This is a genomic window from Candidatus Bartonella washoeensis Sb944nv, assembly GCF_000278135.1.
Classification (GTDB): Bacteria; Pseudomonadota; Alphaproteobacteria; order Rhizobiales; family Rhizobiaceae; genus Bartonella; species Bartonella washoeensis.
The window spans coordinates 58,683-116,353 of record NZ_JH725026.1; the positions used below are offsets into that span (position 1 = coordinate 58,683).

A 57,671-nucleotide genomic window follows, 5' to 3' on the forward strand; every position below is an offset into this window, starting at 1 on the left:
TCAAAAATAAGAGCAAGAGCAAAAGTACCCTGCAATCTTTTCCAACTCGTGCGAGTTGCTTCATGCGGAGAAAGACCGCTTTTTAGTGCGTGCGTAATTAAATGAGCAACAACCTCCGTATCAGTCTCTGTTTCAAAAATATAACCGTCCTCAATGAGTTCTTTTCGTAATTCTAAAAAATTTTCGATAATACCATTATGAACAACGGCAATCCGCTCAGTTAAATGAGGATGAGCATTCCGCTCTATAGCAACTCCATGTGTAGCCCAGCGTGTATGGCCAATTCCCAGATTACCTTCCAAAGGTGTTATCTTTAACTTTTCTTCTAAATGAATGAGCTTACCTTCAGCTCGAATACGATGAAGTCGCCCCTTATACACCGTTGCTAAACCAGATGAATCATATCCTCTATATTCAAGGCGCTTCAAACCATCAACCAAATAGGATGCAACAGGTCTATTTCCAAGAATTCCGATAATTCCGCACATTAAAACGCTCCAATTCACATCCAAGATTTATAATGATCCGATAAAATAACCCAACTTCCCTTATTAAAAACTCTAAAAGATCATATACACCGAATATGGTAGGTAATATCTAAGAACAAGTCTCTGCCCAATTACCAACCCCTCCTATAACCAAGCAAAAGATTTAGCAAAATCATTTCTTTTGTTTATTTATCGACAAACGTGCGCGCAATTTTGCTGCACAATTCTCTTTTATCACCTGTCGTGCTCGCCCAAAAGCTATACTATTTATAGGCACATTTTCGGTGATAACACTTCCTGAAGCCACATAAGAACCTTTTCCAATAATCAATGGAGCAATAAGAGCTGAATTAGAACCAATAAAGGTGTGATCACCAATCACTGTTTTATATTTGTGAAATCCATCATAATTGCAAGTAATAGTACCAGCGCCGATATTGCTACGTGCACCAATTTCCGCATCGCCAATATAACTTAAATGATTAATTTTGGAGAATTCCGCTACTTTTGCTTGTTTAATTTCACAAAAGTTTCCAACCTTTACTGATCGCGCTAATTCTGTTCCAGGACGCAAGCGTGCATAAGGCCCAATTTGCGCATCCGTACCAACAATAGCTCCTTCCAAGTAACTAAATGCATGGATAACTGCACCAGATTGCACCTTTACCCCTAACCCAAAATAAACATTTGGCTCGATCACTACCCCTGATTCAATCTCTGTATCATAAGAAAAATAAACACTTTCTGGTTTAAGTATTGTAACACCAGATAACATGAAATCACGTGCTTTACGCTTTTGCCATAAAGAGTCAGCTTCAAAAAGCTCAAAGCAGTTATTAATTCCTACAATATTATCAAAAGGCACTTCAACGACTCGAACATCTAATCCTTCATGCGATGCAATAGAAACAATATCTGTGAGATAATACTCTTGTTTCGAATTGTTCTTATCAACTTTCTCTAAAAGAGAAAGCGCATGTTTTCCATTAAGAGCGAATATCCCACCATTACAAAAACAGATCTTTTTTTCTTCATCGCTAGCATCTTTTTCTTCTACAATCGCGATAATTTTACCATTTTTCTCAAGCAGACGTCCATAACCCGTTGGATCTGGAGCATGAAAACCAGCAACAACAACATCTGCCCCTTCAGCGAGCTGTGCACGAACACGCAACAATGAATCTTGCTCAATCAAAGGAGTGTCACCCAAAACAATAAGAACATCATCAAAGCCTTCTTGCAAAGCTAAGCGAGCAGACAAAACAGCATGCGCAGTCCCCAAACGCTCTTTTTGTTCAAAAATCATCACATTTTTTACAAATGATTCAACAACTTTAGCAACTTCTTTAGCACCAGATCCTACAACGACTGCTAATTGTGAAGAATCCAGCAATTTCATTTGTTTTACCACATGGCATATAATTGGTAACCCAGCTATTTTATGAAGTACCTTGGGAAGAGACGATTTCATACGCGTCCCTTCACCTGCAGCAAGAACAATAGAAAGACAATTTCTAACCATAAAAGCACACAAAATTAACGAGAAAAACCAAAGAAGTTTGTAACATCATGCCAACGAATAGCTTCAACATTACTCAATAAAGGAAAATTTTCTAAAAGCCAAAATGAAAGATCCTGCATAGAACCCGTCAAAAACAAAACACCTGTAATAATTAGAAAAATACCAATAATCCTTTCAATTTTTCCCAAATGAACACGAAAAATTCCTAAAAATCTCATAAAGCTGCTCGAAAATAGAGCTGCTAACACAAAAGGCACTCCGAGACCTAACGCATAAATTGCTAAAAGAAGTGCTCCTTCACCGACAGTTTCTTTTGTTCCAGCAAGTGTTATAATAGGTCCCAAAATTGGACCAATACACGGTGTCCAACCGAATGCAAAAGCTAAACCAATAATATAAGCCCCTAAAGGTCCAGCAGGGATTTTGCGCATCTGAAACCGCACTTCACGAAATAAAAAACCAATTTTAAAAATACCTAAAAAATTTAAACCAAAAATGATAATGATAATTCCAGCAGCAATCGCAAACCAATCACGATAAGAACCGATGAACTTGCCAAGTGTACTCGCACTAGCACCTAAAGCAACAAAAACAGTTGTAAAACCAAATACAAAAGAAATGACAGAAAATAAAAGTGCTAAGCGTACAAGCGCTTTTCCCTTCCATTTTTCTGAAAGAAAATCATCAATACCAACACCTGCCATATAGCATAAATAGGGAGGAACCAACGGCAAAACACACGGCGATAAAAAAGACAATGCACCAGCAAAAAACACACTAAATGCAGAAAACTCTAAAACCAAAATCTTATATCCACTTTTAATTACAGTTTATATTCATAAATAATCGTCAATCCATTGAATCATCAACTCTCTGTATATTTTTCATATCTGCTATCACACTCACATCTTCATCATGACCAGAAACGACGGAAAAAAACCTTTGGTAAATCTGATCTTTATTTTTAGCAATCGCAATATAATCACCCTCAACTAATACCAGTGAAACATAAGCACCAACAGTTTCATAAATGATATCACCAGAATCGTTGGTAATAGACCAACTTGTATCTGCTAATGCTTCGCCTCCTTCCTGACGTACCAACTTTAAGACGATTTGAGCTGCTTGATGTTCAAGACTTACTTCAGTAATTTTACCTGCATCCACCTGTATGTCTGAACGAACAATCGCATTAATGGAACCATATTGGGAAGCAACATGATAGTGACCCGCTTTCAAACGCACAATAGACCGTGGTTTAACATTTGACAAAATCACACCCGTATCATCATTTTCTTTTGCATCCTCATATATCGTAAAACGGAGTTCTTTTTCGTTGATTGTACCGTTAAGCAGTGTAGCATTTAAAATAACACCACCAGCATCAAGAGTAAAATTTTTGGTAAGACGCTGTCCATTTTCTAAATTTACACGTTGCACCACACTTGCATGACCAAATGAGACATGAACAAGATAGCTCCCCGGATCTAAATCAAAACGCGCACTTCCTCCCTCAAACGTGGCAATTAATGGTAATTTGTTATCAGCCCCCAGGATGGGTGCATAAATCCGCCATACAAGCCCTTTCATAATCTCTTCGCTGTTTTTTGTAAGTCGAGCATGCAGTATTAGCTCGGTCTGAGAAACGAAATTTTCTTTTTCAGGATTTTGAGATTTTAAAATAAAACTTGTTGGTTGTTTTTGTTTATGATTTCGCCCCTCCACCCCCTCAGAAAAAGCATAACCGCTCCAAATCAAAGAGATGAATGTCACGCATAACCATAAGGATCGATACAATATTTTTTTTAAAATGCCCATTTTTGCATTGTTGACTAAAGTAATAATCTTTTCAAGAAGCAATATTATAAAGTTACCATTTCTAAATTGAAAAACTCACACCGCACCCACACGATGAAACAGCATTTGGATTACGAATCTGGAAAGACTGCCCCATAAGATCGTCAATAAAATCAATTTCAGCCCCTTCCATAAAGGGGAGAGATACTGAATCAATCAATACAATTGCCCCATCTTTTTTGAGGATCAGATCATCCTCTCTACTTTCAGAAACCAAATCGTATTTATAAGAAAAACCAGAGCACCCACCGCCTTCAACGGAAATGCGTAAACCTATTTTATCGGGTTTATCCAAAAGTATCTGTGCAATTCGCTTTGCAGCAACATTTGAAATATTCACACTCATTTTTCATATATCCTTGCATTACATTGTCAAGAAAGAGTATCCCCAATAAATAGAGGTTTATGAACAATAAACCAATCTAAATTTACGATGAGAATAGACAGCTTACAAATGGATATAAGCAATATAAATTACAATTACCAATCTCGAGCAATATATAGCGCTAACCCACAAAAAAGCCGTGGCAGGCTTTTCCAAGAAACTGTGAGTACCACACGGTCACCTTTTCAACGAGATAGAGATCGTATTATTCATTCTAATGCATTTCGACGTCTTAAACATAAAACTCAAGTGTTTATTGCTGATGAAAGTGATCATTACCGTACACGACTGACACACTCGATAGAGGTTTCTCAAATTGCAAGGACATTAGCCCGCGCACTATGTCTTGATGAAGATCTTGCCGAAGCCATTGCCCTTGTTCACGACTTTGGGCATACGCCTTTTGGCCACGCAGGAGAAGATGCCCTCAACGAAGCAATGGCACATTATGGCGGCTTTGATCATAATGCACAAGCGTTACGCATTGTTACGAAACTGGAACAGCGCTATCCAAATTTTGATGGACTTAACCTTACTTGGGAAACACTCGAAGGACTTGTGAAGCATAACGGGCCCCTTTTAGGTCCTTATGCTAAGAGTAAAGATGTTCCTATCGATATTTTGCATTATAATGGAAAGCAAGATCTTGAGCTTGGATGCTTTCCTGGACTAGAAGCACAATGTGCCGCTATTTCTGATGATATTGCTTATAATGCTCATGATATTGATGATGGTTTACGTTCACACTTTTTAATGATTGATCAATTCGAAAACATTCCACTAACCGCATCATTATTAAAAGATATAAAACAAGACTATCCACAACTCGATAAAACTAGACGTGGCTACGAATTAGTGCGTAGACAAATAACAACCATGGTTGAAGATGTTATTAAACAATCACAAGAAAACTTGACACGCATTAAACCAACAAGCATAAATGATGTTCATCAAGCAGGACAAACCATTGTTACCTTTTCGCCAACAATGACCGTTCATGAAAAAGAATTGAAGGATTTTCTCTTTAAAAATCTTTATTATCATGATCAAGTTCTTAATCGCCGTAATAAAGCAAAATGCATTGTACAAAAATTATTCGACTATTATTATCAGAATCCTGATGTAATGCCTGAAAGTTGGCACAGCAAAACAGCACACTTAACAGATCAAGAGTTAGCACGTCTCATTGCTGACTTTCTATCAGGTATGACCGATCACTATGCTTTACGTGAATATCACCGTTTATTTGACCATACAGATAATTTCGTTTAACTGATTGCGAACACACTATGGAAGTTAAATATGAATGTCTTTAAAAACTTCGAGAAAAAAATTAAAAAATTAATTGAATTATCTGATATAAAAGGAAAAAATGGGGAAGATTTAGATTTATCAAAACTCACCGTTGATCCCCCGCGCGATTCTTCACATGGGCATTTATCAACCAATGCTGCTATGGTGCTTGCCAAATCTGTTGGGCTTAATCCACGTACACTTGCAGAAAAGATCATAGAACTTCTCAGAAATGATTCCTCTATCGACAGTATTAATGTTGCCGGCCCTGGATTTATTAACGTCAAGCTTACAAAATCATTTTGGCAAGATGCAATAAAAACGATGCTTGAAACAGGCATATCTTACGGCCGTATTCCAATGGGACAGAAAAAACGCATTAATGTTGAATATGTATCAGCAAATCCGACAGGTCCAATGCATGTAGGACACTGCCGTGGTGCTGTTGTTGGCGATGTTCTCTCCAATTTGCTACAATTTGTTGGCTACAGCATTACAAAAGAATATTACATCAATGATGCCGGGAAACAAATCGAAATACTTGCCCACTCCGTATTGTTGCGTTATCGTGAAGCTCTTGGACAAAAAATTAATGAAATTCCAGAAGGACTCTATCCTGGGGAATATTTGATACCATTGGGGCAAACGCTTGCTCAAGAATTTGGCGACCAATTACTCACTATGGATAAAGATGAAGCTTTATCTATCGTGAAAGATCGTGCAATTGATGCAATGATGTCAATGATCCGCGAAGATTTGGCTGCCCTTAATATTTATCATGATATCTTTTTTTCTGAGCGGATGCTTTATGCAGATAACGCGCGAGCCATACGCAGCACGATTAACGATCTCACTTTAAAGGGCTATATCTACAAAGGAAAACTTCCATCTCCAAAAGGACAAAATATAGAAGACTGGGAACCAAGCGAACAAACTTTATTCCGTTCAACTGATGTTGGAGATGATCAGGATCGTGTCTTAGTTAAATCTGATGGTTCTTATACTTATTTTGCTGCTGACGTTGCTTATTTTCGCGATAAATTCAATCGTCATTTTGATGAAATGATTTATATTCTAGGTGCAGATCACGCTGGTTATGTAAAACGGCTAGAAGCAATGGCGGAAGCGATTTCCGGTGATAAAGCCAAATTAAGCGTTTTCTTATGTCAATTGGTAAAACTCTTTCGCAACGGTCAACCTGTACGCATGTCAAAAAGAGCAGGATCATTTGTCACGCTGCGTGATGTTGTAGAAGAAGTTGGCCGTGATCCAGTGCGTTTTATGATGCTGTACCGTAAATGTGAAGCACCTCTTGATTTTGATTTTGCAAAAGTGACAGAACAATCAAAAGATAACCCCATCTTTTATGTACAATATGCAAGTGCACGTTGTCACTCAGTCTTTCGTCAAGCGCGAGAAATTCTTCATATTGAAAATATATCAAATGACAAATTGATTGCGCATCTTAACCGATTAACAAACGATAATGAAATATCCTTAATACGCAAACTTTCTGAATATCCACGTATTATTGAACAGTCCGTAATTCATAAAGAACCGCATCGATTGGCATTTTATCTCTACGACCTTGCTTCTAATTTTCACGCCCATTGGAATAAAGGAAGTGATAATCCTGGTTTACGCTTTATTCAGCCTGATGATAAGCAACTCTCTTTTGCTAGATTGGGATTGATACAAGCCATTATAAATATTTTATCATCAGGACTTGCAATTGTAGGAATCGAAGCAGCAACAGAAATGCGTTGAAAAAGTTCTCCAAATACATAAAATGAATGCTTTATTGATAAACTTTTTCGTGTATCCTTATCACAGAAGGGGGAAATTTATAATTTTAAAAATATAATAAATCATAATTAACCATTTATTGCACGCAAATGCAAATATTGCACGCAAATGCAGATCATCATGTGAGAAAAGCTATGAGCGATAAAGATCGCAAAAATCCGCACGAAATAAAAAAGGATCACGAACACCATGATCCTTTAGAGGCACTTACGCGAATTTTAAATCCAGACAAACAAAGCAACAATCAAATAGATCAGGCTTCCTTACAATCTGATCAATCAATATCTCAGCCCCCTAAAACTTCATTCCAAAATGATGATTTTGATTTATCTTTTCTAGAAGCGGAACTTGAAAATAATTTAACAAATAACTTGCCATTTGATGATCAAAAGAAGCAATGGAACTTACACGAAACGAACAATGAACAAACTTCAGCTTTTGCGCCAGCAGCTGCTTTTAACCGCTCAAAACAAAAGAATTTTTTATCTGAAGAGATACATTCTTCATCTATTAATAACGATGAAGAACAAATTTTAGATGCGCTTTCTCCATTACCTATTCAAAAGAATCAACCACCTCAAAATAAAATAGAATCAACCAGCGCTCATCCCTTTTTTGAAAAAGGTAATTTTAGTGCACAATCAGAAGATTTCTTTTTTGATGAATCTGATATAGACAATAATAATAGAGTTGCTACAGAACCTGCTCAACAAGTCAACTGTTTCTCACAAACAACCGCACCACAATCGAATAATACGCATATACAACAAAGTTATGATGACAATCAAAACATCAATGATACTGCCATAAACTATCCATATCAAGTTTCGACTGATCAAGAAAATTGGGTTGAAGAATATTATAGCAATGTTTCAAATCCTTCCATGGTTGCAAACACTAGATTTTCATCTAATGAATCAAAAAATGATTTCCCATCAGCTTTGCATTCAACACAAATCGAAAAACCGTCTGATTTAAAAGATTTCTCACAACAGGGACCTCTTACCAATCATCCTCAATTTTACGGAGAGAAATTCTTAGAAGAAGAAGTTTATGCTGCAAAAACCCCTAAATATGGTGATGCACAAACCCAATATATCGATAATGCTGAAAATATCTCTGATCAAAACAATCAAAAAGAGGTTCCGTATAATCAAAACAATTTAAATGATATGCACCCCTCATCAGAAATCCTTAGTACGACACAAAAGGGTAATTTCTTTGCTCATAACTATACGCACAGGGATACGCCTCCTCCAAATGTTGACACTTATCAATTTGCGGAGGAAATCGTAGAAAAAACTGGACCAATTATGGTTCCAAAAGTCCCGTATGAAACCCCAGAATATGACGTACCTACTGATGGTTTGAAAGAAGAATTCTCTGATGTACTCAATGTAGGAAATGTTCTAGCAGAAGATTTTTCGAGGCAAAAACAGCAAAATAATGAAGTCTTCAATGAAATTTTTCATCAAACCATGCAAGCTCCAACAGAAGATGTGTATATCAATTCCCAAGAGCAGAATGCCGATTATTCCTCCACCAGTGATATGGGTTATAATTACTCCTCTTTTACCGAGAATTCACCATACAGAGACAGAGATGAAATTACCAAGGATATATCAAGCACTCCACCCTTAAAAAGTTTTATTTTTGGTAAAAATTTTACCACAAGTATTATTCTTCTTGTCTTGATAGGAATTGGATTTTTCGGTTATTTTCTCTTTTTTATACCATCACAAAAAAATGAAAACACACTCATTATCCGCGCTGACGATGCGCCTTTCAAAGTCAAACAAGAATCAACTGAAACGAAAAATGATGCTGCACATAATTTAGATGTTTATAAACAAACAACTGGACAAGATGCAAAACAAGAAAATACGCAACAGTTTCTTATTGATAATTCTGAGCCTCCTGAGGATTTAGCAGCATTAAATAAGCAGGAATCTACAAATATTTCATCCTCTTCTCTTGATGAAACTGATGTTGAAGACGCAGTAACAGAAGCTATCAATCATACAATTCCAACACAAGAAGTACAAACTGTTATTGTAAAACAAGATGGCACAGTTGTACTAGCAGCACCGACACATCACATAGATAAAAAAAATGCTGATGAACATGAAGAAACAATTGATCAAGCTACTGTAGATCAACTTCAAGATACTCCCCCAGTTTCTTCGCAACTTTCCAATACAAACAATAAAGAAATAGAACATAATCTTACGAGTGATATTGATAAAATAATCACTGAAAACAGTTCTATTTCTAATATTGAGGAAAAAGTTAAAAAATTATCTATACCAATTCCTTCGTATGGAAAATTTAATTCAGAAGTACAAACACATGTTACTTCTCGATCAACCCCGCCCCACCGAACAGCCACACAAAATTCAGAAAATTATTACGTACAACTTGCATCCCAACCAACCTATGCGCTAGCTAAAGATTCTTTGAAAAACATGAAGTCTAAATTTGGCTTCCTTATCGGCGCTCGTCCTTTAAATATTCAATCTGCCCTTATACAAGGAAAAGGAACCTATTACCGTGTTCGCATTCAAACACAAAACCGTAATGAAGCGATAACTCTTTGTGAAGACATAAAAAGTTCTGGGGGAAGTTGCTTCATCACGCGCTAATCAAATAATGCAACAGTTTTCAAAACCATTGCATTATTTATTTCACTGTCAATTAATTAACTTTAGAAGTTTAATTTATTAGATTTTTCCTAGCTCATGCACTTGAAATCATTTCACTTCTTGACCTATGCTTGGCTGAATTCTTTCCTCTGAAGAATTTTGTTCATCAAATAAAGGTGAAGTTGTACCTTTATAGGGATAAGGCATTGGAGATACCGGATTTAAATCTTTTTTCGGACTTGTTACCGTTTCACTCGATTTTGTAGTATTATAGTGAGATACATGTTCGGGGGATTTTTCAAAAAGAGATCCTAAAAAACCGAAAATAAACCAAATAATAAAAAGCCCAAGAAGAATAGCAAAGATACCTTTACCAAACGAATTGTACTTTTCACGATCTGTTTTATCTACAACTTTATATTTCTCGTGTACTGGGTAATTTCTATCAATCATAGCGAATTCCTTTTCTTAATTCCTCTGCCTTTAGTTCTAGAGGATATATGCATCGAAATTATTCAAGTGCTTATTTTGAAAAACGATAAACATGTATAAAGGTTCCAGCTTACTTGATAAAATTTAAGGAAAAAGAGCATGAAAACAGAGTGAAAAAATATCTATCAATAGCCTTTGATTTGAATTCTGTAATAAAACATTGACACAAAGGAATTGCTAATCATAATAAAATTATAATAAAAATATCTCATTATTTTTCTAAGTAGAAAGCATATAGAATAAAGCACTCCCCAAAAGGTTTTAGTTATGAAATCCTCAACATCATCGCTTCCGTTTAAAATAGAAAAACACCCATCTCCTCTACCAGATGAGAACCGTGAAGAAATTCTAAAAAGTCCTGGTTTTGGTCATTTTTTTACAGATCATATGTGTACCATTCAATGGACTGAAAACAAAGGGTGGCATAATGCTCTTATTTCTGCCCACAAACCTTTAGAAATTAGCCCAGCAAGTACCGTTTTGCATTATGCGCAAGAAATTTTTGAGGGTTTAAAAGCCTATCGTGCGAAAGATGGACGTATTTTGCTATTCCGGCCAGATGCCAATGCACAACGTTTTATAGAATCAGCAAAACGATTAGCTATGCCAGAATTGCCAAAGGATATCTTTTTAGATGCAATCAATCAATTGGTAAAAATTGATCAGAAATGGGTTTCTGGTTTTCCAAATGCTAGCCTCTACATACGCCCATTCATGTTTGGCAATGAAAACTTTTTGGGAGTTCGCCCTTCTAAAGAATACATTTTCTGTATTATAGCATCTCCAGTTGAATCATATTTTAAAGGAGAAGAAAAATCTATTAGCGTATGGATCGAAACAGATTATAGCCGTGCCGGTCCAGGAGGCACAGGCGCTGCCAAATGTGGTGGAAACTATGCAGCAGGCTTACTTGCACAAAACAGTGCAACACAAAACAATTGTAGCCAAGTGCTCTTCCTCGATATGGTTGAAAATAAGTGGATTGAAGAACTTGGCGGCATGAATGTTTGCTTTATTATGGCAAATAATACACTTGTAACACCTGCACTTAATGGCACTATTCTTCCAGGAATAACCCGTGATTCAATCTTAAAGCTAACGCAAAAAATGGGATTAACGATAGAAGAACGTCCTTATTCTTTTGAATCATTCAAAGAAGATGCACGCAGTGGTTACCTTAAAGAAGCCTTTGCTTGTGGTACAGCCGCCGTTATCACGTCAATCGGCCGTTTCAAATACAAAAATGGTGAATTCATTATCGGAAATGAAATGATTGGTGAGGTTACAAAACAACTTCGTACACAGCTGGTTGACCTTCAAAAAGGCAATATAGAAGATAAAAATAGCTGGATACATTCTGTCCAGCTGTCATGACAATAAAATATTCCTAACCATATCGTCAATGCTTCCATGAAGGCATCTTTTAGAGCTTTTATGGAAGCGTATCTCTTCTAAAAACGATATTCTTTTACTTTTAATGAATTCAAAGGAAAAAGGCACTAACCAAATTTTGAATGGTCTCTATGCTGGGCTTTGATATTACGGATTGTACCGGTATGTGAACGCATTACAAGCGTTTCCGTTTGAATATAACGAGGGGTAAATTTAACACCAGAAAGCATATTACCATCCGTTACACCTGTCGCAGAAAACAATACATCCCCTTTTGCCATTTCTTCTATTGTATAAACTTTATTGGGGTTATCGATTCCCATTTTCGCTGCACGTGCGATTTTTTCTTCTGTATCAAGCTGCAAACGTCCTTGCATTTGCCCACCAATACAACGCAAAGCCGCAGCAGCTAACACGCCCTCTGGAGCCCCACCAATCCCCATATAAATATCAATACCCGTTTCATCTGGATCAGTTGTATCAATAACAGCAGCCACATCACCATCACCAATTAAACGAATTGATGCCCCTGTCGCTCGCACTTCCTCAATTAATTTCTCGTGACGAGGTCGTTCCATAATACAAACAGTAACCTGATTAACAGCCACTCCCTTAGCTTTTGCAAGGGCATGAATATTATCAGTAGGATGAGCATCTATATCAACAACCCCCTTTGGATAACCAGGACCAATAGCAATTTTTTTCATATAAACATCAGGAGCATAAAGTAAGTTACCCTTTTCAGCGATTGCAACCACAGCTAAAGAGTTCGCAAGATTTTTAGCACAAATTGTTGTTCCCTCCAGTGGGTCAAGTGCGATATCAATCGCCAGCCCATTTTGAAGACCTACTTTCTCTCCAATATAAAGCATAGGAGCTTCATCGCGCTCACCTTCTCCAATCACGACTGTACCATCAATAGGCAACCGATTAAGCTCCTGACGCATTGCATCTACAGCAGCTTGATCAGCAGCCTTTTCATCACCACGCCCGCGCCACCGTGCAGCTGCAACAGCAGCACGTTCAGTTACACGTACCAATTCAAGCGTTAAAATACGATCCAGTCCATTTAAAGCATTCCGAGTTGTGGGCATATGAAAAATCCTACTAAAAGAGCACTAGCCAGAGATACTAGCATTTATTACTAAATATTAAGAAGAAAGCTTTTGGCAAAGATGAGAACTTTCCACAAGAGAAAAGCATTCAAGCTTCCTTTGCTATTCTAAAACAAATTATTCATTTTATGCTATAGGTTCGATACGAATGAATTGAGATTTTGCAACAAGATGACCATCTTTTTCAATTGCTGCAAGCGCTTGTTGTACATTCACTTCCGTTGTTTCATGGGTTATTAAAATAATTGTTTTTACAATCTGACTTTCTACAAAAGGCCTTTGAACAATTGACTCTAATGAAATGTCATTATCAGCCATATGCCTTGCAACCGCTGCAAAAACACCAGCGCGATCATGAACATTCAAACGAATAAAATAACCACCCGCATGATGAGAAATACGCGCTTTTTTATGAGGAGTAAGCCCCAATGCCGGACTTCCTAAAACAGGTGCATACTGAAAACCAGGACGTGCTTTCGCTATATCAGCTAAATCACCAATAACCGCTGATGCTGTTGCGGCTCCTCCAGCACCAGGACCAGAAAACAATAATTCACCTAATAAGTCGCTTTGAATAGAAAGAGCATTAGTCACACCATGAATCTGCGCAATCATCGATGATGTTGGTACCATTGTTGGGTGAACACGTTGCTCGATTCCGGAATCGGTTTTCAATGCAACTCCTAAAAGCTTAATTCGATATCCTAATTCATCAGCTGCACGGATATCAATCTGTGAAATATTGCTAATCCCTTCAACGTAAACATCATCTAACGAAATCGTCGTTCCAAATGCCAAACTTGTTAACAAAGCTAATTTATGAGCGGTATCATTCCCCCCAATATCAAAAGTTGGATCAGCTTCAGCATACCCACGCCTCTGCGCATCTATCAAACAATCCTTAAATGAAAGACCTTCAGTTAACATGCGTGTTAATATATAATTGCAGGTTCCATTGAGAATGCCATAAATCCGAGATATATGATTACCGGAAAGCGATTCTCTCATTGCTTTGATCACAGGAATTCCACCTGCAACGGCAGCTTCAAAATTAAGAAACACGCCTTTCTTTTCTGCACTTATAGCAAATTCCACCCCATATCGAGCCAAAAGCGCTTTGTTGGCAGTAACAACATGATGGCCCACCTCGAGCGCCTTCTTAACAGCTGTATATACGATATCTAATTCACCACCAATTAACTCAACAAAAACATCAATCTCATCAGAAGCAGCCATCTCCACAGGTGAATCAAACCATTTGACATCACTCAAATCAATTCCACGATTACGATCTTTATCACGCGCACTCACAGCAACAATTTTTATGGGGCGTCCACAGTGGCAAGCTAAACTATTTGCCTTTTCACGTAAAATCCGAATAACTGAAGTACCAACCGTACCGAGACCTCCAATGCCAACTTTTAAAGCTTCTGCCATTGTTCTAACTGCCTATCTCTTATCTTCACTGAAAAAATATTTAAATTGCGCGCAACACGGCAAAAATGATACCTATTAACAATCAATACAGACGTACTTATCGCTTTTATGAGCTATAAAATAATCTCTAGCACAATGATATTCGCTCGTTCAATCAAAAGCTCTAAAGAATATAAATATCTGTATTTGAAAGACTAAGCACCGATATTTATATCGTTGTTTGAGAAATTATTCATTGAATACATCCCCCTAATCATTAAGGATTCTGTTGCTTTTTATACGTTTTTAAAATCGTTACAATATAAAAATTTTCACTATTTAAGCCCCCCTACTCCCTGAGTACACTCCATATCAAAGTAGTAATCATAAAATTTTTGTTTTATGTACAACGCAATCCTAGAATATTATAAATTAATATCAAAAATAACGTTGATACTTGCAAAACCCAAACAGTTAATATTAACTGATCATCAACACTTTAAAATATTGGCAAATTACGATTGCACGCACCTAAATCAACTATCCGCATAATAGCTGCCTTATGATATGTATTTCCCTTCATTAAACTAAATGAATCATAGCTTTACCATAGAGGTAGCTTTCACACGATCACATCATTTATTAGCAACCCAATAAGTATTATCAATTTCAATTAAAATATTGATTTATAAATATAAATAATATTTTGTAACTTGAATAAGACTCCCAAATATCGTATGATTCTCTCATTTCAAACCTGCCTATGATGAATCAATCAAAACCATTTCTTGCACGTCACAAGCAGAGCTGATATGTGAGCAAAAACACTTAAAGAAAGGCATAAATATATCTCTTATGAACCGTCTCATGCAAGAGAAGTTGCAACATAGGGAGCTGGCCAAGAGTATGATGATCCTAGCTTGCACCTTCATAAGCGTGAAGATGTTGGTAAACAACGAATTTAACATTATACCATTCGCAAGCACTATTATAAAATAGCTCGGGGTGTCCTGAGAGATGTTTCTTAAAAAAGTGCGTAAATGTGCAACACAATGATGTTCTCTTTGTGAGAGATAAAAGCGTACAGCAATGCATAGTATTGATTATTTAAAAGACATTGCTTTAGATTTTTTGAAAATCGTAAAACTGAATTAAAGGATGATGGTAAAAATGGAAGTTGGTTTTCACCTTTATAGCTTCATATTCTCCCCCAATTAGGCTGTCTAACCGTTTCAGAAATTACGCAAACAGATATACGCAATACTTTGTCGGTAAATTAATCTGAAGTGTTTTTTTGCTTTACCAAAAATCCTAAATAAGAAAAGCCACACTTTTCCACATATACATCGCATAATAATCAATAAAATATTACTCAAAAATTCAGCATATCAAAACTGCTGATTTTATCTCTTTCTTCTATTTATCAAATCAGAAAGATCAAAGATAGCATTCGATTACTGCAGTGTTAACATAAAATCTTTCTATCAATCGTGATAACTGTTCTCTATATTTTCTCACGCAAAAATTTAAGAAACAAAATAATCCAGATAAAAGTAACAGCAACATACTCAAAAATAATTTAATAAAATACGTTTTTTTAAAAAAAAATCACGCAGAGGGCTTGCGAAGTAAAAAGATCCTCTCTATAAGCCTGATCATTGGTTTGCGCCCATCGTCTAGCGGTTAGGACGCCGCCCTTTCACGGCGGAAACAGGGGTTCAATTCCCCTTGGGCGTACCATATCCTTTTTTATTATAGATAACTTATTAATTCTGCATATTTGAAGTGAGGGATTATAAATAAAAGTGAGGGAATAGGATTTTCAAATCATACCTCTGCAAAGGTGGTGTTTTCCTTTTGCTTCGTTAAGCACTTCTAATAATGCTTTAAAGGCTTTTAAATTTTCCTCTGAACAAGCAGAAAGAAGTTTAAAGAACACGTCAACAATTTCACAATTCAACGGATTTGAAGACTTTATTGTAAAACTTGTGCGAAAGGCGTGTGATTCTTTTCTGAAGAGAAAAGCGCTGTTTTGTCTAAAGCATGTTGCTCAATGAATATCACATTGGCAAATATATTCCTTCTCTTTAAGAAAAGAGTTCCTGAATAAAATTTTATAACTTATTATATATTCTAACAATATCATATTTGAGTACTCTCTCTATCACCCCTGTTTTTACTTTTCATTATAAGCTTGAAAGTGCTATAAAAAAATATCACTTAAATGAAAAAGGACTTCTAATGATAAAGATAAAAGTGGAAAACCCCGTTGTTGAAATCGATGGGGATGAAATGACCCGTATCATCTGGAAATATATCAAGGAAAAACTAATCCATCCCTATCTCGACATTGATCTGAAGTATTATGATCTTTCCGTTGAAAATCGAGATGCAACCAATGATCAAGTAACTATCGATTCTGCTAATGCTATCAGAAAATATGGGGTTGGCATAAAATGTGCAACCATCACACCTGATGAAGCACGTGTCAAAGAATTTAACCTAAAAAAAATGTGGAAATCACCCAATGGTACAATCCGCAATATTTTAGGGGGAGTTATTTTTCGCGAACCCATTATCTGCAAAAATGTCCCACGCCTTGTTCCTAACTGGACAAAACCAATTATTATCGGACGTCACGCTTTTGGTGATCAGTATAAGGCAACTGATTTCAAATTTCCTGGCAAGGGAAAGCTAACTATTAAATTTGTTGGTGATGACAATCAAGTTATCGAACATGACGTTTTTGACGCCCCAGGTGCAGGAGTTGCAATGGCGATGTATAACCTGGATGAATCAATTCGTGACTTTGCTCGCGCATCTTTTAATTATGGACTACAGCGGAATGTTCCAGTCTATCTTTCAACAAAAAATACCATATTGAAAACTTACGATGGCCGTTTTAAAGATATCTTTCAAGAAATATTCGACGCGGAATTTAAAGCTGAATTTGAAAATCGTAACTTATATTATGAACATCGCCTCATTGATGACATGGTTGCTTCTGCACTTAAATGGTCAGGTGGTTACGTGTGGGCATGTAAAAATTATGATGGTGATGTTCAATCAGATATCGTTGCTCAAGGCTTTGGCTCCCTTGGTCTCATGACTTCTGTTCTCATGACACCCGATGGTAAAATTGTTGAAGCAGAAGCAGCACATGGTACAGTAACACGTCATTACCGCCAGCATCAAAAAAATGAAGAAACATCAACAAATTCTATTGCTTCTATTTTTGCATGGACTCGTGGACTAGCGCACCGTGCTAAACTGGATAACAATGAAAAACTTAAAAACTTTGCCACAACATTGGAAAAAGTGTGCATCAAAACTGTTGAAGAGGGCTTTATGACCAAGGATCTTGCGCTTCTAATTGGTCCTAAACAAAAATGGCTTTCTACAACAGGATTTCTCGATAAAATTGATGAAAATCTCAAAAAAGCAATGGTCAATTAAGCTGTAATTTAATTTAAATTTCAAAGCTCTACAAAAAAAGAGCTTTGAATCTTCTCTTGGCAAATTCAGAGAACTGCCTTATAAATAAAAAAGTTATCCTTTACTAAATAGAAAAAAAAGTGCAAAAACAAAGCTGGTCTACGCTTTTATTGGGTAAAAATGGTATTTATTCTTTAACGTTTACAGGCGGTGTTGCGTTACATGCCATAAACGTTTACGTTGTTATAACTATTTTACCTTCCCTTATGAATGAAATTGGCAATGAACTGTATTATTCTTGGGTAGCTACTATTTTTATTATAGCTTCACTTATTGGTACTTCCCTTGCAACAAAGATATTAGGGAAAATGGGTCCCCGTAAATCTTACGTTTTTTCTGCACTCATTTTTACCGTTGGCACCTTTATATGCAGCATTGCTTCAACTATGCCGTTATTTTTAATAGGCCGCTTTATTCAAGGATTTGGAAGTGGTTGTTTGCTATGCCTATCTTATTCGATGATACGTATTGTTTTCAATTCATCGTTATGGTCGCATGCATTAAGTATTATTTCTCTCATGTGGGGAATATCAACCTTTTTGGGACCAGCTATTGGCGGCATCTCTATACATTATGGTGTGTGGAGAGCATCTTTTTGGATTGTCGGCTCATTAGCAATAATTTTCTCACTCATAGCCCTTAAAATTTTACCAAGAGAAAATGAAAATTATATCCCAAAATCTCAACTCCCCTTCTCTCAACTCCTTACACTTATCTTATTGATTTTCATAATTTCTGCTGCGGGAACGATGAATACTACAGTTGTGCAAATCTGCGGATTAGTTATCGGGTTTAGTCTTCTCTTTGTTCTAGCCAAGATCGAAACATCTACGCGTCATCCTATGTTGCCATGCAAAACCTTTTCGTTTTCTTCTGAATTTTTTCCTCTTTATTCACTGATACTCATCATAACAACAGTAGTGTATGGCACAGAACTTTATTTTCCACTATTTCTTCAAAAGCTTCATGGACACGATCCGCTTATTGCTGGCTATATGGCAGCATTAATGAGCATTGGTTGGACATGTGGCTCTGTATCCAGTGCCGGTGCATCTGCAAAAAAAATTCCTAGCCTTATTTTATATTCCCCCATATTCAGCCTTATAGGCATGAGCATTCTTTTATGGTTTATTCCAACAGAAACTCCTAAACTAGGATATACTTTTATCATTTGCTTAGCATTGTTTTCTATCGGGATTAGTTCCGGTATAGCGTGGCCACACCTGCTAACAAGAATACTACAATGCGCTAGCGATAAAGATGCTCTGCGTGCCAGTGAGTCTCTTACCTCTGTACAACTATTTTCAATAGCTTTTAGTGCAACATTAGCAGGAACAATTACTAATCTCGCCGGTCTTTCTAATCCTGGAGGAATAACAGGAATGATTTTCGCAGCAAAGGCTCTTCTTGCGACATTTATCAGTCTTTTATTCTGTCTTGGTATTCCATTTGCCTTGCGCGTTTCCTACAACATACTAAAAAAATCAACCGAGCAATCAAATGACTAAACAAGGGAAAAGATACTTTTTTTTCAAGAAACATTCGTAATTAAGAGAGATATTGATCACGTCTTTCCACGTACCATGAAAAACAAAAAATCATTAATCCACACAGAGTTAAAATACCTCCAAGAACAGCAGTATATTCATAGCTATAACCCAATCTCAAAATCCATGCTCCAGCTTCTGCCCCAAGAGCATTAGCAATATTAAAAGCAGATTGCATTAAAGCTCCTGCCAAAATCTGTCCATGGAGAGCAACGTCCATAATTTTTGTTTGTATAGAAGGCATAGCTGCAAAAGAAGTACCAACAAGAAAGCATCCTAATGCTGCCATTAATGGAGTATAGGATAAAAAGAAAAAAAGAAAAAAAACAAACGCGCTCCAAAGCATAGCAAAAAATATCAGCGGCGAAGTACCAACTTTAACTGCGAATTTAGGTCCTAAAAGATTACCTACTACCATTCCCAATCCAACTAACGGCATAATAAACGGTACCCAATCAAGCGAAACACCAGAAATATGCATTAATGTTGACTTAATATAAGTAAAAACAGAAAATAACCCCGATGAGCCAACTGAAACCATCATCAAAAGAAACCATACCTGCTTTTGTTTTAACGCACTTAGCTCGCGTAGAGGATTCGTTTTTAAATCATTGGGAGCAGAAGGTAAAAACGCCCAAATAAGCAAACAACATAATAAAGCAATAGCGCCTACAAGGATAAAAGCAATCTGCCAGCCAACAAGCTGGCCAATCCAAGTTGCACTCGGTGCTCCCAAAACAGTCGCAATTGTCAAACCCAGCATAACATACCCAACAGCTTTCGAACGTTCATTCATTTCTGCCATTGAAGACGCTACCATAGTTGCAAGCCCAAAATAGATGCCATGCGGAAGACCACTGATAAAACGCAACGCTACTAACATGCTAAAATTAGCAAAAAAAGCACTAGCAATATTTGCAAATGCATAAAAAGACATCAATCCTATTAAAACAGTCTTGCGTGATAACTGAGCTGTTGCAACAGCTAAAAGAGGTGCTCCAATCACAACACCCAATGCATAAGCAGAAACATATTGACCAGCTGTAGGAATATCAACAGATGAACTGCGTGCCATCTCCGGCTGTAAGCCCATAGCAACAAATTCCGCAGTACCAATAGCAAAACTTCCCACTGCAAGAGCTAAGATTGCCAAACGCCGTGTTCTCAAATCAATTCCTGAAGCAAGAATGCTTTCCTTATGAGAGTTCCTCATTTTCTTCATTTCTATAGTGTGATACTTTAATCATGAATATCTGTAATATGGCGTAAATGAACTCAGAATCTTCTTATATCTATGCATAAAAAATTCCAATAAAACACTAAAACATCTTCCACAAGGAAAACAAAAACGCTTTAATTTTCTTTCGTAGTGACATATTAAAATATCGTTATTAGAAAAATAGGCTTAGCCCTTTAAAGTATCAACCGTTTGCGTTTTCTAAACCTTCAATTCAGACAAAGTCACCTTCATATCTACTCCTAAATGAAATAGCCTTTATTATAACTTCACTGTTTAAAGATAAAAAATACAAATCACACTAAAAAATACAATTTTTATACTTCTTTAAGGGTTTGCTAACCCCTCATTAACATTGTTGATCTAAACAATTATCACAAACAGAAAAAACTGTTTTTCTCCGGATCAGGTAGTGCGTACCGGAGTAAGAAAGTTTCTTGCTAGTATTAAGGTGCAGAGAGAATATATAGCCACAAAACTGGAATCTATCTTTTTTGGCAATAAAGCTTTATGCTTTTGGAAAGCATTTTTAGCTTTATACTTTTAGCAATTTTCTTTGATGAAAAAATAAATGAAGCAACACAAAAAAGATAAACGCCATACATAGGGCCCATACCTTATCGCCCTTGCAGCCATAAAGCACGCGTTTCAGCACAAAAATCAGCATAACAGCCTTCTTTGATAGCATCGCGAATTCCTTGCATAAGATATTGGTAATAAAAAAGATTATTCCACGTCAACAACATCCCACCAAGAGATTCACCAGATTTAATCAAATGATGCAAATAAGCACAACTATAATCAGAAGCTGCAGGACAAAGCGACTGTGGATCCAGAGGATGTGGATCCTCTGCATAACGTGCATTGCGCAAATTAATTCGGCCAAAACGCGTAAAAGCTAAACCATGACGTCCAGCACGTGTCGGCATAACACAATCAAACATATCAATACCACGAGCAACACTTTTTAAAATATCATCAGGTGTTCCCACCCCCATGAGATAGCGTGGCTTATCTTCTGGCAAAATTGGACAAGTAGCATCCAATACAGCTGTCATAACACTCTGCGGTTCACCAACAGCAAGCCCTCCAATAGCGTAACCTTTCAAATCCATCTCTTTTAATACTTGGGCAGAACGTTCACGCAATTTCATATTATCACCGCCTTGAACAATACCAAACAGTGCTTTATCTGGCTGATCACCAAAAGCTGTTTTACAACGCTGTGCCCACCGCAATGAAAGCTCCATAGCAGCTTCCATTTCCTTTTCACTTGCAGGTAATGCAATACATTGATCCAGCTGCATTTGGATGTCTGCATTAAGAAGCCCTTGAATTTCGATAGAACGCTCTGGACTCATTTCATAGTACGCTCCATTAAGGTAAGAGCGAAAAATCACACCTTGTTCGGTAATTTTACGAATTCCCGCAAGCGACATAACCTGAAATCCACCGGAATCGGTTAAAATAGGTCCAGACCAGCGTGAAAATTCATGTAAGCCTCCTAAACGCGCAACACGCTCAGCCCCTGGACGCAACATTAAATGATAAGTATTGCCCAAAATGATATCTGCCCCAAGAGCACGTATCTGATCCATATACATAGCCTTAACAGTTCCTGCCGTCCCAACAGGCATAAATGCCGGTGTACGAACACACCCACGAACCGTTATAATTTCACCACAACGTGCACAACCATCTTGAGCAATTTTTCTATAATGAAACGTCTTTATCATTACTCTCGTCTTTTTTGATTCCATAAACGCATGTCGCCATAAAAAGAAAAGCTACATCTTTCTCTTAATAGCATCATCGTAAACTTTACGGATTGATTTTCGATTCGCTAAATACTGTAACCAGCATAAAAAATTAACGAAATAAATGAAGTTTTGTTATTAAGCAATCATAATAACAAAAGTGAAATCTAGTTTACCAAACTACAGAGAATGCCTGACAACATAATACTAGAAGATACATGCGCTTATCCACCACAGTCTTAAATAACTGCAGAGCTATTATTTCAAAGCCAATGATCATTATTTCCAAAAACACTAACTACTCATAATGCCTAGCAGACTTAGCATATAAAAAAACCCCTGAATACATTGTATCACCAGGTATACCTTTCACCTTCACAAATAAAAAATTTCCGCGTTTATATAGCAGGTGAATAATTTCTAAAGCTTTCTAGAAATTTCTTATTAAAATTCAAAATTTTAGCTCTGCTAGCCCCACTACTTTTTCATACGTAAAAAGAGTTTCATAATTTTTATGTTCAATATCTTAACTATACTTTGACACAATATAGCAATAAAAGGATATATGCTAGGATTGTGGATAACAGCAACATCAATGAAACACCTTATTACTCTACTCAAGTAATTTTCCATAGTGTTTAAATCCATGCTCTCCTTTCGAGAATCTTCAGTAAAAAAGAGAAACATGAAAAATTTTTACATCTGCTTTTAAAAAAGTAAAATAATTCTTTGATCTAAATAAGCAAACTTCAATACAAGCTAGCTGTTACGTTAAATAATTGAATCTCAAAAATTCTACTTGTATAAAAATAATGAATTCAGAGAAAATCTCATAAAATACCAAACAACTGTGAGAAACAATCAATCCTAGAACACTTAAAGATCGTTGATCTGACTAACCATATTCAATGCGAACAAACAGCACTGTAATTTAAGATTCCAAGTTTGTAGATAAGATCTTCTCTATTTGTAAGCAGCATTATAAAATAATCGCAAATACTGTGCCTACCAGTCAACTGCACCTAAAATCGATAAAGCTTTATATGGAGAGCAAGTGTATAGATGCCCCCTATGGAGATCAAAACCACAACAACTGACCTCCACTGTACTCAAGACAAAACTAGACAGAAATACCTTTATTTAACAATCTTACGGTTGAAATCGATACAGTTATATTATTTTGCATCCGCAGCGATTGTAGCTTTAATAATTGAATCCGGATCTAAAACAGGTTCACCACGCTTAATTTTATCGACATTTTCCATACCTTCAAGCACTTGCCCCCATATGGAATATTGACGATCAAGCCAAGGAGCATCTGCAAAGCAGATAAAAAACTGAGAATTAGCGGAATTTGGATTCTGACTGCGTGCCATAGAAACCGTGCCCCGCTTATGAGAAAGATTCGAAAACTCTGCTGTTAAATTGGGTTTCTCTGAACCACCCATCCCCGCACGAGACAAATTAAATTTTTCACCGTCCTTCTTTCCAAATTGCACATCACCGGTTTGAGCCATAAATTCATCAATAACACGATGAAAAACAACGTTATCATAAGCACCTTCACGCACAAGTTCTTTAACACGTGCAACGTGGCAGGGAGCTAAATCAGGAAAAAGCTCAATAATAACTTTGCCTTTCGTGGTTTCAAGAATTAAGGTATTCTCTAGATCTTTAACCTCAGTCATACAGCTAACTCCTTTGCCTCATTTATCTGCTTGTAAAGTGGCAGCATAAATAACATCAGGATCTGCTACAGACCCATTATTACTTGTGGTACCTTTTTTTATTTGATCAACAACATCCATTCCCTTTATGACCTCTCCAACAACAGTATACTGACCATTTAAAAAATCGGCATCACTAAAACAAATGAAGAATTGAGAATTGGCTGAATGAGGGTCTTGTGAACGTGCCATACCCACAGTGCCACGCTTAAATGGCTGCTTTGAAAACTCTGCTGGTATATTAGGATAATTTGAGCCACCGGTACCAACGCGTTTAAGATCAAAGTCTGCACTGCCCTTTTTTCCAAACTTTACATCACCAGTTTGTGCCATAAAACCTGGAATAACACGGTGAAAAACAACGTTATTGTAGGCACCTTCTTCTGTTAATCTCTTGATTTGTGCAACATGTTTTGGCGCTAAATCAGAACGAAGACGAATAACCACGTCACCCTTTTTGAGAGATAAAACAAGAACACTAGAATCGTCTGCTACAGCACTCAATGAAAAAAAGCAAAAAACAGATGTCAAAACAGCAAGAACTCTAAGAGACACAATCATTCTCCTCTGAAGATTGAAATTTTGAACGCAAAGCTTGTGCAACATTTGGAGGTACAAAGGAGGAAACATCACCTCCCATAGAGGCAATCTGGCGCACCAATGTTGAAGTTATCGCACGCCCAGAAACGCTCGCGGGTAAAAAAACAGTTTGCAATTCAGGAGCCATGATACCATTCATCCCTGCCATTTGCATTTCATAATCAAGATCAGTACCATCACGCAATCCACGAATAAGAAACGAAGCACCAATTTCACGAGCCTTATCAATCAAAAGCGTATCAAATGAAATAACTTGCAATTGATCAGGTCCTATATCTAATAAATCTTTTCCTACCTGTGTAATTAAACCAACACGCTCTTCAAAGTTAAAGAGTGTTTTTTTTCTAGCATGTATACCTATAGCCACCACCACCTTATCGGCCAAAACAAGACTACCTCGCAAAACATCAAGATGACCATTTGTAAGAGGATCAAAGGACCCCGCATAAAGAGCAATTTTCTTCATTTTACGCAGCTAACTTCAAAATTATTTCTCTTCGCTCTTCTCAACCGGATCAGAATGCTTTCCAGCTTCATCATCTAGTTGATTAGTATCATCTTCAGCTTCAGAAATACGCTCAACCGATACGACTTTTTCTCCCTCAGCTGTATTGAAAATTGTCACCCCCTTAGTTGAGCGACCAGCTATACGAATACCCTCAACAGGGACGCGAATAAGCTGTCCCCCGTCCGAAACTAACATAATTTGATCTTGCGCCTTCACCGGAAAAGCCGCCACTAATTTACCAATTTCAGACGTCTTAGACGGATCTGTTGCACGAATCCCTTTTCCACCACGTCCCGAAATTCGGAATTCATATGAGGAAGATCGTTTTCCATAACCAAATTCACTCACTGTTAAAAGCATTTGCTCACGGGCATTAAGTTCTGCATAGCGTTCATCTGTTAACTCTGTTTCTGTTCCCTCATCATCTTCATCAAGAGTTACAATATCTTCAGCATCTGCACCAGCGGCACGCCGTTCCTGAATCACACGTTTAATATAAGCAGAACGTTCAACAGACGTCGCCACAACATGCTCTAAAATGGTCATTGAAATAACTTTATCACCATTAGCTAAATTGATACCACGCACTCCCACCGAATTACGACCTGCAAATACACGAACCTCAACGACTGGAAAACGAATACATTGTCCATTAGCTGTTGTTAGAACAACATCATCATGTTCTGTACAAGTTTCTACAGAAAGAATTTCATCTTCTTCATCAAGCTTCATCGCAATTTTGCCATTGCGATTAACCTGAACGAAATCCGATAATTTATTACGACGCACAGTCCCACGTGTCGTAGCGAACATCACATCCAATGCACTCCAACTTGCTTCATCTTCCGGCAAGGGCATAATGGTTGTTATGCGCTCTCCTTGCTGCAAGGGAAGCATATTAATCAGAGCGCGCCCGCGCGATTGCGGGCTACCAAGTGGTAAACGCCAAACTTTTTCTTTATAAACGATGCCCCGTGATGAAAAGAAAAGTACCGGTGTATGCGTATTAACCACAAACAAACGCGTCACAAAATCCTCATCTTTCGTAGACATACCAGAACGCCCTTTACCACCGCGCCGCTGCGCACGGTACGTATTGAGAGGCACACGTTTAATGTAGCCACTATGACTAACCGTTACCACCATATCTTCTGGAGCAATCAGATCTTCACTATCCATCTCAGCGCTACCAAAACCAAATACGGTACGTCTAGGAGTCGCAAATTCCTCGCGAAGAGCATTTAGCTCATCCTTAATAATTCCCATAATGCGTGAACGCGATGCCAAAATGTGAAGATAATCAGCAATATCGACCCCAATTTTGTTCAATTCATCAGCAATTTCATCTCGCCCAAGCGCCGTCAGCCTTTGCAAACGCAATTCCAAAATAGCACGCGCTTGTTCTCCAGATAAATTATAAGTACTATCCTCATGGATAATATGACGCGGATCATCAATAAGTCTAATCAAAGGTGCCACATCAGCAGCAGGCCAGCGCCGCTCCATTAATTGTACCCGCGCTGTCTGTGGATCAGGCGCTTTACGAATGAGCGCTATAACCTCATCAATATTAGCAACAGCAAGTGCGAGACCAACCAGAACATGTGCACGCTCGCGTGCTTTACGCAAAAGATATTTTGTGCGCCGACTTACAACTTCTTCTCGGAAAGCAACAAATGCGCGAAGCATCTCAAGCAACGTCATCTGTTCAGGTTTTCCCCCGTTTAATGCCACCATATTACAACCAAAAGAGGTTTGTAACGGCGTATAACGATACAATTGATTTAAAACAACATCCGCAACAACATCTCTCTTAAGCTCAATAACGACGCGATATCCATCACGATCAGATTCATCACGCAAATCAGAGATTCCTTCAATGCGTTTATCACGCACCAACTCGGCCATTTTTTCAATCATTGTTGCTTTATTAACCTGATAAGGTATTTCGCTTACAATGATTGCCTGTCGACCATTGCGAATTTCTTCAATATCAACTTTAGCACGCATAATAATTGAACCACGTCCCGTTTCATAAGCCGAACGGATACCGGAATGACCAAGGATAATACCACCCGTAGGAAAATCAGGACCAGGAATAATTTCAATTATTTTATCGAGCGTTATATCGGGATTATCAATCAAAGCGATACAACCATCAACAACTTCACCAAGATTATGAGGCGGAATATTGGTTGCCATTCCCACAGCAATACCGCCCGATCCATTAATCAAAAGGTTAGGAAAGCGTGCTGGTAAAACCACAGGCTCACGCTCACGTCCATCATAATTATCCTGAAAATCAACAGTATCTTTATCAATATCAGCTAAAAGTTCCTCAGAAACTTTTTCTAAACGACATTCTGTATAACGCATTGCCGCAGGCGGATCCCCATCAACAGAACCAAAATTTCCTTGACCATCAATTAATGGATTTCGCAAAGAAAAATCCTGCGCCATACGTACCAATGCATCATATATTGAAGCATCGCCATGGGGATGGTATTTCCCCATAACTTCACCAACAACACCCGCAGACTTACGATAAGATTTATTAAAAGAAAGCCCCATCTCATTCATAGCATGCAGAATACGCCGATGAACAGGTTTAAGACCATCACGCACATCAGGAAGTGCACGGGAAACAATCACGCTCATCGCATAATCGAGATAGGAGCGTTGCATTTCATCAATAATACTGATTGGTTCAATACCGGTCAGCACATCACGTTCTGGGTGTGGAGTAAGATCGGTCACAGCTTCAAGACTTTCAAAAAAGAATCACTTTACTCTTTATATACCGAAAAATACGTAAAAACACCATCTTCACTGCTGTAACAGAGAAGAAATTTAACAATAATTTTCAACATGTTATTTATTTATGTTAAAAATCACGGGTAAATAAATAGGACATACTTTCCTGAACTTTTAAGATCTGCAATAAACAATCGAAAGATATAATAGAGAAATGACAATCGTATCTTAAAAATCATCAAAAAGGCACATCATCATCTAATTTATGCGAAAAACTTTCTCTTGATTGGTTATTGTTTTGACCAAACACATCTTTCTGATTTGCGCTACTAACCGCAAAATCACTACTGCCATAACCACCGCTCGACTGAGTTGCTCCTTGCATTTGTTCTCCACCACTCATGCTTCGCCCATCAAGCATCTGTAATTCACCACGATATTTTTGCAAAACAACCTCTGTTGTATACCGGTCATTACCATTTTGATCTTGCCATTTGCGCGTCTGCAACTGGCCTTCAATGTAAATTTTACTGCCTTTTTTTAAATATTGTTCGACAACTTTGATAAGATTTTCATTAAAAATAACGATACTATGCCACTCCGTGCGCTCTTTACGTTCATTTGTATTGCGATCGCGCCAACTTTCTGAAGTGGCAATACGCAAATTTGCCACTTGATCACCAGAATTCAAACGACGAATTTCAGGATCTGCACCGAGATTACCAATCAAAATAACTTTATTAAGGCTACCAGCCATCGCATAAACTCCAAAATCATAAACCAAGTAATTATAACAAAAGATGACAACAAGGTATAGTTTATTCCATCACTAAAAATAAAAAGCTGCTCTCTTTATCTCTCTTTCCACAAAACTTGCTGTCTCTTTCCATGTTAAAGCAATAAAACACATTGTAATTCCAAAGAAACAGTTTTATTTCACTTTGAAGTGTTCAATTTTTTACATATGCCAAGGATAGACATGACTCATCAGAAATACATCTCCATTCGCGGTGCACGTGAACACAACCTTAAAGATATTGATTTAGATCTCCCTCGTGACAAATTGATCATCATAACAGGACTTTCTGGATCAGGTAAATCATCCTTGGCTTTTGATACAATTTACGCTGAAGGTCAACGTCGCTATGTTGAAAGCCTTTCTGCTTACGCACGCCAATTTCTAGAAGTGATGCAAAAACCAGATGTCGACCGGATAGATGGCCTTTCTCCTGCTATCTCGATTGAACAAAAAACAACCAGCCGCAACCCTCGTTCAACGGTAGGCACCGTCACCGAAATCTACGACTATATGCGTCTTCTCTTTGCGCGTATTGGTATTCCTCATTCTCCAGCTACGGGGCTTCCTATTGAAAGCCAAACCGTAAGCCAAATGGTCGACCAAATTATGAACTTACCAGAAGGAACACGGATTTTTATTATGGCGCCTCTCGTCCGAGGGCGAAAAGGAGAATATAAAAAAGAGCTAACAGAGCTTTTAAAAAAAGGATTTCAGCGTGCTAAAGTTGATGGGAAATTCTATGAAATTCCTGATATTCCTCCTCTTGATAAAAAGTATAAACATGACATCGATGTAGTGGTAGACCGTATTGTTGTACACCACGACATCACTCTTCGCTTAGCTGACAGTATAGAAACCTGTTTACAGCTAGCAAATGGGCTTGCAGTTGCTGAAATGGCAGATGAACCTTTGGAAGCAAAAGAAACCATAAAGGAATCTACCAATAAATCAAAAAATGAAACACACAAACGGCTTATTTTCTCAGAGAAATTTTCTTGCCCCATCTCTGGATTTTCTATCCCTGAAATTGAACCACGGCTCTTTTCATTTAATAGCCCTTTTGGCGCTTGCCCTCTTTGTGATGGACTTGGTACAAAAAAGGCCATCAATCCTAAAAGCGTCGTGCCAAATGAAAACCTCACTTTAAAAGCAGGAGCCATTGCCCCTTGGGCTAAATCATCTTCACCCTTCTATAACAAAATCTTAGAAGCATTAGGCAAAGCTTATGGATTTAAACTGACAGATAAATGGTGCACACTCTCAAATGAAGCGCGATACGCTATTCTCTATGGTACAAAAAGAAAAGGAAGCACCTTTGTCTATAAAAATGATTTAAGCGCACATACACCATCCCAATATTTTGAAGGTGTTATCCCAAATATGGAACGACGATGGAAAGAAACCGATTCTGCTTTATCACGTGAAGAAATCGAGCATTATATGTCTTCTTCTCCTTGTCCAGCCTGTCATGGCTATCGTTTAAAACCAGAAGCACTCGCTGTCAAAATCCACGGAATGCATATTGGGCAAATATCAGAATTTTCCATCTCAAAAGCATATGATTGGTTTACTAATATTCATAAACATCTGACCGAAAAACAGCAAAATATAGCAGCACGTATTTTAAAAGAAATTCGTGAACGCCTAACTTTTTTAAACCATGTCGGACTTGAATATCTTAGCTTATCTCGAAGTTCCGGCACACTTTCAGGTGGAGAAAGTCAACGTATTCGATTAGCATCTCAGATTGGCTCTGGTCTTACAGGCGTGCTTTATATCTTAGATGAACCATCTATCGGCCTACACCAACGCGATAATGAACGTCTTTTGGAAATGCTGCGTCATCTGCGTGATCTTGGCAATACAGTTATCGTTGTTGAACATGATGAAGATGCTATTCTTAGTGCAGATTACGTGGTTGATATCGGTCCAGCTGCAGGTGTTCATGGTGGAAAAATCATAGCTCAAGGCACTCCACAGGAAATTATAAAAAATCCATCCTCCCTCACAGGTCAATATCTCTCAGGAAAAATGGCAGTAACCATTCCTCCTCAACGACGCAAAATATCAAAAGAAAAAACACTTAAGGTGATTGGTGCTCGAGGCAATAATCTTAAAAATATCAGTGCTAATATCCCCCTTGGAACCTTTACATGCATAACTGGCGTTTCAGGAGGAGGAAAATCAACGTTCCTCATTGAAACCATTTTCAAAGCTGCATCACGCCATATCATGGGAAGTCATCAAAATCCGGAAAGCTACGACAAAATTGAGGGATTAGAATTTCTCGATAAAGTTATCGATATCAACCAGTCACCCATTGGAAGAACTCCACGCTCGAATCCAGCAACTTATACGGGCGCCTTTACCCCAATTCGTGAGTGGTTTGCTGAGCTTCCAGAATCAAAGGCCCGTGGTTATCACGCTGGGCGTTTCTCATTTAATGTTAAGGGAGGTCGCTGCGAAGCGTGTCAGGGTGATGGAGTTATCAAAATTGAAATGCACTTTCTGCCTGATGTCTATGTTACGTGCGATGTATGCCAAGGAAAACGTTATAATCGAGAAACGCTAGAAGTAAAATTTAAAGACAAATCCATAGCCGATATCCTCGATATGACAATAGAAAAAGCAGAGGATTTTTTCAAAGCTGTTCCCGCTATTCACAACAAAATGAAGACTCTTATCAAAGTTGGTCTTGGTTATATCAAAGTAGGACAGCAAGCTACGACACTTTCTGGAGGTGAAGCTCAACGTATAAAACTTGCAAAAGAGCTTTCACGTAAAACAACAGGCCGAACACTTTATATTTTGGACGAACCAACAACGGGGCTTCATTTTCACGATATTTCTAAACTTCTTGAAGTGCTCCATGAACTGGTTGAACAAGGTAATACAGTCGCAGTCATTGAGCATAATCTTGAAGTCATAAAGACAGCAGACTGGATTATTGACTTAGGACCAGAAGGCGGCGATGGTGGTGGTGAAATCGTTGCAGTTGGCCGACCTGAAGATATTATCAATAATCCCACGTCCTACACCGGGAAATTTCTGAAAGAAATTTTGCTACGGCGACCTTTATATAATTCTGATTCTTAAAAAGTCCTTAAATTACAAAGTATAGTATGGCATAAAAAGCCAAAGATCTCTGTTTCCTATCATTTTTGATATTTTATAAGCCTTGCATCCTTTTCCCCATAAAATAATCCCACTCCCTATCTATACGACAAGAGAACTTTTTCAAAAAGAAAACATGCATTTCATGATTTTCGACTTTTCCGTGTAGAAAGTCTCTGTTGGCATATATCAGAGTTGCCAATATAATGCGAGACAGTCTAAAAAGATAAAATAACGTTGGAGATAATTTCAGTATGAAAAAAATTGAAGCCATTATAAAACCTTTCAAACTTGATGAAGTGAAAGAAGCGCTTCAAAAAATTGGATTACATGGTATTACCGTAACAGAAGCAAAGGGTTTTGGCCGCCAAAAAGGACACACAGAACTTTATCGCGGTGCTAAATATGTTGTTGATTTTCTACCAAAAGTAAAAATTGAAATTGTTGTCGCCGATGAAAAGTTAGAAGAAGCTGTTGATACGATATGTAAAGCAGCTCAAACAAAACATATGGGAGATGGAAAAATATTCATTTCCTCTATTGATAAGTTTATTTGTATCGGTACTGGCGAATCCGGCATCAATCCGCTTTAAACATCCACAATTTTTTTACCTTTTATCCACCTCAGTCCAATAAGGAAATTCAATATGACAACCGCATCAGATATTCTCAAACAGATTGCAGACAACGACATACGTTTTGTCGATTTACGCTTTACCGACCCACGAGGAAAATTGCATCACGTCACAATGGATGTTGCAGAAATCAATGAAGATACATTTAGTGATGGCATTATGTTTGATGGTTCTTCAATTTGCGGATGGAAAACGATTAATGAATCTGACATGGCATTGATGCCAGATCCAGAAACAGCCCATGTTGATCCTTTTTTTGCACAATCTACTTTGGTCATATTTTGTGACATACTTGATCCTGTTTCTGGAGAATTTTATCGTAGAGATCCTCGTTCTATCGCCAAAAGGGCTGAAGTTTATATGAAATCTTTAGGAATTGGAGATACCATCAATATAGGTCCAGAAGCAGAGTTTTTTATCTTTGATGATGTACGCTATAAGACTGATCCTTATAACACGGGATTTAAACTTGATTCCAGTGAACTTCCATCAAATGATGACACTGAATATGAGATGGGCAATTTTGGTCACCGACCACGAATGAAAGGCGGTTATTTCCCAGTTCCTCCGATCGATTCCTGTCAAGATATGCGCTCTGAAATGCTCACAGCACTAAAAGATATGGGCGTCCGCGTTGAAAAGCACCATCATGAAGTAGCAGCAGCGCAACATGAACTAGGCATTCGTTTTGATACCCTTGTTCGTGAAGCGGATAAGATGCAAATTTTTAAATATGTTGTGCATCAAACAGCAAATAGCTACGGAAAAACAGCAACTTTCATGCCAAAACCGGTTTTTGGTGATAACGGCTCAGGTATGCATGTACACATATCCATTTGGAAAGATGGCAAACCAATTTTTGCTGGGAATGAGTATGCTGGCTTATCAGAGTCTTGTCTCTTCTTTATTGGTGGTATTATTAAGCACGCAAAAGCAATCAATGCCTTTACCAATCCATCCACCAATTCCTATAAGCGTTTAGTTCCAGGTTATGAAGCTCCTGTCCTCCTTGCATATTCTGCACGCAATCGTTCTGCTTCTTGCCGTATTCCAATGAGTTCTTCACCAAATTCAAAACGCGTAGAAGTTCGTTTTCCAGATCCAACAGCAAATCCGTATTTGGCATTTTCGGCACTCTTAATGGCTGGTCTTGACGGCATCAAAAATAAAATTCACCCTGGACAGGCTATGGACAAAGATCTCTATGATTTACCCCCTAAAGAGCTCAAAGAAATCCCCACAGTCTCAGGAAGTCTACGCGAAGCTCTTGAAGCGCTTGATAAAGATCGTAACTTTCTAAAAGCTGGAGATGTTTTTGATGATGATCAAATTAATTCTTTCATTGAATTGAAAATGCAAGAAGTTTTACGCTATGAGACAACCCCACATCCCATTGAATTTGATATGTACTATTCCGTTTAAAAAATAAGCTACTCTTTTCAATTTCGAAATGTAGCATTTTTCTGCCTAGAAAGCACAATGAGCGTTTTTGCAAATGTGCTTTTTCTTTATAAGTTTAGTTGACTATATCTAAAACGACAAGGTTTCTAGAGCTACAAATTTATCTTCTCTTCCCCCTCTTTTTATGGCTTGCCTTTAATATCAACAGTCCACAATTTATACCCTTTGGAAAAGCGGCATCTGCTTACATTAAAGTGAAGAAGCCATTTTTAAAATGCTTATCCCTCCCTCACTTATCGCATCAATAGCCTAACTTCCCCCCCCCAAAAAACCTCATTAAATCAAAATTCCAACAAATCATGAAAAGCCAAATAAAACAATTGGCAGAAAATTATAAAATTGAAAATATCCAAATCGTCCAAGAACAAAAATGCACTGGCAAACCTGATAATGATACACCCCTCTTTTTATCTAAGGAGTTTGTAACCACTAGAAATTATGGGAAAAGAACTCTATTCAAACTGAAATTGTCACTCTTCTTCACAATCATCAATGATATTTTATTCACGGTAATATGAAGCAATCTTAAATACAATTAGTGAAGTATTTCTTAGAATTAAAAAAATAAGTGCGCATACGTGAAAAGAAGAAAATTTGGCTTTATAAAGTATGCTAATCGCAAAAAACTTGCCATAGATTTAATAAAAAACTACAAAAACGTTAGGAATAATGATCAAAAAACGTAAGTGAATCAATAATAAAAATACTCCTTACTCTTAAAGGACGTTATTGATTCAATTTTATTTATTCGGATAGAAAAGTCGCAATCATTACAGCTGCAGCATTAAATTCAGCTTTTTTATGAGCTCGGCGCGCCATTGCTTCTTCATCAGTCCCCCATTGTTCCATCATCCAATTTTCATCCAAATGTGCAATATTCCAAGCATGATCCGAATTTATTTTTCCCGCAGCAAAAGCGAGAGCAATAAGAGCTGACCCTGTTAAAGTTGTCATAGTATGAAGTGCGGCAAGTATATAAGGAGACTGTACTTTGCGTAAATAATTGCTCACAGCTTGAATAGCCTCCCGTGGTTGTTCAATATGCATAAGACCTTCTGCCAAATGAAACCGTGAACCAAGTTTTTCTTCTACCCAATCAAGTAACGGATCCCACTGTTCACATTGTCGTTGCACGAGCTCTTTCGGTGTTTGTGCACGATAAAAAATCATATCGCATGCAACAAAACGCAATAAATCCTCGAAAATAACTTGCATATCGTCAGCTATACCATCAATAACAGTGTTAACAAAACGTGTAATCGGCATTTTTATCGGATCAATAACTTGCTTTTGGCTCTCAAATTCCTGTGCTACTAGTGCAGCACATGCTTCTTTTGGCACTAGAAAAGGACGTCGTGCCGGCGTTTTAACTGGATATTTATCTAACAATATAGAAAAACCCCCTTCTTCACGCGTAATTTTTACTTCCTTATAAAATCGTTTGGGTAGTGACGAACATGAAAATTGTGGCATCTTTTGAACGAAAGAATTTTTATTCAATGGCATATCAAAATAATCCAAAATCTCACGCATATATCGTCCTACCTATACTATTTGCAATAAAACTAATGTTTTTTCTTGCGAACAATCTACACCAATTTTTAAATAGACACAGAGTAATAGTCCTAAAAAGCATTAATTGCATTCATCCGAATGAAACTCATCATCTGTATTAAAGTGAAATCCTCAATGACGCATATTCTCGTGCATAATCCAACAGCATAAGCTGCAAAACTTTGTTCATTATTCTGTTTCACCATCATTCTCATTAAAAGCCAAAAGATTAAAGCTTTGCACCATATGAGGAGGTAAAGGCGCAACAATATCCAATAATCCTCCTGAAGGATGAGGAATACGAATACGACGTGCATGAAGATGAAGTCTGTTTTGAATTCCTCCTGGTAATTCCCAATTACTATCAGCAAAAAAATATTTTGAATCACCGATGATAGGATGATCCATATGAGCGGCATGCACACGTAGTTGATGTGTTCTACCAGTATGAGGTTCCATTTCAAGCCACGAAAGAACTCGCCCCCTGGTATCTAAAACGCGATAGTAGGAAACTGCATGGTTAGAACCTGGCACTCCATGTTCACAAACACGCATTTTATCACCCTGTGCAGTTATTTCCTTCACCATCCATGTTGAAATTTTATCCTGTTTCTTTCTAGGTACTCCCCGAACCAATGCCCAATAAGTCTTTTTTGTTTCCCGCGCTCTAAAAGCAGCAGTTAAAGCCTGTGCAGCCCCCCTTGAACGAGCAACAAGAAGAACACCTGATGTCTCACGATCAAGACGATGAACCAAACGCGGCTTTTCACCTTTTTTATTGCGCCAAACCTCCAGCATACTATCCACATGACGTGTCAAACCAGAGCCACCTTGTACGGCTAAACCCGCAGGTTTATTAAAAACAAAGATTTTAGGATCTTCATAGAGCAGCATTTTTTTTAAAACAACTTCATCATTCTGTCCACGAAGTGTTTTATCCGTTACAGGAAAACACTCCTTTTCATCAACAGCTAAAGGCGGTACGCGAACAGACTGTCCCGTGAAAATACGTGTATCGGCTTTAACTCGTCCACCATCAACCCGTATCTGACCAGAACGCAATAATTTTTGTAAATATCCAAACCCAAGTCCAGAATAATGTACTTTAAACCAGCGATCTAAGCGCATTCCATTTTCGTCTGCCTCAACCTTTTTTATTTCTACGCCTACCATGACAGTTCCTTTGCCATATAATTTTACTTACCAGTTTTTATGCAATATCTTTAAAATACAAAAATCCATATCCTATAGAATTGACTTTATCACGCTACATTACAGCCAGTATCAAAAATTGCATTTTCTTACCGTTTAAATTTTATTAGCTCAAAAATGAGCCATTACAAGAATCAATAAGCTTTATACTTGCAATAGCTATTGGAGATAATTATCTGTGTCCTTATTTAAAACTTATGCTCGTGTTCTCACTTATCTAAACAAAGAAAAAAATGCATCTCTTTTAATCTGTGCTGCCAATATTATATTAGCTGTTATCACCATCGCAGAACCTATTTTATTCGGACGCGTTATTGACTCCATTGCAGAGAGATCAGATATTATTCTTACCCTTACGATCTGGATATGTTTTGGGCTTTCTAATATTATTGCTTACGTTCTTGTTGCGCGCAGTGCTGACCGCTTGACACATAGACGCCGTTTAACTGTTTTAACTGAATCCTTTGAGCGTATCATTTCTATGCCCTTAATTTGGCACCAACAGCGTGGAACTTCTAACGCTCTCCATATACTTTTGCGCGCAATAGACTCCATGTCCGCTATATGGCTTGATTTTATGCGCCAACATCTTTCAACTCTTGTTGCATTATTCGTTCTCATACCTATAGCTTTTAACATGAATTGGCGCCTTTCAATAGTCTTGATTGTTCTCGCTGTCATCTATGTATTGGTTGCACGATTAGTAATGCGAAAAACAAAAGACGGACAAGCTGCTGTAGAATGCTATCATCATAACCTTTTTGAACATGTCAGTGATTCAATCTCTAACGTTTCCATTGTACAAAGCTATAACCGAATAAGAGAAGAAACTTTAACGCTGCATCAGTATACAAATGACCTTCTTAAAGCACAAAACCCTGTCCTCAATTGGTGGGCTCTTGCGAGTGGCTTAAACCGAATGGCTTCAACCATTTCAATAGTTTGTGTTCTTCTTCTTGGGGCTTTTTTTGTAGCAAAAGGCCAATTACGAGTAGGTGAAGTTGTTGCTTTTGTTGGATTTGCACAATTAATGATTAATCGTCTTGATCAAATTAGTGGTTTCATTAATTTAACCGTATCCTCACAAGCAAAACTACAAGAATTTTTCGCAATGGAAGACTCAACCTTTCATATCAATGAACCTAAAAATCTTCCTTCTCTCCAAAATGTTAAAGGCACAATACAATTCCATCATGTTACCTATAAATTTCCAAATTCTTCTCAAGGTATTTTCGACATTTCATTTAAAGTGAAAACAGGACAAACTGTTGCGATTGTAGGACCAACAGGTGCTGGAAAAACAACATTAATCAATTTATTGCAACGTGTGTACGATCCTACATTTGGACATATCTCCATTGACGGGATAGATATACGCTCGATTAATCGTGAATCCTTACGCAAATCTCTAGCAACGGTGTTCCAAGACGCTGGTCTTTTCAACCGTAGTATTCACAAAAACATCTCGATAGGGAGAGAAAATGCAACAGATGAAGAACTTTATGAAGCGGCGAAAATAGCAGCTGCCCATGATTTTATTCTGAAAAAAAACAATCGTTACGAGACCATGGTTGGCGAGCGAGGTTCTCAATTATCAGGGGGAGAGAAACAGCGATTAGCAATTGCACGTGCTGTTTTAAAAAATGCACCCATCCTCATTCTAGATGAAGCAACCAGTGCTCTTGATATCGAAACGGAAGCGCGCGTTAAAGAAGCTCTTGATTGCATAAGTCAAAACCGCACCACTTTTATTATAGCACATCGGCTTTCAACAGTACGCAACGCTGATCTTGTGCTATTTATGGATCAGGGTTACTTAATTGAAAAAGGCAGCTTTCAAGAATTAATCGAGAGAGGCGGACGCTTCTACAAACTCTTAAAATCCGGCGGTTTTACAATTGATAAACCAACGATAAAAGAAGATGACGAAAACGTGATTCCACTGCATGAAGCCATAGCATCATAAAATAAACGTCTCACCTTTAAGAAAGAAGCATGTCTAAACGACCAAAATCCCTCTCTTAAAAAAGAGAGAATCTAAACAACTAAATAATAAATCAGAAATTATCCTTCAAGAAAAGCTTTTAATGCCGTAAGTGCATCATCAGCCTTATTCCCCTCAGGACCACCAGTCTGGGCCATATCAGGACGACCACCACCGCCTTGACCACCAAGAATACCTGAAACAATGCGCACCAAATCAACAGCATTCAACGTATCCGTTAAATCCTCTGTGACACCAACAACAGCACTTCCCTTTCCATCCTCTGAAAGACCAATGAAAGCAACAACTCCAGATCCAATCTGTTTTTTTCCAGAATCCACGAATGCTTTCAAATCCCGTGGTGAAATATTTCTCACAATACGCCCCATAAAAGAAACACCATTGATGACGGTAATATCTTCTTGACTACTCTTCATATCTTCACCATTCAGAGCAATTTTCTTGCGTGCATCACTCAGCTCTTTTTCAAGTTTACAACGATAATCAAGTAAAGTCCGAACACGCTCTTCCACATCCGCAGAAGAAGTTTTTAAAAGATCAGCAATTTCATGGATTCGCTCATCTTGGCGTGTAAGATAAAGGCGTGCTGCTGTCCCTGTTAAAGCTTCAATACGACGAACTCCAGCTGCTACAGAACTTTCAGAAACAATATGAATCAAACCGATATCGCCTGTTCGCTCTACATGCGTGCCCCCACAAAGCTCAATTGACCAATTCTTTTTTAATCCTCCCTGTTTAAATTTTTGCCCCATAGAAACAACACGGACTTCATCACCATATTTTTCACCAAATAACGCCATTGCCCCTTCTGAAACTGCATCATCTATCAGCATAAGACGCGTTGTTACTTCACTATTTTGCAAAACAATGTCATTTGCTAAATCTTCTATTTTTTTCAATTCTTCTGGTGAAACGGATTTTGGATGAGAAAAATCAAAACGCAACCGATCTGGCGATACAAAAGAGCCTCTTTGAGTAACATGAGAGCCCAATATTTGACGTAAAGCTTCGTGTAATAAATGGGTAGCAGAATGGTTTGCACGAATTTTCTTACGATGAACAGAATCAACTGTTAATTCTACACGATCAGATATCTTTACCCGACCAAATTTTACTTCTCCAATATGAACAAAAACACCATCACCCTTTCTTTGGGTATCATGCACCTCAAAAGTAAAATTTTCACCAGAAATGATACCGCTATCACCAATTTGCCCACCAGCTTCACCATAAAAAGGTGTCTGATTAACAACAAGCATAGCTTTCTGACCTAAAGAAATATGGTCAACGAGTTTACCATCACAAACAAGAGCTGTAACAATACCTTCAACTTTTTCTGTTTCATAACCCAAAAATTCTGTAGCCCCCACTTGATCACGAACAGAAAACCATATCTTTTCTGTTACAGCCTCCCCAGAACCCGCCCAGTGAGCACGTGCTTCTACTTTCTGACGTTCCATCGCTTTATCAAAAGCGTCAACATCAACAGATATTCCACGATTCCGAAGAGCATCTTGTGTTAAATCAAGTGGAAAACCATAGGTATCATAAAGCCTAAAGGCAACTTCACCATTAAAACAATCGCCTTCTTTAAGATTGGTACTCGCTTTATTCAATAAACCCAATCCCCGTTCAAGAGTTTTCCGAAATCGAATCTCTTCTAACTTCAAAATTTCTGAAATTAAAGATTCAGCACGTACTAATTCAGAATAGGCTTGTCCCATTTCACGGATTAAAGCAGGCAAAAGACGCCACATCAATGGCTCTTTCGCACCAAGAAGATGTGCATGACGCATAGCTCGACGCATAATACGACGTAAAACATATCCCCGACCTTCATTAGAAGGAAGAACACCATCAGCAATTAAAAACGCTGACGAACGAAGATGATCAGCTATCACACGATGGCTGGCAACAAAATCACCCGTTGCTTTAACCCCTGTTATCTCTTGTGATGCACCAATTAACGCACGAAAAAGATCAATATCATAATTATCATGAACGCCCTGTAAAACAGCTGCAATACGCTCTAATCCCATACCTGTATCAATAGAAGGATGAGGTAGTTCAACACGCTCTTCCTTAGTAATTTGCTCATATTGCATGAAGACCAGATTCCAAATCTCGATAAAGCGATCACCATCTTCATCCAAACTTCCAGGTGGTCCTCCCCAAATTTCCTCACCATGATCATAAAAAATCTCCGAACAAGGACCGCAAGGACCTGTATCCCCCATCGTCCAAAAATTATCAGCAGTCGCAATACGGACAATCTTTTCGTCTGGAAGACCTGAGATTTTCCGCCAAAGTTCAGCAGCAACATCATCACTATGATAAACTGTCACCAATAATTTATCTTTTGGAAGACAAAATTCCTTTGTTAAAAGCTCCCATGATAAAAAAATGGCTTCTTCTTTAAAATAATCACCAAAAGAAAAATTACCCAGCATTTCAAAAAATGTATGATGGCGTGCCGTATAGCCAACATTGTCAAGATCATTATGCTTTCCACCCGCACGAACACATTTTTGTGCAGTTGTTGCCTGCTTATAAGAACGCTGTTCCAGTCCAGTAAAAACATTTTTAAACTGTACCATTCCTGCATTTGTAAACATAAGTGTGGGATCATTACGCGGAACAAGTGGACTAGAAGAAAGAACTTCATGCCCATTACGATGAAAATAATCGAGGAAAGTTGACCGGATGTTCTTAACACTATTCATATTGACACCTGCAAAGTACAGTACAAAATCATAAAAGCAGTCCCTCTCATTAAACATCCTCTTTGCCACGGATAGAGTCAATTTAATCAGAAAACAGAATGTTTTTTCAAAAAAGTTGAGAAATAAGTAATCTTATACTTTAAAATTCTGACAAATAAAAACAGAAAAAATTTAAATGAAGGAGTTGTACTCAAACAAACATTTCATCAAATGACTTCGTCGCTTTCTGTATTTTCTGAGCCTGCATTTTCTAATAATTCAATCGCAATCAAACCAGCATTTTGACGCAAAGCTGTCTCGATTTCCGCAGCTATTTCCTCATGTTCACGTAAAAACTGCTTTGCATTTTCACGTCCCTGTCCTAATCGTTGAGAATTATAAGAGAACCATGCACCAGACTTTTCCACAATACCAACTTTAACACCTAAATCAATCAATTCACCGACTTTGGAAATGCCTTCACCATAAATAATATCAAACTCAACCTGTTTGAATGGAGGTGCCAATTTATTCTTCACGACTTTAACACGCGTCTGATTACCAACGATTGCATCCCGATCTTTAATGGATCCAATGCGACGAATATCTAAACGAACAGAAGCATAAAATTTTAAAGCGTTTCCGCCTGTTGTCGTTTCGGGAGAACCAAACATCACACCAATTTTCATGCGAATTTGATTAATAAAGACAACCATACAGTTAGAGCGAAAAATTGCTGATGTTAACTTTCGCAACGCTTTACTCATTAACCGTGCTTGTAATCCCGGCAAAGCGTCACCCATTTCACCATCAATTTCCGCACGCGGTGTCAAAGCTGCCACAGAATCAACAACGAGTACATCAACCGCACCAGAACGAACAAGTGTTTCGGTAATTTCCAACGCCTGTTCACCGGTATCTGGTTGAGAAATGAACAAGTTTTCTAAATCAACACCAAGTTTACGGGCATAAATAGGATCAAGAGCGTGTTCTGCATCTATAAAAGCGCAAATCCCACCACTTTTCTGTGCCTCAGCAATAGCATGCAAAGCTAGTGTCGTCTTTCCAGAACTTTCTGGTCCATAAATCTCAATAATACGGCCCTTTGGTAATCCACCAACACCCAAAGCAATATCTAAGGATAATGAACCAGTGGGGATTGTTTCAATTTCAACAACCTGCTCTTTTTGCCCAAGACGCATAATTGAGCCTTTACCGAAAGAGCGTTCAATTTGTGAGAGAGCAGCATCGAGAGCTTTTGTTTTATCCACGATTATATCCTTGACCGATTCATTACAACTCAACACCCAGTGTACACTGTTCCTTTAGCTTAACTAAAGCGTTGAGTTTCAATTTTCACAAACTATTTCCATTTCTATCACGATATTATATCCATAACATCTCATAAAACATAAACAAAAAGGCTTCTTTATCTCACGTTTATCTCACACAACACAAATACACTTCAATAAGATACTGGCATATAAGGAAAAGAAGCTCGATATATCTATAGCTCTCCTCTAAAAAAGAAACAATTTAAATTTTAACACGGTGTTTATACAACCTCCTGATACTCCTCTTGTACACAATGAAGAGCTAAACTCCCTTAGCATATCATTTAGCTATTAATACCCAAAAGATTCATCATCAATCAAAACCACATACACCGCATACAACTAAAACCCTCATTATAAAGCAGCACATGAATTACAACTAGACCAATATCTCTTAAAATTGAGTTCTAAGCGTATATAAATTCTTGATTAGATAAAAAGAAAACCTTTTACTCTACAAATAATAAGCTTTTAAAGCATAAATTCGATTATTAATGAATTTATAACCATATAACTGATGTAAAATCAGTTCAAGAACAATAAAAAATCTCGTTTTAACTAAAATTTCATTTTTGATTTTTTCGTTTTTTGCGCAATTGCTTCCACCATTCAAGACGTTTCGCAATCTCACGCTCAAAACCACGCTCAACTGGTTGATAATAGATTTGGCGCCCAAGTTTTTCAGGAAAATATTCCTGTCCCGAAAAAGCATCTGGTTCATCATGATCATAACGATAACCATGCCCATATCCTTCTGCCTTCATAAATTTTGTAGGTGCATTAAGAATATGCTGAGGAGGAGGCAAAGAACCATTTTTGCGTGCGCTCTGCATAGCTGCCTTATACGCGAGATATGCTGCATTCGATTTTGGTGCCGTTGCAACATAAAGACATGCTTGCGCCAAAGCCAATTCTCCCTCAGGTGATCCTAAATAATCATAAGCATCTTTTGCCGCATTACAAATAACAAGAGCTTGCGGATCCGCTAAACCAATATCTTCAACAGCCATACGGACCAATCTTCGCCCAATATAAAGAGGATCCTCGCCCGCATCAAACATACGTGCTAAATAATAAAGAGCTGCATCAGGATCAGATCCACGAACTGATTTATGCAACGCTGAAATGAGATTATAATGACCATCTCGCCCTTTATCATAAATTGGAGCACGACGTTGAATGATTTTTTGCAAAGCGACAGCATCAAATATCTCTCCTGGTCGCGCAACACACCAAACTTCTTCTGCCAATGTTAACGCTGCCCGCGCATCACCATCAGACATCCCTATCAAAACATCTCTGGCATCATCATCTAATGGAAGAAGCTTTCCCTCCATTTCCTCAGCGCGTTTTAAAAGCATACCCAAACTTTCATCGTCATGGGGAAAAAACGTCAAAACACGGGCACGAGAAAGAAGAGCAGCATTAATTTCAAATGAAGGATTTTCTGTCGTTGCACCGATAAGAATGATAGTACCATCTTCCATGACCGGGAGAAAACTATCCTGCTGTGCACGATTAAATCGATGAATTTCATCCACAAACAAAAGCGTTTGACATCCAGATATAAAGCGAATCTGAGCATTTTCAAAAATCTTTTTAAGTTCAGCAACTCCAGTAAAAATGGCAGAAATTTGTTCAAAAGCGAAATTTGTTTCAAGCGCTAACAAGCGCGCAACCGTTGTTTTTCCTGTTCCTGGAGGCCCCCAGAAAATCATCGAACCAATTGAGCCAGCAGCCACCATGCGCGAGAGCACCCCCTCCTCTCCAACTAAATGGTTTTGTCCCAATACATCATTGAGAGAACGAGGACGCATTTTTTCTGCAAGCGGCCGCTTCTTATTAACATGAAGATCAAAAGACGAAGTAATAAAATCTTTACTCAAAAAAAACCTCAGCGAATAAATTGGCGAATATACATACCATCACGTTCATATTCCAAGTGCCAAACACGCTGGCGACCTTGCATGAGAATCTTTTTCAATTGACTGACTGTTTGAATTTTATGGCCATTCACAACACGCAAAATATCTCCCGGACGAAAAATCCCTGCAGCATTGCTCATTTCATCAATGTTAGTAATCACAACACCTCTTGCAGAGGTGGGAAGATGAAAACGTCGACTATTTTGCGGTGTTAAATCTAATATTTCAGCACCAGAAAGAGGACCTTCATCAATAATTTTTTCAGATTTTGAAAATGCAGATTCCGGCATTGATGAAATGTTTATTTTCGTCTTGAATATTTTTCCACTTCTTAAATATTCTAAAATAAGGCTCTGCCCCATGCCCGCTGTCATTAAACGATATCCAAGACCATCTGGACTAACAACGCGCATCCCTTGCACACTCAAAATAACATCGCCAACTTTCAAACCAGCTTTTTCCGCAGGACTATCTTTGTTAACTTCAATGACAAGAGCCCCATAGGGACGCTCTAAACCTAACCCACCAGCAATGTCAGGTGTAACATTTTGGAAAGATGCACCAATATAAGGTGGCACAAAATACTTCCCACCACGTTTAACAGTCTCAAGCATCACTTTCACAAGATTTGCCGGAATAGCAAACCCAATCCCTACAGAGCCACCTGAGCGCGAATAAATAGCGGTATTAATCCCTATTAATTGTCCTTTCATATCAATTAAAGCTCCACCAGAATTACCTGGATTAATGGCAGCATCTGTTTGAATAAAAAAGTCAAAATCAGAAATACCGACTCGTGTGCGTGCTTGCGCCGAAACAATACCACTTGTAACTGTTTGACCAACACCAAAAGGATTACCAATTGCAAGAACAAGGTCACCAACTTCAACTGTATCAGAATCTCCTAAAGGAAGAATAGGAAACTGCGCACCCTTTGCATTAATTTCAAGCACAGCAATATCAGTTGCTTCATCTTTTAGCATGATCTTACTGTCAAACTCCCGCCCATCAGAAAGAGCCACTTTAATTTCACTTGCATCTTTAATGACATGGTAATTGGTAACAATCAAACCACGTGCATCAACAATCACCCCCGATCCCAATGACGATTGCGTGCGTAAAGGTCGGTTATTTTGAAAACGACCAAAAAATTGCTCAAAAAATGGATCACCATCAAAAGGTGAACGTGCTCTAATTTGGCGAGCTGCATAAATATTTACGACAGACGGAATAGTTTTCTTAACTAAAGGAGCAAATGAAAGGGTGATTTCTTTTCGTGTTTCCGGAATTTGAGCATATGCACAATGAAACGATGGCTGTGCTATAATAGCAAAAAAAAGCCACGCCCAAAAAAAATACCTCATGTCTCGCTCCTTAAAAACTAATTCATTCGTTAGCATTAATAGGATAAGAACCCCTCTTATCCTTCATAAGCTTAGAATTCTCACTAATATTTATAATTAAGAATAAAAACAACCTATTTGAGCAGTAGATATTAAAAAAATTAAATAATTCAATATTTTCTAATCTTTCCTCTCCATTTATTTCTTGAAAATAAAACTGACTGTAAAATGCACATAAAAAAAACCGCCCAAAAAGGCGGCTTTTAAAAATCCAACAGAAAAGAAAACACTTTATGAAGAAGCTCCCTTTTCATTTATAACATTTTCCGTACGCGCATGATCTACAGCACCCTTCGCATCAACATCACGATCAACAAACTCTATAACAGCCATGGGAGCATTATCACCGGTACGAAACCCTGCTTTCATAATACGCAAATATCCACCGTTACGCGATGCATAACGCGGCGCAATTGTATCAAATAACTTCGCAACCTTTCCCGCATCACGAAGTGCTGCGATTGCTTGTCGACGCGCATGCAAACTTCCACGCTTACCAAGTGTGACCAACTTCTCAACAATAGGACGAATCTCTTTAGCCTTCGGAAGCGTTGTTACAATCTGTTCATGCTCGATCAGCGAAACCGCCATATTTGCAAACATCGCTTTACGGTGACTGGCAGTCCGGTTCAACTTACGACCTGAGTTACTATGGCGCATAAGCCTTCTCCTTAAATTCTAAATTAATATTGATCTTCATAGCGTTTAGCAAGATCATCAATGTTTTCAGGCGGCCATGCAGGAATTTCCATACCAAGATGCAATCCCATACATGCCAAAACTTCTTTAATTTCATTTAACGACTTCCGCCCAAAATTCGGCGTGCGGAGCATTTCAGATTCCGTCTTTTGAATAAGATCACCAATATAAACAATATTATCGTTCTTAAGACAATTTGCTGAACGAACTGAAAGCTCTAATTCATCGACTTTTTTGAGAAGCGCAGGATTAAATGCAAGCTCTGAATCAGACTCTTCTACAGGGTCTTTCTGTGGCTCCTCAAAATTGACAAATAAGGATAACTGATCCTGAAGAATACGTGCTGCAAAGGCAACAGCATCCTCTCCATTAACAGCACCATTGGTTTCAATCGTTAGCGTTAATTTATCATAATCAAGAACTTGACCTTCACGTGTATTCTCTACTTTATAAGATACTTTGCGAATTGGTGAATAAAGACTGTCAATAGGAATAAGACCTATTCGCGCATCATCAACACAATTGCGATCAGATGGAACATACCCCTTCCCTGTATTGACAATAAACTCCATACGAATTTCAGCACCTTCATCAAGAGTACAAATAATATGATCTGGATTCAGAATTACCATATCTCCAACAGTCTTGATATCTCCAGCTTTCACAACACCAGGACCCTCCTTACAAACGACAACACGTTTAGGTCCCTCTTCTTGCATACGAAGTGCAATTTCTTTGATATTCAGAATAATATCTGTAACATCTTCACGAACACCAGGAATTGATGAAAATTCATGTAACACACCATCAATTTGCACAGCAGTAATTGCAGCACCACGCAGCGATGATAACAATACACGACGAAGCGCATTTCCTAACGTCAAACCAAAACCCCGCTCAAGAGGCTCTGCAATCAAGCTCGAAATATTTGGATTATCATGTGTACAAAACTCAACCTTATTGGGTTTAATGAGTTCTTGCCAGTTTTTCTGGATCATATTTTTATTCCCGTTCTTTAGTCCCGCTACCATTCAATCGTAACGGCCAATGTGAACATCAGAGAAGCCTCCGATAACGAAAAACAATACCCAATCAAACACGCCGCCTTTTCCGAGGGCGACATCCATTATGAGGAATTGGTGTTACATCACGAATGGAAGTAATAATAAAACCAACCGACTGTAACGCACGCAAAGCCGACTCACGACCTGCCCCAGGACCACAAACTTCAACTTCTAATGAACGCATACCGTGTTCTTGAGCTTTTTTAGCACAATCTTCTGCAGCAATCTGAGCTGCAAAAGGAGTAGATTTACGTGAACCTTTAAACCCTTGAGCACCAGCAGACGACCACGCAATTGTGTTTCCTTGCGCATCAGTAATGGTAATCATAGTATTGTTAAATGTTGAATTGATATGTACAACACCGGATGAAATATTTTTGCGCTCGCGACGACGAACACGTGTGGCTTCCTTGGCCATAGCTTTCCTTTCAACGATCTCTGCACTGCCGTAACACCAGCAGCTCCACCCATTTTATTCTTGTAAAAAACTCGAACAAGAAACAAAATAAAAAACAAAATGCTTCTTTTTTTTCTAAAAGAAACTATTATTTTTTCTTACCAGCAATTGCCCTCGCCGGCCCCTTACGCGTGCGTGCATTCGTATGCGTACGCTGTCCGCGAACAGGTAAAGAACGGCGATGACGTAATCCACGATAACAACCAAGATCCATCAAACGCTTAACATTCATCGCCACTTCACGGCGAAGATCACCTTCAACCTGATACCCTTGATCTATTGCCTCACGAATCTGCAAAACCTCCGCATCGGAAAGTTCATGCACACGACGCCCCATCGGAATACCAACCTTTTTAGTAATTTCTTGAGCAAATTTCGGTCCAATCCCGTGGATATATTGAAGCGCAATAACTACACGCTTATTCGTTGGGATATTGACGCCAGCAATACGGGCCACGCCTATTCTCCTTGGTTATGTTGACAATTAACCATAAAACACCTGATGTATTTTATAGAAAAACCGACCCGGCATAAAATTTATCCGAATCCAGTTATTTTACTGAAATAAATTAAAGCAGTTTTTGATAGATTTTATCAAAAAAGTCAACTCTTTTCATTTATTACGAAAAAATCCTTATTTAAGAAACTCTCTAATCATGCGTGATACCTCAGTAACACCAATCATTCCATCAACTCTCTTTAACAACCCCCTCTCCGAATAAAATTTCGACAGGGGTACTGTTTTCTCACGATATTCCACTAATCGTTTTGCAAAAGCAACAGCATTATCATCTGAACGAACCTGCCCGCCTGTAGATATTGTTTCCTGAACGCGTTTTTTCATTCGCTCAATCAACACATCTTCATCAACAACCAGCTCGATAACAGCATCAAGGCACATATTTTTTGACTGCAAAGCCTGTTGCAAAGCTTCTGCCTGCCCAACAGTGCGCGGATATCCATCCAAGACAAAACCGTTTGCACAATCATTTTCGTCAATCCGATCTGATACAATTTGATTAACAATACTATCAGATACCAAAGCACCAGAACTCATAATAGATTTAGCTTTTTTGCCAATTTCTGTTTCTCTACTAATCACCTCACGCAACATATCACCGGTTGATAAATGAGGAATATGATACTCCTCTGTCAACATCTTAGCTTGTGTACCTTTTCCAGCTCCTGGAGGACCTAAAAGAACAACTCTCATCGCTTCCTTCTACCTCCACGAAGTTTTGACTTTTTAATCAACCCTTCATATTGGTGTGCGACAAGATGTCCCTGAATTTGAGCAACTGTATCAAGTGTAACAGTAACAACAATCAACAAGGAAGTACCCCCAAGATAAAAAGGAACCTGTAACGTAGATATCATAAACTCAGGTAACAAACAAACCAAAATAATATAAATTGCACCTACAACAGTAATACGCGTCAAAACATAATCAATATATTCAGCCGTACGCTCACCAGGACGAATACCTGGAATAAAGCCAGAATGCTTCTTTAACTGATCCGCTGTATCACTTGGATTAAACACAATAGCAGTATAAAAAAAGCAAAAAAACGCCATCAAAAGTGCATAAACAATCATATAAAGTGGCTGTCCATGACCAAGAGAATAAGAAACAGCTTGAACCCATTGCGGCATTTTATCAGAAAAATTATTAACAGTTGCAGGTAACAATAACAAAGATGATGCAAAAATTGGTGGAATAACACCAGCAGTATTCAACTTTAAAGGGAGATGTGACATATCACCTTGAAACATCTGGTTACCAACCTGACGTTTCGGATACTGAATAAGGATTCGCCGTTGCGCACGCTCTACAAAAACAATAATTGCAATAACGGAAACCGCAATAAGAAAGATTGCTATTAACAAAAAAGTTGATAAATCAGCCTGACTATGAGCCGTCAAAAGCTGAGCAAAAGTAGAAGGAAGATTAGCGACAATACCTATGAAAATAATAAGGGAAACTCCATTACCTATACCGCGTGACGTGATTTGCTCACCAAGCCACATGAGAAACATCGTTCCACCAACAAGTGTAATAATAGAAGAAACACGGAACATGAAACCTGGTTCCACAACGATTTGAAGCCCTGTCCCTATACCGGTTTCAAGCGCAACTGCAATACCAAACGCTTGTAGAATCGCCAGTACTACTGTTACGTAACGAGTATACTGATTAATAATCTTACGACCTAGTTCACCCTCTTTTTTAAGAGTTTCCAACGAAGGAATGATTGAGGTTAGCAATTGTACAATAATTGACGCTGATATATAAGGCATAATTCCTAGTGCAAAAATTGCCATACGCGCAACAGCACCTCCAGCAAACATATTAAATAATCCTAAAACACCAGATGCATGATGTTCGAATGTTTGCCGTAAAGCATCAATATTAATACCAGGAAGAGAGATATAAGTACCAAAACGGTAAACCAGAAGCGCTGCCAAAGTAAACCAAATGCGTCTCTTTAATTCAGTTGCACGCGAAAAAGTACCGAAGTTTATATTGGAAGCAAATTGCTCTGCCGCTGATGCCATAAAACGTCTCCAGTCCACACTCCAGTTCTTTAAATCACAGAAGTATAACTCTAAAAATTGATATCGTCATACATAAATAAATGCAAAACTTAAATAATTCCTCACAAAAGGTATCTCAGAATGAATCAGACACTTCCCCCCCTTAAACCATCATTGATATCAAAAAAACTCACTGAACAACTTCAGGAAAAATAACCTGACCCCCAGCTTTTTCAATCTTAATACGAGCAGCTTTAGAAGCATAAGAAACATGAAAAGTAATCTTTGCTTTCAATTCACCATCAGAAAGAAGGCGCACTCCATCTTTCAGACGACGAATAATAGCAGCCTCTTTTAATGCAATCATATCAACAGGTTTTTCAATATCTAACTTACCTGCATCAACCGCAAGCTGTATACGCCTTAGCGAAACTTCGTTATAGCTCTTGGCAAAAAAGTTTCTAAACCCACGCTTCGGTAAGCGACGATAGATAGGCATTTGCCCACCTTCAAAACCATTAAGCGAAACACCAGAACGCGATGCCTGCCCTTTCACGCCTCGACCACCAGTTTTACCAGTACCAGAACCAATACCACGCCCAACACGTTTACGATTTTTTGTTGCGCCTTCGCAATCACTCAGTTCATTGAGTTTCATATTTCATACTCCCGCAACCTTTAACCTTCATCTATCACACGAACAAGATGCCGAACCTTAGCAATCATACCCCGCACACAAAGCGTATCCTCTAAAACACGCCGCCGCCGCATTTTATTTAATCCAAGCCCTTTCAACGTTGCACGCTGAATCTGTGAATTCCGAATTGGACTTCCAATTTGCTCTACAGTCACAGTTCTGTTATTCTGAGATTTTTTTTGAACCATTTTCTAATTCCTTTTCTGATAATCCCAGAAACTACCCTTCTGCATCAACCAAATGCTGACGACGTGCCTGTAAAGTCGAATATTTGATACCACGTTGCGCTGCAATATCTCTAGGATGCATTTGATGTTTTAATGCATCAAAAGTTGCACGCACCATATTATAAGGATTAGACGACCCTAGCGATTTTGCAACAACATCCTGCATACCAAGAGTTTCAAAAATAGCACGCATCGGCCCTCCAGCAATAATACCAGTACCCGCAGAAGCCGAACGTAATAAAACACGACCAGCTCCATGACGACCCTCAAGATCGTGATGCAATGTACGTCCAGAGCGAAGCGGAACATAAATCATTCCACGCTTAGCAGCTTCTGTAGCTTTACGAACCGCCTCGGGCACTTCACGCGCTTTGCCATGACCAAAACCCACACGTCCCTTTTGATCTCCAACAACAACAAGAGCAGCAAAACCAAAACGCCGACCACCCTTCACAACTTTAGCAACACGATTGATATGAACAAGCCTATCGACAAATTCACCATCACGTTCATCTCGTTCATTACGTTCTTTCTGTGCCATTCCTCATTCCTTTTTCTTTTCCGGAAGCACGCTAAAAAAGTTCCATCACAAAATCAGAGGAACTTATACGAAACACTCTAAAAATCTCCTTATTCAAATTTCCGAATAAGGTGCTTTAGAAGTTTAAGCCACCTTCACGAGCAGCTTCAGCCAAAGCCTTTACTCTACCATGGTAAACATATGCTCCACGATCAAAAACCACTTCATTAACACCAGCTTTCTTTGCACGTTCGGCAATTAATTTACCAACAGCAAAAGCAGCTTCTTTATCAGAACCACTTTTTAACGATTTTTTTAAATCGCCTTCAAGGGTAGATGCGGAAACAAGCGTACATCCACGCAAATCATCGATAATTTGAGCATAAATATTTTGATTCGAACGATAAACACTAAGCCGCGGACGATCACTAGAAACCATTTTTATTCTACGACGAACACGCCGTGCACGACGCTGAATAATGTCCTTAGATGAAACCATGATGCAAAATCCTTATTTCTTTTTGCCTTCTTTACGAAAGATACGCTCATCTGCATGCTTAACACCTTTGCCTTTGTAAGGCTCAGGTCTACGATATTCGCGAATTTCTGCTGCAACTTGCCCAACCTGCTGCTTATCAATTCCAGAAATAACAATTTCCGTAGGCTTAGGAACCGTTACAGTAACACCCGATGGCACTCTATAAATCACATCGTGAGAAAAACCTAAAGACAACTGAACATCCCTACCTTGCAAAGCAGCTCGATAACCAACACCGTTGATTTCCAGCTTCTTTTCAAAACCATCCTTTACACCCAAAACAATATTTTCAATCATCGAGCGTGACATACCCCATTTAGAGCGTGCATCTTTTGATTTATCCCTTGGCGAAACCAATATAGCATTTTCCTCAAGCTTAACCAAGACTTCATCATTAACGATATAACTTAGTTCACCTTTCGGACCTTTTGCCTTAACCAGCTGACCATCGACAGTTGCAGTAACCCCTGAAGGAACTGAAATGGGCTTTTTTCCAATACGAGACATTATTCTAACCTATTTTTCTTCTGTTTTCTTAAAATCACTTAGAAAACACGACAAAGAAGCTCTCCACCGACATTTTGTTCACGTGCCTCATGATCCGCCATAACGCCTTTAGGAGTTGATAAAATCGAAATACCAAGACCATTCGCCACTTGAGGAATAGACTTAGCCGAAACATACACACGACGACCCGGCTTTGAAACACGTGAAATCTCACGAATAGCAGCCAACCCTTCAAAATACTTCAACTCGATTTCAATTTCAGACTTTCCATCACCTAAATCGACTTGATTATATCCGCGAATATAACCTTCCGACTGAAGCACATCAAGAACGCGTGCACGAAGCTTAGAAGCAGGAGTAAGCACTTTACCTTTTTTACGACTAAGTGCATTACGAATACGTGTTAACATATCACCAAGAGGATCTGACATAGACATTGAGTAATCTCCCCTCACCAACTAGACTTAACAATGCCGGGAATATGGCCAATAGAACCAAGTTCACGCAATGCAATTCGTGACATTCTTAATTTACGATAATAAGCTCTCGGACGTCCCGAAACCTCACAGCGATTACGAATACGAACTTTTGCAGAATTACGCGGCAACTCCGCCAATTGAACAGAAGCTTTAAAACGCTCTTCAAGTGAAACCTTCTGATCCATAACAATCGCTTTCAAACGTGCGCGACGTGCAGCATAACGTTTTACCATTACTTCACGACGCTTATTTTTTTCAACGGCACTCACTTTGGCCATAACTTTACCTCACTACACTTGCCGTTACGAACGAAAAGGAAAATTAAAAGCACGCAACAATTCACGCGCCTCATCATCCGTTTTTGCTGTCGTACAAACGATAATATCCATGCCCCAAATTTGATCAACTTTATCATAGTTGATTTCTGGAAATACAATATGCTCCTTAATACCCATAGCAAAATTGCCACGACCATCAAAACTTTTGGGATTCAAACCGCGAAAATCACGGACCCGCGGAAGCGCAATCGTAACAAGGCGATCTAAAAACTCAAACATACGATCTTTACGCAATGTAACTTTAGCTCCAAGCGGCATTCCTTCACGAACCTTAAAGGTTGCAATGGAATTACGCGCACGAGTAACGACCGCTTTCTGACCTGTTATGAGTCCCAAATCCTCAGCAGCAATAGACGGTTTTTTGGAATCAGCAGTTGCTTCACCAATCCCCATATTAACCACAATTTTATCAACCCGCGGAATTTGCATTGCATTTTTATAATTAAACTTCTCTTGAAGCGTTTTACGAACCACTTCAAAATAATGCGTCTTCATGCGCGGCGTTTGTTTTTCCTCAGCCATTAATCAACTCTCCCGAACGCTTGGCAAAACGAACCTTATTACCATCTGCATTCATACGAAAACCTACACGGGTAGGCTTACCATCTTTAGGATCAGCAATCGCCAAATTGGATAAATGAATTGGAGCTTCTTTAGAAATAATTCCAGCTTCTTGCTTTTGTGTCTGACGCTGATGACGTTTAATCATATTAACACCACGAACAAAAGCGTTATTTTCCTTTGGATTTACTTTAATTACTTCACCACTACACCCTTTATCCTTACCGGATAACACAACGACTCTATCACCTTTTCGAATCTTCTGCATAACATTCACCCCTTATAAAACTTCAGGAGCGAGCGAGATAATCTTCATATGATTCCTACCACGAAGTTCGCGGGGAACTGGTCCAAAGATACGTGTACCGATCGGCTCTTTCTTATTATCAACTAAAACAGCAGCATTACTATCAAAACGAATGACGCTACCGTCTGCACGACGAATATCCTTAGCAGTACGAACCACTACAGCTTTCATCACATCACCCTTTTTAACACGGCCACGAGGAATAGCATCCTTGACCGAAACAACAATAATGTCACCGACCGAAGCATATTTCCGCTTTGAACCGCCTAACACCTTGATGCACATGACACGACGAGCACCAGAATTATCGGCAACGTCGAGGTTTGTTTGCATCTGAATCATGACTGGCTACCTTCTCTTACTCTATAACGTTTATATCCGGTCGCACCTCTAATACACCCGGATTTGCCTGCCAAATAACAATAAATTTATTGTCTCAAATTTACCAACGGAAATAAAATCCCTGTTAAATTCTAAAACAATAAACCGAGTTAACTACACCACACTGTCTGTAACAACAGTCCAACGCTTATCTTTCGAGATTGGCCTAGATTCCTGAATAGAAATTTGATCGCCAATCTTGAACTGGTTGTTCTCATCATGCGCCTTATATTTTTTAGACTGTCGAACAGTTTTCTTCAGAAGTGGATGAGAATAACGACGTTCCACTTTGACAACTACAGTCTTATCACTTTTGTCGCTTACGACAACACCCTGCAAAATGCGTTTAGGCATCTTTTACTTCCTTAAACCTTACTTTCGTTTATCTTCTGACGAAGAAAAGTTTTAACACGCGCAATATCACGACGAACCTGCCTAACACGTGCAGCCTTTTCCAATTGGCCGGTTGCCTTTTGAAAGCGCAAATTAAATTGCTCTTTCTTTAACTTCACCAACTCATCTTTCATTTGGTCGAGCGTTTGCGCCCGCAATTCCTTGGCTCTCATCGCTTAACCTCTTTATTCAGCAATACGCTGTACGAAACGCGTCTTAATAGGCAACTTTGCAGCACCCAATCTCAGCGCCTCACGCGCAACATCTTCAGGAACCCCATCAAGCTCAAACATGACGCGCCCAGGCGCAACACGAGTTGCCCAATAATCGACACTCCCTTTACCTTTACCCATACGAACCTCAGTTGGCTTAGATGTAACTGGAAGATCCGGAAAAATACGAATCCACACACGACCAGAACGTTTCATATAACGTGTAATCGCACGACGCGCCGCCTCAATTTGGCGAGCAGTAATCCGCTCCGGCTCAACAGCCTTAAGACCATAAGCACCAAAATTTAAACTCGTACCACCTTTTGAAACACCGTGGATACGACCCTTGAATTGTTTACGGAACTTTGTGCGCTTCGGCTGCAACATTGCTCTCTACTCCAAAATTTAATTCAACCGAAAAAAACTAAGCATTTTCACGGCGACGATTTGACGAAGGACCAGCATGATTAGCTTCCGCAGCGCGACGCTCTGAAGCCATAGGATCATACTCAAGAATCTCACCCTTAAAGACCCAAACTTTAACACCACAAATACCATAAGCAGTCTTAGCTTCTGCTGTACCGTAATCAACATCAGAACGCAAGGTATGAAGTGGAACACGACCTTCACGATACCATTCCATACGAGCAATTTCAGCACCACCAAGACGACCAGAACAATTGATACGAATACCTTCGGCCCCAAGACGCATAGCTGATTGAACCGCACGCTTCATCGCACGCCGAAAAGCAACACGACGCTCTAATTGTTGAGCAATTGATTGCGCGATAATCGCAGCATCAATTTCTGGTTTATGAATTTCGACTATATTCAATGACGTCTCTGCATCCGTCATTTCGGAAAGCTTACGACGAAGCTTCTCGATATCAGCACCTTTTTTACCAATAATCAAACCCGGACGCGCAGAATAAATAGTTACACGACACTTCTTGTGCGGACGCTCAATAACAACTTTAGAAATAGCTGCTTGCTTCAGTTCTTCAAGAACATATAAACGAATTTTTAAATCCTCATGAAGAAGACGCCCATATTCACCACTATCAGCATACCAACGAGAATCCCAAGTTCGATTAACTCCAAGCCGAAGCCCTATTGGATTGATCTTCTGCCCCATTATGCGGCCTCCACTTTTTCGGTAACTTCACGAACAATAATAGTAAGATGCGAAAATGGACGTTCAATTCTACTAGTGCGCCCACGACCACGAACATGAAAACGTTTCATCACTATTGATTTACCAACATAGGCTTCTGCAACAATGAGCGAATCAATATCAAGATCGTGATTATTCTCTGCATTTGCTATCGCTGATTCAAGCGTTTTCTTAACTGTCGCAGCAATACGTTTACGCGAAAATGTTAAATCAGCAAGCGCTACATTCACTTTTTTTCCACGAATCATCGCAGCAACTAAATTAAGCTTTTGCGGACTAACACGAATTGTCCGAGTAACTGCTTTTGCCTCATTATCCCTAAGCTGGCGAGAAACTTTAGCTTTTCCCATCCCTACTTCCTCTTCGCTTTCTTGTCTGCACCATGCCCATAATAGGTTCGGGTGG

Annotated in this window: 53 protein-coding genes and 1 tRNA gene (2 of these 54 cut by a window edge); 11 read left to right on the forward strand and 43 right to left on the reverse strand. The window is 38.6% G+C overall.

Translation table 11 applies throughout. The features are described 5' to 3' along the window. From glmS to MCQ_RS07925, 5 genes are all read right to left on the reverse strand, one after another. Positions 1-488: the beginning of a glutamine--fructose-6-phosphate transaminase (isomerizing) gene (gene glmS, locus MCQ_RS07905; protein ID WP_006924652.1), read on the reverse strand. 1,336 nt of this gene lie to the left of the window's left edge; 488 of the gene's 1,824 nt are visible here — the first part of the coding sequence; it begins with the start codon at positions 486-488; its stop codon lies off the left edge, out of view. A gap of 172 nt (positions 489-660) precedes the next feature. After that, entirely contained in the window at positions 661-2,010 is a 1,350-nt protein-coding gene (gene glmU / locus MCQ_RS07910) for a bifunctional UDP-N-acetylglucosamine diphosphorylase/glucosamine-1-phosphate N-acetyltransferase GlmU (RefSeq protein ID WP_006924653.1), read from the reverse strand. Between the two features lie 14 nt (positions 2,011-2,024). Beyond that, a complete protein-coding gene (locus MCQ_RS07915) occupies positions 2,025-2,813 on the reverse strand; it encodes a cytochrome c biogenesis CcdA family protein (RefSeq protein WP_006924654.1) in 789 nt (262 codons plus the stop codon). 46 nt (positions 2,814-2,859) lie between these two features. After that, positions 2,860-3,828: a carboxypeptidase-like regulatory domain-containing protein gene (locus tag MCQ_RS07920; protein ID WP_006924655.1), complete on the reverse strand. Its 969-nt coding sequence runs from the start codon at positions 3,826-3,828 to the stop codon at positions 2,860-2,862. Positions 3,829-3,889: 61 nt separating this feature from the next. Then, on the reverse strand, positions 3,890-4,213 hold the full coding sequence (locus MCQ_RS07925; protein ID WP_006924656.1) for a HesB/IscA family protein: 324 nt from the start codon (positions 4,211-4,213) through the stop codon (positions 3,890-3,892). A gap of 108 nt (positions 4,214-4,321) precedes the next feature. On the opposite strand from MCQ_RS07925, the gene MCQ_RS07930 reads away from it, so the two are divergent. From MCQ_RS07930 to MCQ_RS07940, 3 genes are all read left to right on the forward strand, one after another. Next, a complete protein-coding gene (locus MCQ_RS07930; protein ID WP_006924657.1) occupies positions 4,322-5,524 on the forward strand; it encodes a deoxyguanosinetriphosphate triphosphohydrolase in 1,203 nt (400 codons plus the stop codon). Positions 5,525-5,554: 30 nt separating this feature from the next. Next, on the forward strand, positions 5,555-7,312 hold the full coding sequence (gene argS, locus MCQ_RS07935; protein WP_006924658.1) for an arginine--tRNA ligase: 1,758 nt from the start codon (positions 5,555-5,557) through the stop codon (positions 7,310-7,312). Positions 7,313-7,485: 173 nt separating this feature from the next. Then, positions 7,486-9,993: an SPOR domain-containing protein gene (locus MCQ_RS07940; RefSeq protein ID WP_181461086.1), complete on the forward strand. Its 2,508-nt coding sequence runs from the start codon at positions 7,486-7,488 to the stop codon at positions 9,991-9,993. A 108-nt stretch (positions 9,994-10,101) separates the two neighbouring features. On the opposite strand, the gene MCQ_RS07945 is transcribed toward MCQ_RS07940, so the two are convergent. Continuing rightward, entirely contained in the window at positions 10,102-10,446 is a 345-nt protein-coding gene (locus MCQ_RS07945; RefSeq protein WP_006924660.1) for a hypothetical protein, read from the reverse strand. Positions 10,447-10,752: 306 nt separating this feature from the next. Here MCQ_RS07945 and MCQ_RS07950 point away from each other — a divergent pair, with 306 nt between their 5' ends. Continuing rightward, positions 10,753-11,859, forward strand: a complete 1,107-nt coding sequence (locus MCQ_RS07950; RefSeq protein WP_006924661.1) for a branched-chain amino acid aminotransferase — start codon at positions 10,753-10,755, stop codon at positions 11,857-11,859. 125 nt (positions 11,860-11,984) lie between these two features. Here MCQ_RS07950 and glpX read toward each other — a convergent pair whose 3' ends face one another. Together glpX and MCQ_RS07960 are read right to left on the reverse strand one after the other, a co-directional pair. Continuing rightward, entirely contained in the window at positions 11,985-12,971 is a 987-nt protein-coding gene (gene glpX / locus MCQ_RS07955; RefSeq protein ID WP_006924662.1) for a class II fructose-bisphosphatase, read from the reverse strand. Between the two features lie 147 nt (positions 12,972-13,118). Further along, entirely contained in the window at positions 13,119-14,429 is a 1,311-nt protein-coding gene (locus MCQ_RS07960; protein ID WP_006924663.1) for a homoserine dehydrogenase, read from the reverse strand. A 1,644-nt stretch (positions 14,430-16,073) separates the two neighbouring features. Here MCQ_RS07960 and MCQ_RS07965 point away from each other — a divergent pair. From MCQ_RS07965 to MCQ_RS07975, 3 genes are all read left to right on the forward strand, one after another. Next, positions 16,074-16,148, forward strand: a tRNA-Glu gene (locus MCQ_RS07965). A 501-nt stretch (positions 16,149-16,649) separates the two neighbouring features. Then, positions 16,650-17,864, forward strand: coding sequence for an NADP-dependent isocitrate dehydrogenase (locus tag MCQ_RS07970; protein ID WP_006924664.1), 1,215 nt, complete (start codon positions 16,650-16,652; stop codon positions 17,862-17,864). 119 nt (positions 17,865-17,983) lie between these two features. Beyond that, entirely contained in the window at positions 17,984-19,411 is a 1,428-nt protein-coding gene (locus MCQ_RS07975) for an MFS transporter (RefSeq protein WP_006924665.1), read from the forward strand. Positions 19,412-19,451: 40 nt separating this feature from the next. Here the strand turns inward: MCQ_RS07975 and MCQ_RS07980 are convergent, their stop codons facing one another. From MCQ_RS07980 to ssb, 7 genes are all read right to left on the reverse strand, one after another. Next, positions 19,452-20,672 carry an MFS transporter gene (locus MCQ_RS07980; protein WP_006924666.1) on the reverse strand — a complete coding sequence of 407 codons (1,221 nt, stop codon included), beginning with the start codon at positions 20,670-20,672 and terminating at the stop codon, positions 19,452-19,454. Between the two features lie 632 nt (positions 20,673-21,304). Then, complete coding sequence (gene tgt, locus MCQ_RS07985) at positions 21,305-22,423, reverse strand: tRNA guanosine(34) transglycosylase Tgt (RefSeq protein WP_035008255.1); 1,119 nt, start codon at positions 22,421-22,423, stop codon at positions 21,305-21,307. Between the two features lie 1,196 nt (positions 22,424-23,619). Continuing rightward, positions 23,620-24,132, reverse strand: a complete 513-nt coding sequence (locus tag MCQ_RS07990) for a peptidylprolyl isomerase (RefSeq protein ID WP_006924668.1) — start codon at positions 24,130-24,132, stop codon at positions 23,620-23,622. An 18-nt stretch (positions 24,133-24,150) separates the two neighbouring features. After that, entirely contained in the window at positions 24,151-24,726 is a 576-nt protein-coding gene (locus tag MCQ_RS07995; protein ID WP_006924669.1) for a peptidylprolyl isomerase, read from the reverse strand. Continuing rightward, a complete protein-coding gene (gene coaD / locus MCQ_RS08000) occupies positions 24,716-25,237 on the reverse strand; it encodes a pantetheine-phosphate adenylyltransferase (RefSeq protein ID WP_006924671.1) in 522 nt (173 codons plus the stop codon). The genes MCQ_RS07995 and coaD overlap by 11 nt, the downstream gene beginning before the upstream one ends. 21 nt (positions 25,238-25,258) lie before the next feature. Beyond that, positions 25,259-28,036, reverse strand: a complete 2,778-nt coding sequence (gyrA, locus tag MCQ_RS08005) for a DNA gyrase subunit A (RefSeq protein WP_006924672.1) — start codon at positions 28,034-28,036, stop codon at positions 25,259-25,261. Between the two features lie 235 nt (positions 28,037-28,271). Continuing rightward, on the reverse strand, positions 28,272-28,790 hold the full coding sequence (ssb, locus tag MCQ_RS08010; protein WP_006924673.1) for a single-stranded DNA-binding protein: 519 nt from the start codon (positions 28,788-28,790) through the stop codon (positions 28,272-28,274). Between the two features lie 222 nt (positions 28,791-29,012). Between ssb and uvrA the strand changes: the two genes are divergently transcribed. The 3 genes from uvrA to glnA all read left to right on the forward strand — a co-directional run bounded on the left by uvrA (position 29,013) and on the right by glnA (position 34,003). Then, the gene (gene uvrA / locus MCQ_RS08015) at positions 29,013-31,928 is read left to right on the forward strand and encodes an excinuclease ABC subunit UvrA (RefSeq protein ID WP_006924674.1); all 2,916 of its coding nucleotides are present in this window, start codon (positions 29,013-29,015) and stop codon (positions 31,926-31,928) included. 272 nt (positions 31,929-32,200) lie between these two features. Next, positions 32,201-32,539, forward strand: coding sequence for a P-II family nitrogen regulator (locus MCQ_RS08025; RefSeq protein ID WP_006924676.1), 339 nt, complete (start codon positions 32,201-32,203; stop codon positions 32,537-32,539). 54 nt (positions 32,540-32,593) lie between these two features. After that, the gene (glnA, locus tag MCQ_RS08030) at positions 32,594-34,003 is read left to right on the forward strand and encodes a type I glutamate--ammonia ligase (protein WP_006924677.1); all 1,410 of its coding nucleotides are present in this window, start codon (positions 32,594-32,596) and stop codon (positions 34,001-34,003) included. 783 nt (positions 34,004-34,786) lie between these two features. On the opposite strand, the gene MCQ_RS08040 is transcribed toward glnA, so the two are convergent. Next, complete coding sequence (locus MCQ_RS08040; RefSeq protein ID WP_006924678.1) at positions 34,787-35,575, reverse strand: ATP12 family chaperone protein; 789 nt, start codon at positions 35,573-35,575, stop codon at positions 34,787-34,789. 210 nt (positions 35,576-35,785) lie between these two features. After that, positions 35,786-36,769: an RluA family pseudouridine synthase gene (locus MCQ_RS08045; RefSeq protein ID WP_006924679.1), complete on the reverse strand. Its 984-nt coding sequence runs from the start codon at positions 36,767-36,769 to the stop codon at positions 35,786-35,788. A 217-nt stretch (positions 36,770-36,986) separates the two neighbouring features. Between MCQ_RS08045 and MCQ_RS08050 the strand changes: the two genes are divergently transcribed. Continuing rightward, positions 36,987-38,774, forward strand: coding sequence for a glucan ABC transporter ATP-binding protein/ permease (locus MCQ_RS08050; protein WP_006924680.1), 1,788 nt, complete (start codon positions 36,987-36,989; stop codon positions 38,772-38,774). Positions 38,775-38,872: 98 nt separating this feature from the next. Here MCQ_RS08050 and alaS read toward each other — a convergent pair whose 3' ends face one another. The 26 genes from alaS to rpsS all read right to left on the reverse strand — a co-directional run. Next, positions 38,873-41,536, reverse strand: a complete 2,664-nt coding sequence (gene alaS, locus MCQ_RS08055; protein ID WP_006924681.1) for an alanine--tRNA ligase — start codon at positions 41,534-41,536, stop codon at positions 38,873-38,875. 206 nt (positions 41,537-41,742) lie between these two features. Beyond that, positions 41,743-42,786 (reverse strand): recombinase RecA, encoded by a 1,044-nt coding sequence (gene recA, locus MCQ_RS08060; RefSeq protein WP_006924682.1) that lies wholly within the window; start codon positions 42,784-42,786, stop codon positions 41,743-41,745. Positions 42,787-43,415: 629 nt separating this feature from the next. Beyond that, the gene (locus MCQ_RS08065; protein WP_006924683.1) at positions 43,416-44,735 is read right to left on the reverse strand and encodes a replication-associated recombination protein A; all 1,320 of its coding nucleotides are present in this window, start codon (positions 44,733-44,735) and stop codon (positions 43,416-43,418) included. An 8-nt stretch (positions 44,736-44,743) separates the two neighbouring features. Beyond that, complete coding sequence (locus tag MCQ_RS08070; protein WP_006924684.1) at positions 44,744-46,138, reverse strand: DegQ family serine endoprotease; 1,395 nt, start codon at positions 46,136-46,138, stop codon at positions 44,744-44,746. A 270-nt stretch (positions 46,139-46,408) separates the two neighbouring features. Beyond that, the gene (gene rplQ, locus MCQ_RS08075; protein WP_006924685.1) at positions 46,409-46,837 is read right to left on the reverse strand and encodes a 50S ribosomal protein L17; all 429 of its coding nucleotides are present in this window, start codon (positions 46,835-46,837) and stop codon (positions 46,409-46,411) included. A 23-nt stretch (positions 46,838-46,860) separates the two neighbouring features. After that, complete coding sequence (locus tag MCQ_RS08080; protein WP_006924686.1) at positions 46,861-47,874, reverse strand: DNA-directed RNA polymerase subunit alpha; 1,014 nt, start codon at positions 47,872-47,874, stop codon at positions 46,861-46,863. Positions 47,875-47,968: 94 nt separating this feature from the next. Beyond that, positions 47,969-48,358, reverse strand: coding sequence for a 30S ribosomal protein S11 (gene rpsK / locus MCQ_RS08085; RefSeq protein WP_006924687.1), 390 nt, complete (start codon positions 48,356-48,358; stop codon positions 47,969-47,971). 127 nt (positions 48,359-48,485) lie between these two features. Continuing rightward, the gene (rpsM, locus tag MCQ_RS08090; RefSeq protein WP_006924689.1) at positions 48,486-48,854 is read right to left on the reverse strand and encodes a 30S ribosomal protein S13; all 369 of its coding nucleotides are present in this window, start codon (positions 48,852-48,854) and stop codon (positions 48,486-48,488) included. Between the two features lie 177 nt (positions 48,855-49,031). Continuing rightward, complete coding sequence (locus tag MCQ_RS08095) at positions 49,032-49,610, reverse strand: adenylate kinase (RefSeq protein WP_006924690.1); 579 nt, start codon at positions 49,608-49,610, stop codon at positions 49,032-49,034. Continuing rightward, entirely contained in the window at positions 49,607-50,953 is a 1,347-nt protein-coding gene (gene secY, locus MCQ_RS08100) for a preprotein translocase subunit SecY (protein ID WP_006924692.1), read from the reverse strand. The genes MCQ_RS08095 and secY overlap by 4 nt, the downstream gene beginning before the upstream one ends. Before the next feature lie 169 nt (positions 50,954-51,122). After that, complete coding sequence (gene rplO, locus MCQ_RS08105) at positions 51,123-51,590, reverse strand: 50S ribosomal protein L15 (protein ID WP_006924693.1); 468 nt, start codon at positions 51,588-51,590, stop codon at positions 51,123-51,125. Positions 51,591-51,610: 20 nt separating this feature from the next. Then, positions 51,611-51,817, reverse strand: a complete 207-nt coding sequence (gene rpmD / locus MCQ_RS08110; protein ID WP_006924694.1) for a 50S ribosomal protein L30 — start codon at positions 51,815-51,817, stop codon at positions 51,611-51,613. A gap of 31 nt (positions 51,818-51,848) precedes the next feature. Next, positions 51,849-52,397: a 30S ribosomal protein S5 gene (gene rpsE / locus MCQ_RS08115; RefSeq protein ID WP_006924695.1), complete on the reverse strand. Its 549-nt coding sequence runs from the start codon at positions 52,395-52,397 to the stop codon at positions 51,849-51,851. Between the two features lie 115 nt (positions 52,398-52,512). After that, the gene (gene rplR, locus MCQ_RS08120) at positions 52,513-52,875 is read right to left on the reverse strand and encodes a 50S ribosomal protein L18 (protein ID WP_006924696.1); all 363 of its coding nucleotides are present in this window, start codon (positions 52,873-52,875) and stop codon (positions 52,513-52,515) included. A 12-nt stretch (positions 52,876-52,887) separates the two neighbouring features. Beyond that, positions 52,888-53,421 carry a 50S ribosomal protein L6 gene (gene rplF, locus MCQ_RS08125; protein ID WP_006924697.1) on the reverse strand — a complete coding sequence of 178 codons (534 nt, stop codon included), beginning with the start codon at positions 53,419-53,421 and terminating at the stop codon, positions 52,888-52,890. A 38-nt stretch (positions 53,422-53,459) separates the two neighbouring features. Then, positions 53,460-53,858, reverse strand: coding sequence for a 30S ribosomal protein S8 (rpsH, locus tag MCQ_RS08130; RefSeq protein ID WP_006924698.1), 399 nt, complete (start codon positions 53,856-53,858; stop codon positions 53,460-53,462). 14 nt (positions 53,859-53,872) lie between these two features. Then, positions 53,873-54,178 (reverse strand): 30S ribosomal protein S14, encoded by a 306-nt coding sequence (rpsN, locus tag MCQ_RS08135; RefSeq protein ID WP_006924699.1) that lies wholly within the window; start codon positions 54,176-54,178, stop codon positions 53,873-53,875. 24 nt (positions 54,179-54,202) lie between these two features. Next, on the reverse strand, positions 54,203-54,760 hold the full coding sequence (gene rplE / locus MCQ_RS08140; protein ID WP_006924700.1) for a 50S ribosomal protein L5: 558 nt from the start codon (positions 54,758-54,760) through the stop codon (positions 54,203-54,205). After that, positions 54,753-55,067: a 50S ribosomal protein L24 gene (rplX, locus tag MCQ_RS08145; protein ID WP_006924701.1), complete on the reverse strand. Its 315-nt coding sequence runs from the start codon at positions 55,065-55,067 to the stop codon at positions 54,753-54,755. Before rplX ends, rplE begins: the two co-directional genes overlap by 8 nt. A gap of 12 nt (positions 55,068-55,079) precedes the next feature. Next, the gene (gene rplN, locus MCQ_RS08150) at positions 55,080-55,448 is read right to left on the reverse strand and encodes a 50S ribosomal protein L14 (protein WP_004855715.1); all 369 of its coding nucleotides are present in this window, start codon (positions 55,446-55,448) and stop codon (positions 55,080-55,082) included. Between the two features lie 153 nt (positions 55,449-55,601). Beyond that, positions 55,602-55,841 (reverse strand): 30S ribosomal protein S17, encoded by a 240-nt coding sequence (rpsQ, locus tag MCQ_RS08155; RefSeq protein ID WP_006924702.1) that lies wholly within the window; start codon positions 55,839-55,841, stop codon positions 55,602-55,604. Between the two features lie 11 nt (positions 55,842-55,852). Next, positions 55,853-56,053 (reverse strand): 50S ribosomal protein L29, encoded by a 201-nt coding sequence (rpmC, locus tag MCQ_RS08160; RefSeq protein ID WP_006924703.1) that lies wholly within the window; start codon positions 56,051-56,053, stop codon positions 55,853-55,855. A 12-nt stretch (positions 56,054-56,065) separates the two neighbouring features. Then, positions 56,066-56,479 carry a 50S ribosomal protein L16 gene (rplP, locus tag MCQ_RS08165; RefSeq protein WP_006924704.1) on the reverse strand — a complete coding sequence of 138 codons (414 nt, stop codon included), beginning with the start codon at positions 56,477-56,479 and terminating at the stop codon, positions 56,066-56,068. A 37-nt stretch (positions 56,480-56,516) separates the two neighbouring features. Further along, positions 56,517-57,227, reverse strand: a complete 711-nt coding sequence (gene rpsC, locus MCQ_RS08170; protein WP_006924705.1) for a 30S ribosomal protein S3 — start codon at positions 57,225-57,227, stop codon at positions 56,517-56,519. Then, complete coding sequence (gene rplV / locus MCQ_RS08175; protein WP_006924706.1) at positions 57,227-57,616, reverse strand: 50S ribosomal protein L22; 390 nt, start codon at positions 57,614-57,616, stop codon at positions 57,227-57,229. The genes rpsC and rplV overlap by 1 nt, the downstream gene beginning before the upstream one ends. A gap of 2 nt (positions 57,617-57,618) precedes the next feature. Further along, positions 57,619-57,671: the 3' end of a 30S ribosomal protein S19 gene (rpsS, locus tag MCQ_RS08180; protein WP_004855734.1), read on the reverse strand. It continues 226 nt past the right edge of the window; the window shows 53 of its 279 coding nt (coding positions 227-279); its start codon lies off the right edge, out of view — the gene reads right to left on this strand; its stop codon occupies positions 57,619-57,621.

Bases quoted from the DNA above. Each gene is read 5' to 3' on its own strand.
- ssb (WP_006924673.1), bottom strand. From the start codon at position 28,790: ATGGCTGGTAGCCTTAATAAAGTTATTTTGATTGGTAATCTCGGTGCA.
- rpsC (WP_006924705.1), bottom strand. From the start codon at position 57,227: ATGGGGCAGAAGATCAATCCAATAGGGCTTCGGCTTGGAGTTAATCGA.
- MCQ_RS07990 (WP_006924668.1), bottom strand. From the start codon at position 24,132: ATGACTGAGGTTAAAGATCTAGAGAATACCTTAATTCTTGAAACCACG.
- MCQ_RS07930 (WP_006924657.1), top strand. From the start codon at position 4,322: ATGGATATAAGCAATATAAATTACAATTACCAATCTCGAGCAATATAT.
- rpsE (WP_006924695.1), bottom strand. From the start codon at position 52,397: ATGGCACAGAAAGAACGTAATGAACGAGATGAACGTGATGGTGAATTT.
- MCQ_RS07925 (WP_006924656.1), bottom strand. From the start codon at position 4,213: ATGAGTGTGAATATTTCAAATGTTGCTGCAAAGCGAATTGCACAGATA.
- rplO (WP_006924693.1), bottom strand. From the start codon at position 51,590: ATGAAACTCAATGAACTGAGTGATTGCGAAGGCGCAACAAAAAATCGT.
- tgt (WP_035008255.1), bottom strand. From the start codon at position 22,423: ATGATAAAGACGTTTCATTATAGAAAAATTGCTCAAGATGGTTGTGCA.
- rpsH (WP_006924698.1), bottom strand. From the start codon at position 53,858: ATGTCTATGTCAGATCCTCTTGGTGATATGTTAACACGTATTCGTAAT.
- glmU (WP_006924653.1), bottom strand. From the start codon at position 2,010: ATGGTTAGAAATTGTCTTTCTATTGTTCTTGCTGCAGGTGAAGGGACG.
- secY (WP_006924692.1), bottom strand. From the start codon at position 50,953: ATGGCATCAGCGGCAGAGCAATTTGCTTCCAATATAAACTTCGGTACT.
- rpsK (WP_006924687.1), bottom strand. From the start codon at position 48,358: ATGGCCAAGGAAGCCACACGTGTTCGTCGTCGCGAGCGCAAAAATATT.
- rpsQ (WP_006924702.1), bottom strand. From the start codon at position 55,841: ATGCCTAAACGCATTTTGCAGGGTGTTGTCGTAAGCGACAAAAGTGAT.
- MCQ_RS08080 (WP_006924686.1), bottom strand. From the start codon at position 47,874: ATGATCCAGAAAAACTGGCAAGAACTCATTAAACCCAATAAGGTTGAG.
- rpmD (WP_006924694.1), bottom strand. From the start codon at position 51,817: ATGGTTCAAAAAAAATCTCAGAATAACAGAACTGTGACTGTAGAGCAA.
- MCQ_RS07950 (WP_006924661.1), top strand. From the start codon at position 10,753: ATGAAATCCTCAACATCATCGCTTCCGTTTAAAATAGAAAAACACCCA.
- coaD (WP_006924671.1), bottom strand. From the start codon at position 25,237: ATGAAGAAAATTGCTCTTTATGCGGGGTCCTTTGATCCTCTTACAAAT.
- rplF (WP_006924697.1), bottom strand. From the start codon at position 53,421: ATGTCTCGTATTGGAAAAAAGCCCATTTCAGTTCCTTCAGGGGTTACT.
- MCQ_RS08025 (WP_006924676.1), top strand. From the start codon at position 32,201: ATGAAAAAAATTGAAGCCATTATAAAACCTTTCAAACTTGATGAAGTG.
- rplE (WP_006924700.1), bottom strand. From the start codon at position 54,760: ATGGCTGAGGAAAAACAAACGCCGCGCATGAAGACGCATTATTTTGAA.
- alaS (WP_006924681.1), bottom strand. From the start codon at position 41,536: ATGAATAGTGTTAAGAACATCCGGTCAACTTTCCTCGATTATTTTCAT.
- argS (WP_006924658.1), top strand. From the start codon at position 5,555: ATGAATGTCTTTAAAAACTTCGAGAAAAAAATTAAAAAATTAATTGAA.
- MCQ_RS07945 (WP_006924660.1), bottom strand. From the start codon at position 10,446: ATGATTGATAGAAATTACCCAGTACACGAGAAATATAAAGTTGTAGAT.
- MCQ_RS07960 (WP_006924663.1), bottom strand. From the start codon at position 14,429: ATGGCAGAAGCTTTAAAAGTTGGCATTGGAGGTCTCGGTACGGTTGGT.
- MCQ_RS07970 (WP_006924664.1), top strand. From the start codon at position 16,650: ATGATAAAGATAAAAGTGGAAAACCCCGTTGTTGAAATCGATGGGGAT.
- MCQ_RS08045 (WP_006924679.1), bottom strand. From the start codon at position 36,769: ATGGTAGGCGTAGAAATAAAAAAGGTTGAGGCAGACGAAAATGGAATG.
- rpsN (WP_006924699.1), bottom strand. From the start codon at position 54,178: ATGGCCAAAGTGAGTGCCGTTGAAAAAAATAAGCGTCGTGAAGTAATG.
- rplQ (WP_006924685.1), bottom strand. From the start codon at position 46,837: ATGCGCCATAGTAACTCAGGTCGTAAGTTGAACCGGACTGCCAGTCAC.
- MCQ_RS08070 (WP_006924684.1), bottom strand. From the start codon at position 46,138: ATGAGGTATTTTTTTTGGGCGTGGCTTTTTTTTGCTATTATAGCACAG.
- glnA (WP_006924677.1), top strand. From the start codon at position 32,594: ATGACAACCGCATCAGATATTCTCAAACAGATTGCAGACAACGACATA.
- MCQ_RS08040 (WP_006924678.1), bottom strand. From the start codon at position 35,575: ATGCGTGAGATTTTGGATTATTTTGATATGCCATTGAATAAAAATTCT.
- rplX (WP_006924701.1), bottom strand. From the start codon at position 55,067: ATGCAGAAGATTCGAAAAGGTGATAGAGTCGTTGTGTTATCCGGTAAG.
- rplR (WP_006924696.1), bottom strand. From the start codon at position 52,875: ATGGTTTCATCTAAGGACATTATTCAGCGTCGTGCACGGCGTGTTCGT.
- rplV (WP_006924706.1), bottom strand. From the start codon at position 57,616: ATGGGAAAAGCTAAAGTTTCTCGCCAGCTTAGGGATAATGAGGCAAAA.
- MCQ_RS07980 (WP_006924666.1), bottom strand. From the start codon at position 20,672: ATGAAGAAAATGAGGAACTCTCATAAGGAAAGCATTCTTGCTTCAGGA.
- MCQ_RS08095 (WP_006924690.1), bottom strand. From the start codon at position 49,610: ATGAGAGTTGTTCTTTTAGGTCCTCCAGGAGCTGGAAAAGGTACACAA.
- MCQ_RS07920 (WP_006924655.1), bottom strand. From the start codon at position 3,828: ATGGGCATTTTAAAAAAAATATTGTATCGATCCTTATGGTTATGCGTG.
- glpX (WP_006924662.1), bottom strand. From the start codon at position 12,971: ATGCCCACAACTCGGAATGCTTTAAATGGACTGGATCGTATTTTAACG.
- rplN (WP_004855715.1), bottom strand. From the start codon at position 55,448: ATGATTCAGATGCAAACAAACCTCGACGTTGCCGATAATTCTGGTGCT.
- rplP (WP_006924704.1), bottom strand. From the start codon at position 56,479: ATGTTGCAGCCGAAGCGCACAAAGTTCCGTAAACAATTCAAGGGTCGT.
- uvrA (WP_006924674.1), top strand. From the start codon at position 29,013: ATGACTCATCAGAAATACATCTCCATTCGCGGTGCACGTGAACACAAC.
- rpmC (WP_006924703.1), bottom strand. From the start codon at position 56,053: ATGAGAGCCAAGGAATTGCGGGCGCAAACGCTCGACCAAATGAAAGAT.
- MCQ_RS07940 (WP_181461086.1), top strand. From the start codon at position 7,486: ATGAGCGATAAAGATCGCAAAAATCCGCACGAAATAAAAAAGGATCAC.